Source organism: Mesorhizobium sp. WSM4845 (assembly GCF_055811455.1).
Genome location: NZ_JBVVQA010000007.1, coordinates 112597 through 167871 on the forward strand (window position 1 = coordinate 112597; position 55275 = coordinate 167871).

Consider the following 55275-nt stretch of genomic DNA (forward strand, 5'->3'; position numbering starts at 1 on the left):
CCGCGCGGCCTTGCCGATGGCGGCGCCGATCGACGCCAGCCGCGCCTCGACGGTCTCATCGAAAAGCGCATCCAGGATCTGCGGGCGGCGGCGCACCGTGTCGCGCAGGAACGGCGACAGGTCGAAGACTGCCGCGAGGAACTCCTGGACGGCGCCCTCGCCGGCCAGGAATTTCGCCAGCACGGCAAGCCCCTCTTCCTGCGCTGCGGAAGCGATCTCCGACAATTCCCGCCGGGCTCGGTTCTGATCCAGAGGCACGAGCCTTGCCGCCGGCTTCAGAAGCCAGTTGGTGTGTTCCGCAGCCGCCTTCACCGCCATCAGCGATCCTCCCGTTCGGGAAAACTCATGACGACGGATAATCCAGGATTGGCGGGCAGGAGATCAAGCCGCCCTTTGTGGAATGTCATGATCGCCTTGGCGAGGCTGAGGCCGAGACCGGAACCCGGCTGCGAGCGGCTCTTCTCCAGCCGCACGAAACGCTCGGTCGCCCTGGCGCGATCGGCATCGTCGGGAATGCCCTGGCCGTTGTCGGTGACGGAAAGCCTGATTTCGCTGCCGACGCGATCGAGCGCCACGCGAACGGTCGGCTTGGCTGTCGAGTCGGTCGAATATTTGATCGCGTTGTCGACGATGTTCGATAGCGCCTGGCCGATCAGCTCGCGATTGCCTTCAACGGCGAAGCCATCCTGCACCGAGGTCTCGAGTGTCACTCCCGCCTCCTCCGCCACCGGCTCGTGGAGCTCGACGACATCGCGGACGGAAGCAGCCAGATCAACCCGGCTGGTGATTTCTGAGGAATAGCCCGCCTCCAGCCTTGAGATCATCAGGATGGCGTTGAACGTCTTTATCAGATGGTCGGACTCGGCGATGGTCGCTTCCAGCGCCTGCCGGTAGTCGGCGGAGTTGTGCTTGCCGGAGAGCGTCGCCTCGGCGCGGTTGCGCAGCCTGGTCAGCGGTGTCTTCAGATCGTGGGCGATGTTGTCGGAGACCTGCTTCAGCCCTTCATTCAGCGTCGCGATCCTGGCCAGCATGGAATTGAGATTTTCGGAGAGCCGATCGAACTCGTCGCCGGCCCCGGTGACCGGCAGCCGGCCGGAAAGGTCGCCGCCCAAGATGCGGCGACTGGCCTGCGACACCGAGTCGATGCGCTTAAGCGCCGCGCGGCCGACGAAGAACCAGATCAAAATTCCGCCAAGCGCCATCATGCCGAGCGCCAACGTCAAGGCGCGGCGGATGACGGCGCGGAACCGCTCAGGCTCGCCGAGATCGCGGCCGACCAGCATGATCATCTGGTTCGGCAGGCGCAGCACCAAGGCAATGGCGTTGTGGCCCTTCTCGCCTTCGACCTGGACTTCGCTCTGGCTGGGTTCGTTCGGGTCGGCGATCGGGTTGCGTTGCCGCTCGAGCTCGCCCTCGCCAAAGCGCCGGTAGGAAAACGGCTCCGTCGTCCAGCCCTCGGCCTCGAGAACGCCGGGTTCCAGGCTCTGCACGTTTCCGGTCAGGATCTGGCCGTTGGCATCGGCGATCAAATAGAGATTGGCGCCGGGCTGGCGTGAGCGCTGCTCGACCACGCGGACCAGCAGCGGCAAGCCGCCGCGCTGATAGACCCGGGCGAGGCCGAGCACCTCGTCGTTGATGGTCTCCTGCGTCTGGCCGGTCAGCATGCGCGCCGACAGCGAGGTCATGTAGAAGACGAGCAGCACCGCACAGATGGCGAACAGCAGGAGATAGAGCGCCGAAAGCCGCGCTGCCGTCGTCTTCATGATGGCCGGCATGGAAAGAGCCATGCTAGCCGCTCTTGAGCATATAGCCGGCGCCACGAACCGTGTGCAGGATGGGCTTGTCGAAGCCCTTCTCGATCTTGCCGCGCAGCCGCGAGACGTGAACGTCGATGACGTTGGTCTGCGGATCGAAATGATAATCCCAGACATTTTCCAGCAGCATGGTGCGCGTCACCACCTGGCCGGCATGGCGCATCAGATATTCCAGCAGGCGGAACTCGCGCGGCTGCAGCGTAATCTCGCGGGCCGCGCGCCGTACCGAATGCGACAGCCTGTCGAGTTCGAGATCGCCGACCCGGTAAACGGTTTCGGCCTCCCTGGCGCTGGCGCGGCGGTTCAGCACCTCGACCCGGGCCAGCAGCTCGGAAAAGGCATAGGGCTTGGTCAGATAGTCGTCGCTGCCGGCGCGCAAGCCGGTGACCCGGTCGTCGACTTCGCCGAGCGCCGACAGGATCAGCACCGGCGTAGTCTTGCCTCGGGATCTAAGACCGGCGATGACCGACAGGCCGTCGCGGCGCGGCAGCATGCGGTCGACCACCATCACGTCATAGTCGCCGGAGTCAGCGAGCGCGAAGCCGGTTTCGCCGTCGCCGGCGACATGGGCGGTATGTCCGGCCTCGGTAAAGGCTTTCTGGAGGTAATCGGCCGCTTCGCGATCGTCTTCTATGACGAGAATCTTCATGGGACCGTTATACGCGATTTCGCTGGAAGAATGAGTGGCCGGCATAGACATCTTGGCCTCGAGGTGCATCGCGAACAAAGTGATTCAAGAGCGAGCAGTAAGCCTCTGTTTTATAATGTTATCGGCGTCGAGCCGCCGCATCCTCGGATTTGGGCGAGATGCTCTGTTGTTTGAGCATGTCGTCATCCCAAAACCGCTTCACACTTTTGGGCGACATGCTTTTTTGTTGCGTGAGCATATCGTCATGCTTCTGTTCGAGCGGCAGCGGGCGATGGGAGCCCGCTGCCGCTGGGCCGGAACACGATGACTGACTAACGTATTCAAGCCCCGTGCTTCCCATGCTACGGCTCGGGTGTTTGAAACCGCCGCATCGGAAGAGTCTGGAACGTCAGCCCTTGGCGACAGGCAGCGCGACGAAGCGGTTGCTGTCGTCGCGGGTGATCTGCATCAACACCGCCTTGCGGCCCGACTTCACCGCGTCGGCCATGGCCTTGGCGACGTCCTCGGTGCCATTGACCTCCGTCGAATTGACCGAGGTGATGACATCGCCGGGCTGGATCCCGCGATCGGCGGCATCGCTGTCGGGATCGACATCGGTCACCACAAGCCCTTTGCCATCGTCGGACCTGGTGACGGTGAGACCGAGGTCGGCCAGCGTATCGGCCTTTGGCGGAGCCGAAGGCTGCTGGTCGGCCGAAGCCTGCTTGTCACTCGAAGGCAGCGTGCCGAGGTCGACCTTGACCGTTTCACTCTTGCCGTCACGCCACAGCGTGACGTCGACCGGCTTGCCGGGCGGGTAGGCGCCGATCAGGCGGGCGAGTTCCTTCGGCGAAGCGACGTCCTTGCCGTCCACCTGAGTGATAACGTCACCAGCCGATATGCCGGCCTCCTTGCCGGGACCATCGTCCTGGACGCTGGAAACGAGAGCGCCCTTATCGGACTTCAGCCCGAGCGATTCGGCGATTTCGGAGGTGACCGGCTGGATCTCGACGCCAAGCCAGCCGCGCTGGACGGTGCCGTCCTTCATCAGATCCTGAACGACCTGTTTGGCGGTCGAGGCGGGAATGTCGAAGGCAATGCCGACACTGCCGCCGGACGGCGAGAAGATCGCGGTGTTGATGCCGACGACCTGGCCGTTGAGGTTGAAGGTCGGGCCACCCGAATTGCCGCGGTTCACCGAGGCATCGATCTGGATGAAATCATCATAAGGACCGGCGCCGATGTCGCGACCACGGGCCGAGACGATGCCGGCAGTGACTGTGCCGCCGAGGCCGAACGGATTGCCGACGGCCACCACCCAGTCGCCGACGCGAACCTTTGAATCGTCGGCGAAGTCGACATAGGTGAACTTGCCGTCGCCTTCGACCTTGAGCACTGCGAGATCGGTGCGCGGATCTGTGCCGACCAACTTGGCGTCGAGTTCCTTGCCGTCATGCATCACCACCGTGAAGGACGAGCCCTCTCCGACGACATGGTTGTTGGTGACGAGGTAGCCATCCTCGGAGATGAAGAAGCCGGACCCTTGAGCGACCGGCCGTGGCTGGCGGTCACCGCGTCCGAAACGTCGCATTCCATCCCGGCCATCCTGATCGCCAAAGCCACGGAACTCCCTGAAGAAGCGGCGCAATTGCGGATCGTCGGGGAGATTGCCGAAGGCGTCGGGAAGATCGGAGCCATCGTCGGCGGTCGATTCTATCTTGGCTTTGACGCGGACACTGACGACCGCCGGCGAAACGCGCTCGACCACGTCGGCGAAGCTCGGTACTTGAGGCGCCTCGACACGCACGGCCTCGGCCAGGACGGGGGCTGTCCCGGTGGCAACCGCGCCGAAGCCGATCGCGCCGGCAATGGCCACTGATGCGGCGGCAGCCATCAGGCGTTTGCGGGTGCGGGAATGTGAATTGGGGGCAATATTCATGGGTCTCGTATCCTCTTTCAAGGGATGCGCTTCGGTCGGCATCCTCGGCCAAGAGAAATAGAGGCGCGCACATTACGGCGCCATTTCCAGTGCATGAAACTTTGGTAATGTTTGCGGGCACAAACGCCTTGGTTGTGCCCGCCCGTTGCCCTATGTTGTACACAGTTGAGCACAAGGCTTTCACCATGACCGCAAGCGCCACCATGACGATTCGGGTTTCGTCCGAAACCAAGCTGAAGCTGGAGCGGATCGCCGCCGACACGCGGCGCAGCAAATCCTTCCTCGCGGCCGAGGCGATATTGGCCTATGTCGATCGCGAGCTTGAGATCATCGAAGGCATCAAACGCGGCATGGCCGACGCGGCAGCCGGCCGTGTCGTGCCGCACGACGAAGCCATGACGGAAATCGACGCCATCGAAGCATCGGAAGCCAGGCGCGCGGACAAGGCGTGAAGCGGTTCGTCACCTGGTCGCGAGAAGCGCTGGACGACATCAAACAGCAAATCGGCTTCATCGCGCGGGACAATTCAGCCGCCGCCAGACGCCTTGCGGTTCGCATTCGTGATGCGGGCCGCGGTCTTGGCGACATGGCGACGGGCCGGCCTGGCCGAGTAACAGGTACCTATGAGAAGCCGATCAGCCGCCTGCCCTATGTCATTGCCTATGAGCTGCGGCCGATCGCCGGGCGTGAGAGCGTCGTTATCTTGCACGTCATTTACACGTCCCGGGACTGGCCGCCGGAGGAATGGCGAATTAGTTATTCAGCACCTTGTCCAACGCTGCCTTCTCCTCGGCGGTGAGCATGGCCGCAGGCGCCGATCGGCGCGACCGGGCGGTCAGCACGATGAAAATCCCGCCGGCAAGCAGCAGAAGGACCGGCGTGCCCCACAACAGCGCATTGCGCAGGCTGAAGCGCGGCTTCAACAGCACGAACTCGCCGTAGCGGGAAACGATGTAGTCGATTACCTGCCGGTCGGTATCGCCGGCGACCAGGCGCTGGCGCACCAGCACGCGCAGGTCGCGGGCAAGGTCGGCATCGGATTCGTCGATCGACTGGTTCTGGCAAACCATGCAGCGCAGCTCTTCCGAAAGCGTCCGCGCCCGCGCCTCGAGCGCCGGGTCGGCCAGAACCTCGTCCGGCTTCACCGCAAGTGCGGCGCCGGCAAACAACAGCGTCAGCAGCAGGATCAGGGAGGCCAGTGAAGTTTTTCTTGCGGTCATGGCAGGCTCGCCGAAGGCATGGCGCCCGCCGACTTGCGGCGGCGGGACGGTGCGCCGACGCGCAGCCGCCGGTCCATCAGCGACATCGCAGCGCCTGCCATCATGACAAGGGCGCCGCCCCAGATCAGCGTCACCAGCGGCTTCCACCACAGCCGCACCACGACGGAGCCGTCGGTCGCCTCATCGCCAAGCGAGAGGTAGAGCTGGCTGAAACCGATCGTCTTGATACCGGACTCGGTCGTCGTCATCTGCCGGACCGGATAGGAGCGCTTGGACGAGGTGATCACGGCGGTGGTGCTTCCATCACCGCCGAGCAGGGCGAAGCGGCCGCGATCCTCGCTGTAGTTAGGCCCCTGGGCCGGATAGAGCCCTTCGAAGCGCAGTGTCTGGCCGGACAGTTGCACGGTCTCGCCGGCACGCATCGACAGGATCTTCTCGGTGCCGAAGCAAAGCGTGCCGACAATGCCCAGCGTCGTCAGCCCAAGACCGAGATGGGCGAGCGCGGTGCCGAAGACCGAACGCGGCAGGCCGGCGAAGCGCCTGAACATGATGCCGGGCGCGACACTGCCAAAGCCGGACTTGACGGCAATATCGGTGAGCGCGCCGCAGATCAGCCAGAAGGCCAGGCCGACGCCAAGTGCAGCGAACACCGACGAGCCGTCGATGAACAAGGCCGTCACCAGCACGGCCAGAAGCCCGGCGGCGAAGGCCGCCATCAGCCGCTGGGCGACGGCGAAAATGTCGCCGCGCTTCCAGGCCAGCAGCGGCCCGAACGGAACCGCGACCAGGAGCGGCACCATCAGCGGGCCGAACGTCAGGTTGAAGAACGGCGCGCCGACCGAAATCTTGTCGGCCGAAACGGCCTCGACGACCAGCGGATAGAGCGTGCCGATCAGCACGGTGGCGGTGGCCGTGGTCAGGAACAGATTGTTGAGGACCAGCGCCCCTTCGCGCGAGATCGGATGAAACAGGCCGCCGGCCGTCAACCTCGAGGCGCGAAAGGCGAACAACGCCAGTGATCCGCCGATGAACAGTGTCAGGATGCAGAGAATGAACACGCCGCGCGTTGGATCGGTGGCGAAGGCGTGGACGGAGGTGAGCACGCCGGAGCGCACCAGGAAGGTGCCGAGCAGCGACAGCGAGAAGGTCAGGATCGCCAGCAACAGCGTCCAGATCTTCAGGGCCGAGCGCTTTTCCATGACGATCGCCGAATGGAGCAGCGCGGTGCCGGCCAGCCAAGGCATGAACGAGGCGTTCTCGACCGGATCCCAGAACCAGAAACCGCCCCAGCCAAGTTCGTAATAGGCCCAGTAGGAACCCATGGCGATGCCGCCGGTCAGGAACATCCAGGCGACCAGCGTCCATGGCCGCACCCAGCGCGCCCAGGACGCGTCGATGCGGCCTTCGATGAGGGCGGCGACCGAGAAGGAAAAGCAGATCGAGAAGCCGACATAGCCGAGATAGAGCAGCGGCGGATGGATGGCGAGGCCGAGATCCTGCAGGATCGGGTTGAGATCGCGGCCCTCGATCGGCGCCGGATTGAGCCTGGCGAACGGGTTGGACGTCGCCAGGATGAACAGCAAGAAGGTGGCGCCGACCGCGCCCTGCACGGCCAGCACGTTGGCTCGAAGGGTCGCTGGAAGATTGCTGCCGAAAGCAGCGACGAGCGCCCCGAAGAAGCTCAGGATCAGCACCCAGAGCAGCATCGAGCCCTCGTGATTGCCCCAGGTGCCGGTGATCTTGTAGATCAGCGGCTGCAGCGAATGCGAGTTGTCCCAGACGTTGGCCACCGAAAAGTCGGACGTCGCATAGGCCGTCGCCAGCGCCGCGAAGGACAGAGCGGTCAAGGCGAAGCCGGTCACCGCGACCGGACCGCCGACGGCCATCATCTTCTGGCTGTTGATACGCGCGCCGAACAGCGGCACCAGCGCCTGCACCAAAGACAGCGCGAACGCCAGGACCAGCGCGAAATGTCCGGTTTCAACCATTGTGGCCAAGCCCGCCAGGTTTTTGTCTTGCCGCAGGGTCTTGCCGCAAAATCGTGGGAACCCTCGGGTCAAGCCCGAGGGCAGGCTTTTGCGGAACCTGCTTAGTCACTTTTTGCTCTCCTGCCACACGCCCCTGGACTTGAGGCCGTCAGCCACCTCCTTGGGCATGTAGTTCTCGTCGTGCTTGGCCAGGACGCTGTCGGCGACGAAGACGCCGTCCGGGCGAAAAATGCCTTCAGTGATGACGCCCTGCTCCTCGCGGAAAAGGTCGGGAAGAATCCCGGTGTAGGTGACCTTGACCTGCTTCTGGTTGTCGGTCACCGAAAAAGCGACGGTGGTCCCCTGACCGCGCTCGATCGTGCCTTTTTCGACGAGGCCGCCGAGCCTGATACGCTGCCCGGGCTGCAGGCTGGCGGTGGTCAGATCGGCGGGCATGTAGAAGTAGGAGGCCTTCTGGCCGAGCGCATAGAAGGTCAGGCCGGTGGCGGCACCGAGGAAGGCCAACCCTCCGGCGATCACCGACAGTCTTTTCTGCTTGCGCGTCATTTCTTACTCCGTCGCCGTCAGGCCAAGCGAGGCGGCAAAGGCGGTGAATTTCTTCGCTTCGTCACTATCGGAGCCAAAAACGGCGATACCGCGATTGAGCGCGTCGCGCGCCTGATCGGCCTTGCCCAGCACGACATAGGAACGAATAAGCTGCATCCATCCTTCCACATCGCGCGGGTTTTGCCGCAGTTTTTCGTCAAGCCCCGCAACCATGGTGTTGATCATCGCTTCCCTATCCTGCGGCGACATCGACGAGGCGGCGTCGACATCCCCGGCGTTCGGGCCTTTTGCAGGCACTCCCGAAGCGACGCTGCGCCTGGCGGTTTCGGCCAGTGCCTGCGCGACGGCGCCGCGCCAGGGCGAGTCCTGCGGCAAGGCCGCGAGCATTTTCTGCCAGCCGGCCGTCGCCTCCTCGATGCGGCCTTCCTGCGCCATGCCCATCGCCAGATAAAAGCTGGCCTTCGGAGTCGCCGGATCGAGCTTCAGCGCCGCCTCGAAGGCTGCCTGGGCATCGGCCGAGACAATGCCGCCCGCTTCGCTGGCGATCGCCTCGCCGAGGCCGGCCTGGCGGGCTGCGCTGTCGCCGTCGAGGCGAATGGCGTTGCGGTACGCCGTCACTGCGTCGGAGAACCGCTGCATGCGCAGATAGATTGGCGCCAGGACGTCCCAACCCCTGCCATCGGACGGGTTGGCGGCAAGGTGGGCCTCGGCGCGTGCCACCAGTTCGTCGACCGAACTGTCGGCGGGATTCTTGGCCAGTCGCTCGCTGAGCGGCTGCGACGGCAGATCGGGCGAGCCGAGTTGGCTGTACAAGCCCCAGCTGACCAGCGGAACCGCCAGGACCGCAGCCGTCGCGACCAGCCTGGTCGCCATCGACGGCTGCCGCGCCGCTGCCTTGTCGGCGGCATTGTCGAGGCGAAGGATGCGGCGGGCGATCTCCGCACGCGCCTCTTCGGCCTCGGCCGGCTGGATCAGGCCACGCGCCACGTCGCGGTCAAGCTCGGACAGCTGGTCGCGATAGACTTCAAGGTCATGATCGCTGCTCGCCGAACCACCCTTCGGGCCGCCGGCCAGCGGCAGCAGAACCGCCAGGCTTGCACCCAGCGTGAGAATGGCGGCTATGACCCAGAACAGCATGCTTCTTCCAATAACGGCAGAGCCCTGCCCTGCCAACACAGGCGTCCTGCGACGCTTTGACGGCAGATGCGTCGCATGTCCTTGATTGATGTCAACCGGGCCTTAAGCGCGTCGCGATCGACCGACGTAATGCGACGCGCCTTAGGTAGTTGTTTTCATGCATGTCGTCATCGCAAAACCGCCCATCCCGGGGCAGGTCGCGAGGGCACGCTTTTGCGCGAATTCTTGTTTTTATGCATGTCGTTATCGCAAAACCGCTGCACACTTTTGCGCGACATGCATTATCCGGCCGGTCGTTACGTCAGCGGCGTCCAGCTGCCATCGGCGTTGCGGCAAGCGGTTCCGCGCGCGGTGGCGCCGGCGGCGCCGGTGAACACCGTATGGGTGTATTGTCGGCAGTCCTGCGAGCCGACGCGATAGGGCTGGGCGGGCACGACTTCACCGTAATGCGCCGACCGATCGCTCTTCCACGTCACCTTCTGGCTGCTCGCCGTGTACTCGAGCGCCCTGTATTCCGCCTCCAGCGCCTTTCGCTTTTCGGGGCCGCTCAAGCCGGTACCGATCGATCCGCTGACGAGGCCGCCGCCCATGGCGGAAATGACCGTCGTCGCGATCTTGCCGTCACTTGGCGGCGTTGCGGCCGGCTGCGGCGCCACCGTGGGGCCAGGGCTGCTGCCCAGCGTCGTGCAGCCGGAAACGGCCAGCAGTACGGAAACGAGCGCGACGCGAATCTTCATGCCAACAACCGGTCTCTTGAGTTAAAGCTGGGGGCCGCGCCATCGGGGAAGTCGGCGTGGCCATAGTGTCGATGTTTGTCGGAAATTTGGCCGCGGCCGACGGCTCCGGGACCAGTCGACATGCCGCCATATCACGCACCGTCGATCAATGTCGACTGGCCCAGCAAAAAGCATAGGCCTAGTGAAGGCTCCGCAATCGAACCACCGCCTTCAACCCGCCCATGCTGGACCGTTCCAGAGCCAGAACGCCTCCGTATTCGTTGACGAGGTCGGCGACAATGGCAAGTCCAAGCCCGGTGCCCGGCCTTGTCTCGTCGAGACGCCGTCCGCGCTTCAGCGCCTCGCGTGCCTTGTCTTCTGGAATGCCCGGGCCGTCATCCTCGATGCTGATCTCGAACAGGATGACAGCACCCTCCTTGCCGGAGCCAGTCTTCTTGCCGGGAATTGGCGCCACCGATACCGCGACCGCGCTCTTTGCCCATTTCATGGCGTTGTCGAGCAAATTGCCAAGCAATTCTTCCAGATCCTCGCGTTCGCCGGCAAAGACGATATCGACTGCCGGCAGCGACAGTGAGAGGTCGGTCTGCGGATTGAGTTTTTGCAGCACGCGCACCATGCGCTGGACCAGCGGCGCCACCGGCGTGCGGTAGACGACGCTGTCGCGTTGCGCCGCAACCCGGGCGCGCTGCAGATAATGGTCGATCTGCTTCTGCATCGAGGCGGCCTGTTCGGCTATGAGCTGGCCCTTGGCGCCGCCGAGCGCCCGTCCCTCGTTGATCAGCACTGCCAGCGGCGTCTTCAGCGAATGGGCGAGGTTGCCGACCTGCGTCCGCGAGCGCTCGACGATACGCTTGTTGTTTTCGATCAACGCGTTGGTCTCGTTGGCGAGCGGCTCGATCTCGGCGGGGAAGCGACCGTCGAGCTTTTGTGCGGTTCCTTCGCGCACCATGGCGAGAGCGTCCCTGACCCGGCGCAATGGCTGCAGGCCCAGCAGGATGGCGATGGCGTTGATGGCGATCATGCCGACGCCGAACAGCGAAAGATAGGTCAGCAGGCGACGCTGAAAGGCGCTTATCTCCTGCTCGAGCTCGGTCCGGTTGCCCATGACGCGGAAGCGCGCTGCGCGATTTTTCGCGTCGAGAACGAACTCGCTCTCGAACACTTCCAGTTCCTCGCCATCGATGCCTTCTGTCGTATAGCTGCGCTGGAAGCTGGCATTGAAAGGAACCTCGGCGACGCTTGGCGACAGGATCGCCTTGGTCATCGAGGAGGAGTGCAACTCACCACTCACGCCTTCCGACGCAGGCTCCACCGACCAGTACCAGCCGGAATTCGGCTCCGAGAACCGAAGGTCGCCCAGGTCGGGAGCGCCGGTCAGCGAACCGCCTTCGGACACGCCGACCGAGCCGATCAGATTGAACAGATGCGCCGACAGCAGGCTGTCGAAACCGCGCTCGCTCGCCTGGCGATAAAGGGTTGTGATCAGCGTGAAGATGACAATCAGAGTGAGTATCGCCCAGACCGTGGAAAAGGCGATCACCCGGAACGCCAGCGACCGCGGCCCGAACCGCAGTGAAAGCGGCGTCCTTGCAGTCTGTTTGAGCGGTTCCGCCTTACGCCTCCGGCTCACGCATTCGATAGCCCATGCCGCGAACGGTTTCTATCATGTCGATGCCCATCTTCTTGCGAAGCCGCCCGACAAAGACCTCGATTGTGTTGGAATCGCGGTCGAAATCCTGATCGTAAAGGTGCTCGACCAACTCGGTTCGGGACACGACCTCGCCCATATGGTGCATCAGATAGGCAAGCAGGCGAAATTCGTGCGACGTCAGCTTCAACGGCACGCCGTCGACATCGGCCTTGGAGGCTTTGGTGTCGAGCCGCAGCGGCCCGCAGGTCAGCTCGGACGACGCATGGCCGGCCGCGCGCCGGATGAGCGCTCGGACCCTGGCCAGCACCTCTTCGATGTGGAACGGCTTGGTGACATAATCGTCGGCGCCGGCGTCGATGCCGGATACCTTGTCGCTCCAGCGATCGCGCGCCGTCAAAATCAGGACCGGCATCTTGCGGCCGCCGCGCCGCCAGCGTTCGACCACGCTGATGCCGTCCATCTGCGGCAAGCCGATGTCGAGCACCACGGCGTCATAGGGCTCGGTGTCGCCGAGGAAATGCCCTTCCTCACCGTCGAAAGCCCGGTCGACAACATAGCCGGCATCGACCAGCGCGTCTGATATCTGCCGGTTCAGATCCTTGTCATCTTCGACGACGAGTACGCGCATGCGGGAATCATACCCAGTTGAAGAATCGGCCTGTTGAAAAATCGGCCTGTTGAGGAGCTGGACGTCAGATATAGGCCGATTCCAGCGCCTGGGATACGGCAGGCATCAGTTCAGCGGAACGACGATCTCCGTGCGGCGCGGACGCTGCCCATCCTTGCCCGGAACCAGCACGACGATGACGCAGACCGGCTGGCCACCGCGCGTCGACTGCGACGCCTTGGCCAGCGTGCCGCCATTCTGCTCGGCGACCTGCTGACCGATCGCGTAGCAGTCGGAGGCGGCCAGGACGATCGGCCGGTTCTGCTCGGGCACGACGACCGGCAGCGCCGTCGCCTGCGAAGCAAACAGACCGGCGGCGCAGAGAGCAAGTGTCGCGGTTGGGAAGTGGGAGCGAAGCGTTTTCATGATCAGCGTCCTAACGCATCGGTGCTGAACGTGATATGAACATTGCCTGCAACACATGCCTGTCTCACCCCCTGAAATGCGACACAACCAACCCCGGTGATTTGGCCGCCCCAACCCGGCAAATCCAGGCGCCAGTCTAGACTGTGTTGCAGCCTTATTGAAAGCGCGTCAGGCGTTTTCTTCCGTCACGGCAAGAAAGCGCAGCAGCCCGTGACAGGCTGAAAGATCCTGGTCGTAACGGACCTCGGTGAATTCGAGCCTGAGTTTGACGCGGTGATGCTCGTCGAGCGCGAGCGCCGCATCCTGGAGGCGGGCGCTGACCATGTCCATCACGTCGAGCATTTCTTTCCTGGCCTCGGATTTCGACCAGAAATGCAGAGTGAAAAGCTGCTCGGCGTCTTTCTCCCTGCCTGTTACCCAATCATAGACGCTGGTCCGGCCGAACGTCACATAGGGAAACGGGATGTTTTCCGGGACATGGTCGAATAGTTTTGCGCCGCCCAGCGCCGCTGACAGGGAACCGTCAGCGTCCAGCGCCTGGAACAAGGCCTTCTGCAACGCGGCAGCCGGCGCGGTCATTGTTTTCTCCCTCGCCCGTCGCGGCTGAACAGGCCTTTGTGCCGTCAACGATTCGTGCTTGCAGCGTAGCCGCGTTGAGGTTGCTGCGCCAGATCAGGGGGATCTCAGGTGGCTACCCACACCTTTCATTTGACATGCAAGGCGTTTGAAAAACGGTGCTATTGAGTGTTTGTTTCTCCAGACCTTCGAGGTGTTTTCGTGCGCGAGCCATCGCTGCTGCCTGTTTTCGGAAAGCTTGGGATCAAGACGCCAGTCGTCGTTGCGGCGGCGCCGACCATGTCGAAAAGCATTAAGAACATTGTGCCCCGCATGCGGGAGGTTCTGTCTTCATACGGAGGCCTAGCCTTGAAGCTGTTCGTCGTCGTTTGGACGGTCCTGTCCTGGCGGCAGTGCTCTACATCACGCAGGCCTGACCAATCGCATTCATCGATCGGGGGCGGAAACGAAACGGATGCCGGAATGGCAAACCGCTACGCTCTGCGCATGGAGCATCCGCACAGCTGGACCGTCTTCGATGGCTTCACCGGCCAGCCCGTCGAGCTTAAGCACCAGGTCTTGGTTGGCATGAACACGCGCGATGCAGACGCGATGGTCGGATCGGCTGAACAGCCGAGACGTCAAGCGACGGGCAAAGGCGGAGAGCAAGCCCTGATCCTGCCGCTAGGTTCACTCGGCACATTCGTGCGCCTGGATCGGATCTGGCGCGTTGGCCCTGAACGCGATGACGTTCGGGATTTAACGAAAATCGGCCGCCGTCAGCACATATATGCTCTTGCGGGTCCGGTCATAGGCATTCCTGGCGGCGTCGTGGATGGAGCTGGAAGCCGTATCGAAGGCGGCGAGATAGGTGGCTTCTGCAGTTGGTGTCCCTGACTCTGCCTTCGAGATGGCATCCGTGGCGACGGAGAAGGAAATCTGGAACATGCCGTCATGGCCGACGAAGCGGATGCGTTTGCCCGCCTCGTCGTAGCTGCGGCTTCGATTGGGAAATGTCAGGCTCATGACTTGACCTCCGTTGATGCAACGTCTGCTTTCTTGATCGCCCGCGACGCCCGCTTTTTCTTGGGGGCGACGGGATTGAGGGCCTCCGCGGCGCGGTCGGCCTCTTCCTTGGCCAGCCGCAACGCCCGCAATCTTGCCGTCTTAATGGTCCTGGCCTTGGCCTCTGAAACATATTCGGCCGTTGCCTGATTGCGTTCCGCGGTTTTCTTCTGCTTCTCCATGAAGCGCGCTTCGGCTTTTTCCATGATGTTCTGGCTAACTTCCGCCATCGATTAAAACCTCCTTTTGGCTGCAATGATGAAAATGATTTTCTCGCTTAAAATGGTCACTCGATGTGGAAAAATCAAATTCTGACCTATTTTTGATCGAGCAAATTTCTGAAGCGAAAAGGCAAAATAATACTATTCAATGTTTTACGGCGGCCAACGAATATTTTTTGGCACTCCTATCTATCGAGTGCCAACGCGCCTATAGAAGGGAGCGGCCGCCTAAGCCGGCCCCAGAAAGAAGTTTCCATGAAATTCCGGCCACTCCACGATCGCGTCGTCATTCGGCGCGCCGAAAGCGACACCACATCCAAGGGCGGCATCATCATCCCCGACAATGCCAAGGAAAAGCCGCAGGAAGGCGAAGTGACCGCCGTCGGGCCGGGCGCGCGTGACGAAAGCGGCGCGCTGATCGCGCTCGATGTCAAGGCCGGCGACCTCATCCTGTTCGGCAAATGGTCCGGCACCGAGGTCAAGATTGACGGAGAGGACCTTCTGATCATGAAGGAGGCCGACATCATGGGCATCATCGACAAGAGCGAGATGGGCATCATCGAGAAGACCGGGGCTGCCAAGAAGGCCGCCTGATTGGAGCGCCGCGCGTCTTGGACGCGCAAAGGACGCTCCAAATTTTTGATTCAGGCGGTGCTGACAGCGCCCTGCCGCAACCAACCGAACTGGAAAAATCATGTCTGCCAAGGAAATCAAATTCTCCACCGATGCGCGTGACCGCATGCTGCGTGGTGTCGAAATCCTCAACAACGCCGTCAAGGTGACGCTCGGCCCCAAGGGCCGCAACGTCGTCATTGACAAGGCCTATGGCGCACCGCGCATCACCAAGGACGGGGTGGCGGTAGCCAAGGAAATCGAGCTTTCCGACAAGTTCGAGAACATGGGCGCGCAGATGGTGCGCGAAGTGGCGTCGAAGACCAACGATCTTGCCGGCGACGGCACCACCACCGCCACGGTGCTTGCCGCTTCCATCTTGCGCGAGGGCGCCAAATTCGTTGCCGCCGGCATGAACCCGATGGACCTCAAGCGCGGCATCGACCTTGCCGTTACCGCTGTCGTCAAGGAAATCCAGGCACGCGCCAAGAAGGTCAAATCTTCCGGTGAAATTGCGCAGGTCGGCACCATTGCAGCCAATGGCGACACCACCGTCGGCGCCATGATCGCCAAGGCGATGGACAAGGTCGGCAATGACGGCGTCATCACCGTCGAGGAAGCCAAGACCGCCGACACCGAACTCGACGTCGTCGAGGGCATGCAGTTCGACCGCGGCTATCTCTCGCCCTATTTCGTCACCAATGCCGAGAAGATGCGCGCCGAGCTGGAGGACCCTTACGTCCTCATCCATGAAAAGAAGCTCGGCAATCTGCAGGCGATGCTGCCGATCCTCGAAGCCGTGGTGCAAAGCGGCAAGCCGCTGCTGATCATCTCCGAGGACGTCGAAGGCGAAGCGCTGGCGACGCTGGTCGTCAACAAATTGCGCGGCGGACTCAAGGTTGCGGCCGTCAAGGCGCCGGGCTTCGGTGACCGCCGCAAGTCGATGCTGGAAGACATCGCGGTGCTCACCGCCGGCCAGGTGATTTCGGAGGACCTCGGCATCAAGCTCGAAAACATCACCATCGACATGCTAGGCCGCGCCAAGCGCGTGCTGATCGAAAAGGACACGACGACGATCATCGACGGCGCCGGCGAGAAGGCCACGATCCAGGCGCGTGTCCAGCAGATCAAGGGGCAGATCGAGGAAACCACTTCCGACTACGACAAGGAGAAGCTGCAGGAGCGGCTGGCCAAGCTCGCCGGCGGCGTCGCGGTCATTCGCGTCGGCGGCGCGACCGAGTCCGAGGTCAAGGAAAAGAAGGACCGCATCGACGATGCGCTGAACGCCACGCGCGCGGCAGTGGAAGAAGGCATCGTTCCCGGCGGCGGTGTCGCGCTGCTGCGCGCCAAGGCCGTGCTGAACGGGCTGACCGGAGCCAATGCCGATGTGACGGCGGGCATTTCGATCGTGTCGAGAGCGCTCGAAGCGCCAATCCGCCAGATCGCTGAGAACTCCGGCGTCGAAGGTTCGATCGTTGTCGGCAGGCTCACGGACAGCAAGGATCACAATCAGGGCTTCGACGCCCAGAACGAGACCTATGTCGACATGATCAAGGCCGGCATCGTCGATCCCGCAAAGGTGGTGCGGACCGCGTTGCAGGATGCCGGGTCGATCGCGGCGCTGCTGATCACCGCGGAAGCCATGATCACCGACATTCCGGCAAAAGACACTGCGCCTTCGGCCGGCATGGGCGGCTACTGACCACCCCTCCCGTAAATAGGCCTGCAAGGCCTGGCCCCAGCAAGGCCGGGCGACCGATCCCAACATCAACCAGGAAGGAACTGTCCGTGGCCACACAAAGCAGCAAGCCATCTCTCGCGCGTCGATGGGAAGATTACCAGCCGGCCAAATCCACGCTTTTGTGGGCATGCGCTGCAACCTTCGTCGCCACGCTGATCATCGGTTTCAACTGGGGCGGCTGGGTGACCGGCGGCACCTCGCGCGCGCTGGCGGCCACCGCCGGCGATACGGCGCGCGGCGAACTGGCCTCGGCGGTCTGCGTCGATCGCTTCAATACGGCGCCCGACGCGGCCGCCAAACTTGTCGAGTTCAAGGCCATAACTGACAGCTACAAGAAGCGGCAGTTCATCGAGACGGGCGGCTGGGCGACCATGCCCGGAAAAACCTCGCCCGACAGGCTGGGTGCGCAAAGCTGCGCGGTCGCTCTCGCCACCTAACATCTTCGACCGCTCGGAGAGAACGTGCTCTTGACGAGAGCCCGAAAGACAGCCGCCGGGGCATCCTCCGGCGCGCAGCCGTCGGCAAGGAGATCGATCCATGATTGCATTCGTCCCGAAGCCAAATGCTGTAGTAAAGACCAAAGTGGCCGAGGAAAGCCGCTTCGATCGCATTCGCAGACTCGCCGCCGACAAGCACAGGAAAGCCGATGCCGGCACGATCCGCCGCGACCCGCAGAAGGCAGGCGACAAGCGCCCCATGTAACGCGCGCTTGCTGAACTACATCACGAGACCGGTGCTGCGCCACCCTCTTCCGTGCGCCGCGCAATGAATTCGTCGAGAACACCTGATGTGGCAGCGGCGCAAGCCGGCGGCCGAAAATCGGCCAGCAGCCGTTTCCAGATGCCGGTGGCGCGCTCCGTGGCGGTTCTTGACCCGGCCTCAGTCCAGTTGCCGAAATTCGACCAGTCGGCGACCAGCGGTTCGTAGAAAGCGGTGCGGTAGCGCGCCATTGTGTGCCCGGCCGAGAAGAAATGCCCGCCCGGCTGCACTTCAGCGATGGCCTCGAAGCCGATCGCGGCCTCGTCGCCGGGCGTCGCCGCGCAGAGTTCCGCGATGGTCTGCAGCGCCTCGATGTCGGTGATCAGCTTCTCGAACGAGACGCTCAACCCGCCTTCGAGCCAGCCGGCAGCATGGATGCAGACCGTCGCGCCGGCGAGCACCGAACCCCACAGCGCGAACTGCGTTTCGTGGGCTGCCTGCGCGTCCGAAATGTTGGCGGCACTGCCGCCGCCGGACCGCCAGGGAAGGCCGGTGAAGCGTGCAAGCTGACCGGCGCCGAGCGTCGCCTTGACGTGCTCCGGCGTGCCGAAGGCCGGCGCCCCGGACTTCATGTCGACATTGGAGGAGAAGGAGCCATAGACGACCGGCGCGCCCGGCCGCACGATCTGGGCCAGCGTCAGCCCGGCCAGCGCTTCGGCGTGCTGCAGCGTCAGCGCGCCGGCCACGGTGATCGGCGCCATGGCGCCGGCCAGGCAGAAGGGCGTGATGATCAGCACCTGCCCCGCCTTGGCAAAGTCGATGATGCCTTGCGCCATCGGAATGTCGAGTTGACGCGGCGAGTTGGTGTTGATGACGGTGTAGCAATGAGCGCCCGAACGGAATTCGTCCTCGGACAAGCCGCGCGCCAGCCGCAGCATCTCGAAGCCGTCCTCGACCTGCGACGTGCCGCGCGCGAAGACGAACGGCAGTTTGTCGGAGAGCGTCAACTGCGCGCGGTTGACGGCATAATGGCGGAAGCGGTTGTCGATGTCCTGCGGCTCGATGCAAGGTCCCAGCATGTGCAGCACGTCGAAATGCTGCACCAGGCGGATGAGATCCTCGAAAGCGGCAAGCGTTCCCGGCCGCCGGCCGTGCTCCAGATCGGTGACGTTCGGCGCCCCGGATCCTGCCAGGAACGTCATTGAGCCGAGTTCGAGCGTCAGGTCGCGGGCACGGACACCGGCATGGACGCGGATCGATTTCGGCGCCGAGCCCAGCGCCGCCGCGACGATGTCGCGGCCGATGCGCACCATCTGGCTGTCCTCGTCGACCAGCGCGCCGGCACGAGCAAGAATGGCGCGCGCCTCCGGCAGCAGCACCTTGGCGCCGAGTTGCTCGAGCACGCGCAGCGCCGTGTCGTGGATCGCGGCGACCTGGTCGGCCGAAAAGATCGGCTGCGGCAGGAACGGGTTCTTCAGCGAACGATAGTCCGGCCGGCGGCTGGTCTCGCTGCCGGCCTCGCCGGTTCGTCCGCGCCTGCGTTCGCGCCTGAGGTTGCGTGCTGCGTCATCGACCATGGCGGATGCTCCTCGTTGCCGTATTGCCCTGTCTTGCGGATCGTAGGGAGGAGCCGCGATGACGCGCGTCGGCCGCTCGGCCCAGTTCGTTGAGGCAGGCAGGATACTTGCGCTGTACATATGTGTCTAGTACGGTTGTATGCAGTTCGCCCTCACGCCTATTGTGCGGCCATGACCATGATTTCTCCGCAGCACGAGCCGGCGCCCGGCAACATCAAGGTGACGCGCCGGGACTGGATCAATCTTGCACTCCAGACACTGATTTCAGACGGCATCGAAAGCGTGCGCGTGCTGCCGCTCGGCCAGAAGCTCGGCGTATCGCGCTCAAGCTTCTACTGGTATTTCGAGAGCCGTCAGGACCTGCTCGACCAGTTGCTTGCCCATTGGCGGGACACCAACACCAAGTCGATCGTCGAACGCGCGCAGCGGCCGGCCGAAAGCATCATCATGGGGGTCATGAACGTGTTCGAATGCTGGGCCGACGAGCGCCTGTTCGATCCCAGGCTCGACTTCGCCATCCGGGAATGGGCGCGTCGCTCCGACGACGTGCGCCGGGCCATCGACCAGGCCGACAATGACCGACTGGGCGCGATCCGCGACATGTATCGCCGGCATGGCTACGGCGAAGAGGATGCCTTCATCCGCGCCCGTGTGCTCTACTACATGCAGATCGGCTATTATGTGCTCGACCTCAAGGAACCGGTCGAGGCGAGAGTCAGTCATCTCGCCGCCTATCTGCGCAGTTTCACCGGCCAGGAGCCAAGCGATGCCGACGTGGCGCATTTCATGCGCTTTATCGCGGCGCGTTAAGTGAGTGCGAGGTGGCAGAGGTGGCAGGCCCGACCCTGGTATCAACAAACTGTACCGCGAAAGCCCCCCTCACCCTTGTGAGCGAGGCCAAAATGGACAAATAGTCTGGTATGAGTGCCGCTTCTCGGTGGGAGGCGTCGCCGCAGCCGGATCTTGGAATGGCCAGTCCTTTGAAAACACGCAGGAGAAGGGGTCCGATTGCCGCAAGACTGCTGGCGGCGGATGCGTGGTTCGATTCCTCGCTCTACGAGACCGGCTTCAAGGCGCGCCGGTTCTGGGAAGCGGCCACCATTTTTTTCCGGCGCTTCCGCGTCTCCGGCTGGCGCCGCGGCATCATCGAACTGTTGAGTGAGGGCTTCACGCTCGGCGCCGGCGGCATCGTCGTCATGCTGGCGCTCGCCTTGCCGGCCTTCCAGGAAACCGCCGGCGACTGGCGTGCCCAGGGCGATTTCGCCATCACCTTCCTCGACCGCTACGGCAATGAGATCGGCCAGCGCGGCATCATCCAGCGCGATTCGGTGCCGGTCGACGAGATGCCCGACCAGGTCATCAAGGCGGTGCTGGCCACCGAGGATCGGCGTTTCTTCGATCACTACGGCATCGACGCGCTCGGCCTTTCGCGCGCGATCTTCGCGAATGTGCGGGCGAATTCCGTGGTGCAGGGCGGCTCGAGCATCACCCAGCAGTTGGCCAAGAACCTGTTCCTGACCAATGAACGGACGTTGGAGCGCAAGGTCAAGGAAGCCTTCCTGGCGCTGTGGCTCGAGGCCAATCTGTCGAAGAAGGAGATCCTGCAGCTCTATCTCGACCGCGTCTATATGGGCGGCGGCACGTTCGGCATCGAAGCGGCCGCCGATTTCTATTTCGGCAAAAGCGTCAAGGATGTGAACCTCGCCGAAGCGGCGATGCTGGCCGGCCTGTTCAAGGCACCGACCAAATACGCGCCGCACATCAACCTGCCTGCTGCCAGGGCGCGGGCCAATGTGGTGCTGTCGAATCTCGTCGAAGGCGGCTTCATGAGCGAGGGTCAGGTGCTGCAGGCGCGGCTGCATCCGGCTGAAATCGTCGACCGCGGCGAGCAGAAGAGCCCGGATTACTACCTCGACTGGGCATTCGAAGAGGTCAAGAAGATCGCCGCGAAGTCCGGCCAGCATTCGCTGGTCGCCCACACCACTTTCGACGCCAACATCCAGAAGGCGGCGGAAGAATCGATGGAGTTCCATCTCCGCCAGTTCGGCAAGGAATACAACGTCACCGAAGGCGCCATGGTCGTCATCGAAACCAATGGCGGAGTCAGGGCGATCGTCGGCGGCCGCGACTACGGTGCCAGCCAGTTCAACCGCGCCACCAAGGCGCTGCGCCAGAGCGGCTCATCGTTTAAACCCTACGTATACGCAACGGCGATGGAGCACGGCTTCACGCCGGACTCCGTCGTTTCCGGCGCGCCGATCTCCTGGGGTGCCTGGTCGCCGCACAATTACAATGACGGACGGGCCGGCAAGGTCACGCTGATCACGGCGATGGCCAAATCGGTCAACACCGTGCCGGTGCGGCTGGCCAAGAATCATCTCGGCATCAAGCCGATCAAGGCGATGGCGGAAGCCATGGGCGTCGAATCGCCGCTCGAATCGCACAAGACGATGGTGCTCGGCACATCGGGCATGACCGTGATGGACCAGGCGACAGGCTTTAGCGTGTTCGCCCAGAACGGCTTTGTCGGCTCCCGGCATGGCGTCACCCAGCTCGTCACCCGTACCGGCGAGGTGGTTTACGATTTCGCCAAGGATGCGCCGCCGCCCCGCCGTGTGCTCTCGGAGCAGGGGCTGAAATCCATGAACACCATGCTGGCGGCGGTGCCGGTGATGGGCACGGCGCGGCGCGCTGCGCTTCCCAATATCGTTTCGGCCGGCAAGACCGGCACAACGCAGTCTTACCGCGACGCCTGGTATGTCGGATTCACCGGCAACTACACGGCTGCCGTGTGGCTCGGCAATGACGACTTCACCCCGACCAACAACATGACCGGCGGCTCGCTGCCGGCGATGGTTTGGCAGCGGCTGATGGTCTATGCGCACCAGAATATCGACCTCAAGCCAATCCCCGGCCTCGATCATCCCTTCGTCGACGAAGAGATCGCCGCCAAGGCCGAGGAAGCGGAAAAGAAGAATGCCGAGCAGGCAGCGGCCGATACCGCCGCCGAGCGGCCGCCGGTGCTGTCCAGCCAGACGACGCGGGCGCTCAGGGACATCACCAGGCTGTTCCAGTCGGCACCCGTCCTCCAGGCGCCTGCGACACCGGAGACCCTGTCGGCGCTTTGATGCCGGCACGACGGGCCAGGCCATCCCTCGCGCCGCAATTCCACACAGGTCCGCTTGCCATGGCCCCCTGCCCCGCGATATCCCCGAGCGGCACTCCTCTTGCCCGCGGCTCTTCATGCTCAAGAACGCATTTCTGACGCTCCTCGCGCTTGCCATAGCCATCGGCGGCGGCGGCGGCAGCGTCTGGTACGCTCTCAAGACGCAGGATGGCATTGGCGCGATCAGGATCGGCCAATGGACGGCGTTTCCCGATATCGGCACGCAGACGGCGGATCCTTATTCGAAAGCCCGCGTGGCGCGCGAGGGTGTCCTTGCACTCGGGCAGGCAGAAGGCCTGTCGTTTATCGCCGAACGCGATTCCGATGGCGAACTATTGAAACGCCAATGCGCCTATGAAATCGAAGGCGGATTTCCCACAGCCCGGTTCTGGACCCTCTATGCCGCCGATCGGTCGCTCGGCGTGGTCGAGACCGGCAAGTCAAGGCTTGCGGCACTTCAGTCCTACCAGGTGCTGCGCCAGCCCGACAATTCCGTGCTTATTTCCGTCAACAACCGCCCCGCGCCCGGCAACTGGCTGCTTTCCGACGGCTTCGGCCGGATGTATCTCGTGCTGACATTCTACGACACGCCGATCGCCAGCAGCACGGGCCTTTCGGATGTCACGCTGCCGCAGATCGTGAAGGTCGGCTGCAATGCGTAGGCTGCTGCACGCGATCCTGCTCGGCCTGCTTGGCGCCGGCATCGTACACATCATCGTGCTGCTGCTCGCCCCGGAATTTTCCGAACGCAATGCCTGGTCGCGGCTGGCCATGGCCTCCAACCTTTATCGGATGACCAGGCTGGACGCTGAGGCCGGCGGTACGCCTGTGGTGAAATCGGTCGATCCGCTGTTTTATGCTGCGGCTTGCCGCTTCGATTTGTCCGATGGAATGGTTCGGGTGAAGGCACCGGGAAACGTCCCGTTCTGGTCCGTATCGGTCTATGACCGCAGCGGCCATAACATCTACTCCTTCAACGACCACAGTGCGACCGGAAGGGTTCTGGACAGTATCGTACTGACGCCGGCGCAGATGATCGAGATCCGCAAGGATCTCCCGGAGGAATTGCAAGGGGCAATCTTCGTCGAAGCGCCGATCGACGAAGGCATGTTCGTCATCCGCTCCTTCGTGCCCGACGACAGCTGGAAGCCGACCGTGTCGCGGTTTCTCGAGCAGAGTTCCTGCGAACTGCAGGACTACTGACGTCAACCGAAACATGCCGCCCGTTGCGGCCCATGCCTTGCGAGCCGCCGCGGCGCTCATTCAAGGAGATAGAGCGTCCTTTGCGCGCCCAACCGGGCGCGGCGAATCCATTCAGCCGCGACGCGCTTCAATGATGCGGAACAGGCAACGTCCCCGACGTCCCCGGCATCGTCCTTGACGAACCCGGCTTGTCCGGACCGGCGCCTGGCCGCGTCTCGCCCGTCAGTGGCGGTTGCTCGTAGCGGACGCCGGGGAAAATGATCACCGCCGCCGGCGTTCCGGTGTTTCGGTCTGCTCGATTGGTTGCCGCCGTTCGCGGCACGAAAGACAGTACCATGCCCATGGTTCATGCATTCCTCTCGGTTGCCCCGGAGCACAACGCAACGCCTCCAATCTGATTAAGGAGCCAGTAGGTTAACGGAACGCTAACGGATCGCCGCTAATTTGATCTTTGTTCTGAGGTCAGGAAGTCCTGACCCGTGGCAAATGCGAAACCGACACAGTCCCGGTCGAGCATGGTCAAGATTGTGTCGAGTGTCAGGCGTATCCTTCGTGTCATCTGCGGATTTCAGGCAAATCGCTATACGGGCTGAATCGGGAAAGGCCGAAAGGCTGTTCCGCGCCACGGTGTCGGCGTTCTGTTCGCTCACCCGCCCTTCGCGTCGGGAGATCGCGCAACTTGAGGGTCTGACGCTGCCGCTTTTCGCCGATGTGTCGGTCGAATCGCGCCGCTACGTCGCCGCCGCCCTTTCCGAATGCGAATATGCGCCCGCTGCGCTGGTCCGGCGGCTTTGCGAGGAGCCGGTCGGCGTTGCCGCGCCGCTGCTCATCCGCTCGCGCGCGCTCAGCGATATCGACCTCATCGCGCTGATCGGCCGCCATGGCCTGCCGCATGCGCGCGCCATTGCGCGCCGCAAGGATCTGAACCCGACCATCGCCCACCTGATCAGGGCGCTTGAAAAGCCGACGCTGGTGAGCGTGCGGCAGCCTGAGGCGAACGCCAAGACGGTGCCCGAAAGCGCCGAAGTCGTCGCCGATAGCAGCCAGCAGGTGTCCGGCGCCGCCGCCGAGACTGCACGGCGCCGGCTGCGGTCGATGATGCGTGATGCCGAAAGCGGCGGCGCGACGATCAATCCGTTCGCCGGCGCTAACACCTATGTCAAACTGCGCGAGACGGCGCTGACCGGCAATGCCGCATTCTTCCAGACAGCACTGGCCGACGCGCTCGGGATCGATTTTTCAACGGCGCGGTCGCTCACCGCGAACCAGAACTACACGTCGCTGCTGGCCGCCCTGCGCGCGCTCGATCTCGGCGAAGAGAGGGCGTTCCTGATCACCGCCGCCGTCTATCCCACAGAGTTCTCGCATCCGCAGGCCATCCGCATCTTCCTCGACCGCTATCGGCTGCTGCATCGCGACGCAGCACTGGACAGGCTACGCGGCTGGAAAGCCGAGACACTGTCGAAGGCCATTCGCAATGCCGGACCGATCGCGGCAAACGCCGACGTCCGCAAAGCGGACAGCGACAATGCTGCCACCGGCCCTAAAGCGCGTCGCGTTTGACCCGCCTCATGCGACGCTTTAGGCTGTTGTTTTTAAGCATGTCGTTATCGCAAAACCGCTGCAGCCCCTCGGGTCAGCCCGAGGGCATGCTTTTGCGCGACACGCTTTAGGCGCGTCGCGACTGAAAAAGAGATTCAAGCGAACGCTCTAAGCCTTTGTCTGCATATCGCTATTGCGACTTGACGGAAAGAAGCTCCTCGACGGGAACAGAGCCGGCCTCGATCTCGACCACCCAGATGTCGGGATCGAATTTCTTCTCCCTTTCCAGTCGCCCGTCAAAGACGGCGGCATCGTCGCCGGCGCCGAGCAAACTGAAGTAACGGTCGTCGGGTTTGGCTGAATCGTAGCTCGTCTGCGGCGCCGGGCCAAACAAGGCAATCTCGCCCATGCGGCCTCGCGCCAGCACGAAGACGGAACCGGCCTCGGTTGCGCCGCGCTTGACCACGGCGGCAAAGCCGCCGGCGCCAAAAACCCGGCGCAACAAGGCCGACACCCACAGATCGGTGGTTACGCGCATGGCAGCATTCTGGACAACATCGGACGGTACTTAGAGCGCTTTGCGTTTGGGTGAAACCAAAAACCGCCCGCCTCCGCTCATCAATTGGTCAGGCCGATCTCGCGCATCTTGACGTAGACGACCTCGTCGGGCTCGCCGGTCTCGGGCAGCCCGAACAGCGACTGAAACTCCTTGATCGCTGCCTTGGTGCGGGCCCCGACCACGCCATCGAGTTGCATGTCGTCATTGCCGAATGCCTTCAACCCGGCCTGGATCTTGATGATGCGGGCGTCGGGTGCCTGCGCCGACGCATCTGCCGGCGAAGCCGAGACGGGAATCGCGGCCATGTCGTCCGGACGGGGTGCCGGATGTGGCACGACCGTCGAGGCGGTTGGCATGGCGCCCAGTTGATCGAGCAGAATGCTGTCGATCTCGCCGGAAGCGTTGAGCCCGACCTTCTGCTGATAGGCTTGGATGGCCTTGCGCGTGTTGGGGCCGGAAATACCGTCGACGGTGCCGGAATAGAAATCGAGATCCTTCAATATGCCCTGGACCTGCTCGACGATCGGATCGCTCTTGATCGGGGCCGGTTCCGGCCGCACGATGTTGATGGTGGTTTCAGGCTCGTCGGCGCCGGCTCGAGGAAAGCCCTCCATGCTCCTGGTCGCAAAAAACGCGCCGGCATGAGGAAAAGGCTGATACCACAAAGCGTTCGCCGAGACGTAGAACAGCGTCACCAGGAAGGCGGTCGAACCGCCAACCAGAACCGGATTGCGTGAAATCTGGCTGCCGAGGGCGACCGCGCTGCGTTGGAAGGCATTGCCGCGGCGCTTGACCGCCTTAGGCTGTTTTGCGGAGCGAGCCATGCCTGTCCCCTTTCGTCTCCGCCTTGGCTGCAGGCATCGGCAGTACGCCGGGCTTGTCGTTCGAACGTCCTTTCGGTCCGTTCACCGGCAAGCTGATCGTGACCGTGGTGCCCTCCCCCGGCATGCTTTCGATCGACATCGTGCCCTCGTGAAGCGCCACCAGACCCTTCACCAGCGACAGGCCGAGCCCGGTCCCCTCGAAGCGGCGCGTATAGTCGTTCTGGATCTGCATGAACGGCTTGCCGAGATTGGCAAAGTCTTCCTCGGCGATGCCGATGCCGGTGTCCCTGACCCAGAAATGCAGTCGCGAGCCGATCCGCTTGGCGCCGACGACGACATCGCCGCCATCGGGCGTGAACTTGATAGCGTTGGAGACGAGGTTGATGAGTATCTGCTGCACGGCACGACGGTCGGCGTTAATCTCGCCTGCATCCGGCGCGATCTGGGCCTGTAGATCGATGCTCTTTGCGTCGGCCTGCAAGCGCATCATCGACTGGCACATTTCGACCGCTTCGACGAAACGGAATGGTTCCGGCTCGGTTGCGTAGGCGCCGGCCTCGATCCTCGATACGTCGAGTATCGAGGTGACGACGGCAAGCAGATGCTGGCCGGACTCCTTGACCAGGCCGACATATTCCTTCTGGCGCGGATCCTTGAAGGTGCCAAACATCTCATGCAGCAGCATGTCGGAAAAACCGATGATGGCGTTCAACGGCGTGCGCAGCTCGTGGCTGACGACCGCCAGAAACCGTCCCTTTGCCACTTCGGCAGACGCGGCCGCCTCTTTCGCAGCGGCAAGCTCTTCGCGCAAGCCGGCGAGTTCGTCGTTTTCGCGCAGGACGAACGTGAGGACGTCCTGCTGCTCTTCCCCGCGCGCCAATTCAAGCGAAAACGGCCGGTAATTGTCCGCCGTCGGGCCATTGCCGTTTTGCGGCAGCCGGACGCGAAGATCCAGCCGGCGCGCCGGCGCGCCATCGCGCATGTCGGCCAGCGCGCTGAGGTATGCGACGCGATCGGAAAGATGGATGCGGTCGAACAGGCCGGTGCCGAACAGCAGTTCCGGCTGCAGCTTCAGGATCGTGCGCGCCTTTGCCGACGCATCCAGAACCTCGCCATGCCGGCCGGCCCGCAGGACAACGGCGTCGATGATGTTCTCGAGCCGATCGTCGGTCGCCGGATCAAGCTGCGCGCCGGCCGCGCTGCCAAGCGCTGCGACGCGGGGAACGAGGGTGAGCGCCCAGGCCAGCGGCAGCAGCCAATGCCAGGCGGCGATTTCGGCCGGACCGAACGGGAAGACAGAACCGGCAAAAGCCTGCAGCAGGATAGCGACACATGCGGATAGGGCACCCCAGAGTGCAGCGCGACGAGACGCGCCGATCCACCAGGCTTCGAACGGCAGCGCCACGACAAGCATGGCGACCGGCGAGGCCATCCCGCCCGCCGCGGCAATGATACCGGCAAGAGCAAGACTGCCCATCACCAGGGCGACCTGGCCGGCGAACGCCATCTTGCCCGATGCCGCCACCAGCAAGGCAGCAAACCAGCAGAGGCCGAACGTCGCAAAGATCGCAGCCATGGTCACGGCCACGCCAATGCCCGAGGTGACCAGCGTGACTGCTGCGCCTGCGGCGAAGAACGGAGCGGCCAGCATGACACCGATAAACCGCCTCTGGCACCGGCGGTCGTTCTGTCCGAGGATCGACGGATGAACCATACGTTCGCAACCGGCTGCCATCGCGCCGGGCAACTCAACGTATCTGGCCCTTATCGAACTCAACTCAACGCACTCGCACCTGGTCGTGAACAGCCCTGCTTCGCAGTTGCTTTTGTCGATCTGAAACTCGCATCCAGCGTTTAAGGAATGGATAAGGCAGGACCGATCAATGCCCGGCCTGAGGCAGATATTGGGAGGCCGGCACGGGGCAAACCTTGGCAATTGCGGCCATAGTAAATGGAGCGTTATCCGGGCGAACCGCCCTCCCGCCTTTGACAGTCGCCCCCGGTAAGCCGTGCTTCTGGGAAATACATAAGGAAAACAGCTGGATAGATGGTTAAGCTTAAGTGAAGAAAATCGGCTGGATTTGAGACAAATCCATTGCAAAATGCTTCGTTTCGAATTTGCCTAAAATTTGAGGAAAATTTTCGCTGACCGGGCAAGCCGTCCTTTGCGCGTCCATGCCACTATCGTATCCATAAAGAGGTCATGTCGCATGAACGCATGATCCGGTCACGAATGAGGGCATACAGATGGGCTTTCTGATCAGAATGGCTTTCTGGTTTTCGCTGGTGCTTCTGGCGCTGCCGCTGAATGTCGGCTCCGACGAGACCGGCCACCAAAGCGTCGGGCCGATCCAGGCGTTGTTTGCGGCACGCGAAGCCGTCGGCGACATTGCCGGCATATGCGATCGCAAGCCCGACGTCTGCGAGACCGGCAAGTCCGCAATGCACACGATCACCGCCCGGGCCAAGGAGACAGCCAAGATCGCGGCCGCCATGTTGGACGACAAGACCGCCGAACCCGACACGGCGACAACGACCGGCAGCGTGCCCGAAGACATCGTGTTGCCGGCGAAAGTCGATTTGCCGGCGAAAAACTGAGATATTTTTCAGCGCATCTGTCACCGTCCGCAGGCCGTCCGCGCTAAAGCGCGTCGCATTTGACCGGCCTCACGCGACGCGCTTTTCCTCTTTTTCCGTGACGCGGCGCCGCCGGATGATTATATCCGGGCTATGACCACGACGATCCAAACGATCCGCGACGACTTCTCCCTGCTTGACGAGTGGGAAGACCGCTATCGCTATGTGATCGAACTGGGCGAGGCCCTACCGCCATTTCCCGACGAGGAACGCAAACCTGCCAACAAGGTGCCCGGCTGCGTCAGCCAGGTCTGGCTGACGACCCAATATGGTCCGGGGCCCGACCCAGTCGTCACCTTCGCCGGCGATTCGGACGCCCATATCGTGCGCGGTCTCGTCGCTATCATGCTGGCGCTGTTTTCCAGACGACCCGCCAGCGAGATCCAGAAAACCGATGCGGAAGCCACGCTGAAGGCACTTGGCCTCGACGAGCACCTGTCGCCGCAACGTGCCAATGGTCTTCGTTCCATGGTCAAGCGCATCAAGCGCGACGCAGAGGCGGCCTTGAAGCAGACCGCCTGATCAGACGAACAGCGCGCGATGGCCCGACATGATCGGAGCCGCACATGTTGCGACGCATATCGATTGCTCCAGCATCGCCCCAAGATCAAAACGGCGCCCGGAGGCGCCGTTGATCATCTAACCCAGGTTGGGAAGGGAGCCGGTATCAGCGCCCCTTGCGCTTGCGGCCGAGACCCATCTTCTTGGCGAGCTGTGAGCGGGCGGCAGCATAGTTGGGAGCAACCATCGGGTAGCTGGCGTCCAGGCCCCATTTTTCACGATACTCGTCGGGCGTCAGACCGTAGTGGGTCATCAAGTGACGCTTCAGCGACTTGAACTTCTTGCCGTCTTCAAGACAGACGATGTAGTCGTCATGGACGGAGCGTTTCGGGTTTACTGCCGGCTTCTGCTTGTCGGCAGGAGGCTGTTCACTGGCCCCGCCCACGCGCCCGAGGGCGGCATGGACATCGGCGATGAGGCTAGGCAGCTCGCCGACCGGCACCGGATTGTTGCTGACATAGGCGGCCACGACATCGGCCGTCAATTCGATCAGCGCATCACTATTTCTAGAAGGTGTTTCGATAATATCCATGGCTTCCTGGCCCCAACGTGAGTTGTTTCTACCTGCGCCCTATTTTTGATAGGTCGGGCATCGCGCGAAATTTTTGCAGGAAAGAGCCTCTGCGATTCGCGTCGCAGCATCCTAATGAGCCACTAAACCAAGTAAGTCAATTCGCTTCTTGCGCTGTATTCATCGATGGCAATAAAATATTCGACGATCAGCTTCAACCTTTCGTGCACTCTGTGACTTTGCGATATTTTCTGGGCAGACCAGCAGCGGCGGACGCCCAGTCAAGCTGCCGTTACATCCCATGAGAGCAGTAAAAAAATCTCAATGCTTGGCTATGCTTGGTTGTGGCGTAGGCTATCTGGTTGTTTTTAGAATCTACAAAACCATAGGTTGCGATTTGCTGTTGCAAGCAAGCCGGAAATCAGCACCGCGGACCGGCACCGATCCATCAATGTGGGGTGATGTATTTTCCGTAGACCCAGCCGGTGACGAAATTGCCGTTCTGGGCCGGATCGTGCCAGACTTCGCACCAGCGATAGCGGATCTTCTGTTCCTGCTTCCAAACCGGCTGTTTGCCGATGTCGAGCAGGTTTATGCCGCCGGTGCATCTCCCGGTCATCTGCAAAACAGCACCGTTGGGATAGGCGGCCTGCCTCTGGGACGATCCCGCCGGATACTTGCGCACGTTGAGCGTGTCGCCAAACGGAAGGTTGGTCACTTGCCAAGCTGCGAACACGGTTGCATGAGATTGGCCGATAAAGGCCAAGACTGTCGAAGCGACGGCGAAAGCCGCAGCAGCGTGAAAACGGAACTTCATTTTTCCCTCTCCTCCGGCTCATCTTTTGGAGCCCGACGCAAGCATATACTCCGGCTCTTGAACCTGCGCTGATCGGCGTGTTCATTCTTCATTCAAATAACTTCCACAGCGAGACGCAATGACCCGAACCCCAGCATTTCCGACTGCCAGCCCGCCGCAACCAGAGAAGCGACCGGTCTTCGATGTGCATCATGGAGTGACCCGGACGGACGACTATGCCTGGCTGAGAGCCGGCAATTGGCAAGAGATGTTCAGGGATCCGTCGCTGCTCGACGCCCAGATCCGCGCCCATCTCGAAGCCGAGAACGCCTATCAGGCAGCGCTCATGGCCGACACCGCCCAGGTGCGGAAGCAGCTCTTCAAGGAGATGAGGGGCCGCATCAAGGAAGACGATTCGTCCGTGCCGATGAAGGATGGACCGTACGCTTATGGGTCATCTTTCAAGCTTGGCGGCGAGCAGCCGCGTTATTTCCGCACGCCGCGCGACGGCGGCGACCAAGAGATCCTGCTCGACGGCGATCTCGAGGCCGAAGGCAAGGCCTATTTCCGCCTCGGCGGTGTCGACCATTCGACCGACCACCGCAAGCTTCTGTGGGCCTTCGATGATAAGGGTTCCGAATTCTACACGCTTCGCGTCCGCGATCTCGCCGACGGCAACGATCTGGCCGACAGGATTCCGGATACCGGTGGCGGCGGCGTGTGGGATGCCGGAAATGACGGATTTTTCTACACCCGCCTCGATCCCAACCACCGTCCTTCCAAGGTGCTGTTCCATGCCCTTGGCGACAGTCCTGAGAACGACCGGCTGATCTACGAAGAAACCGATCCAGGCTTCTTCATGAATGTCGGCGGCACACGCTCCAACGAGTGGATCATGCTTGGCATCAACGACCACGAGACCTCGGAATATCGCATCATGAGCGCCAGCGAGCCGTTCGCCGAACCGAAGCTGGTTGCCCCGCGCGAGACCGGCCTGCAATACGACCTCGAAGAAGGCGGCGATATCTTCTTCATTCTCACCAACGCCGACGGCGCCAAGGATTTCAAGATCATGACTGCGCCGGCGAGCGACCCGGTGCGCGCCAACTGGCAGGCGTTGGTGCCGCACGAAGCGGGCCGGCTGATCCTTTCGGTAATCGGTTTCAAGGACCACATGGTCAGGCTTGAACGCAAGGAAGGCCTGCCGCGCATCGTCGTGCATGACCGCAACAGCGGCGAGGAACATCTCATCTCCTTCGACGAGGAAGCCTTCTCGCTCGGCCTGTCGGGATCCTATGAATACGATACCGAGATCATGCGCTTTTCCTACTCATCCATGACAACGCCGGCGCAGGTCTTCGACTACAACATGCGGACCCGCGAGCGCGTGCTGCTGAAGACCCAGGAAGTTCCGTCCGGTCACGACCCGGACCACTACGTGACGCGGCGGCTGATGGCGCCCGCAGCCGACGGCGAACTGGTGCCGGTCTCGCTCATTCACCATCGCGACACGCCGCTCGACGGATCAGCGCCTTGCCTGCTTTACGGCTACGGCTCCTACGGCATCACGGTCCCGGCCGCCTTTAACACCAATTTGTTATCGCTGGTCGATCGCGGCTTCGTCTACGCGATTGCCCATGTCCGCGGCGGCAAGGAGAAGGGCTATGGCTGGTACGACGACGGCAAGCGGGCGCACAAAATGAACACGTTCACCGATTTCATCGCAGCCGCCCACCATCTCGTCGCCGAACGCTATACGCAACATGACCGCATCGTCGGTCAGGGCGGCTCGGCCGGCGGCCTGCTGATGGGCGCCGTCGCGAATATGGCGCCGGAATGCTTCGGCGGTATTGTCGCCGAGGTTCCGTTCGTCGACGTGCTCACCACCATGCTCGACGCGACCCTGCCGCTGACGCCACCGGAATGGCCCGAATGGGGCAATCCGATCGCCTCGGAGGAGGACTACCGAACGATCGCCGCCTACTCGCCCTATGACAATGTCGCCGCGCTCGACTATCCGCCGATCCTGGCGCTTGCCGGCCTCACCGACCCGCGTGTCACCTATTGGGAGCCGGCCAAGTGGGTGGCGCGGCTGCGCGACCGCAAGATCGGCGACAATCCGGTGCTGTTCAAGATCAACATGGACTCCGGTCATGCCGGTGCATCCGGCCGGTTTTCCCGGCTCGAGGAAATCGCCTTCACCTATGCGTTTGCGCTGAAGGTGGCGGGCAAGGCCGACCTTGCCACCACAGCGCCGCCGACCCTGTTGGACGCACAGACGGCGCTGTAGGAGCTTGATCTTGCGCACCATCCCCACCAGCGGAAAATCGATTCCGGGTCAGGTCAGGTCGATTTTCCGCTCGCGATTGCCATAGCTGCGCGCTACCCAACGCGCGGCTTTTCGCAGCCGCGCCACCCAAAAATCATCCAGTCACGCCAAGGGTCCGCCATGTTGCTCGTCGACGTCTATCTCGACAAATCGCCCATCCAGGGCATCGGTGTCTTTGCCAAGAACCACATTCCCCGCGGCACACTGGTCTGGAAGCTCCATCCCAATTACGACCGGCGCATCCCAGTCGAGGTCTATGAACGCGAAACCGGGCCGGTCAGAGCCTATCTCGATCGCTATTCCTATCCCGACCGGCGCGATCCAAACTTTGTCGTCTTCGAAGCCGACGACGCCCGCTACATGAATCATGCCGACGACCCGAATTGCGACGTCGCCTCGCCCGAGGAGACTTATGCACTGCGCGACATCGCGCCCGGCGAGGAAATGACCTGCAACTACAATCATTTCTTCGAGACCGGCTTCGATTTCCTCGGCGATCGTCACCCGTAAATCGGGAACGTGGAATGCATCGCGGGCAGGATTGACAACACCGGACCTTCAGCGCACCTTCCAAACAGGTGGATACAACCTGCTGCTTGCGCCCTCCGGGGTAAGGTGAATGTATCGAGCCACTTCAGGCTCCCTTTGCCCGAACGAACGGGTCAGTAACGCAAGCTCTGACGTCTTCCGTTCTTCGAAGCAAAGGATGATTCCATGCGCGATTTCCGCGATGCAAAAGCCATGGCGCAAACGCTGTCCGAAGCGCTGAGCGCCAAATCCGTTTCCCTGTCCCACAGCGAAAGCCTCGAGCTCATTGCTAGGGTCCTCGGCTTGCGCGACTGGAACGTATTGGCTGCAAGGATTCAGGCGAGCCAACCAGTCGGTGCTGGGCCCAGAAACCCGGCGCCCGAGGCCAGCCCGCCCCCGTCCTCCGGCGCGGATCTGCCGATTTTTCCAATGCGGGATTTCGTGCTCTTTCCGCAAATGACTGTTCCGGTCTTCGTGAGCCGCGACAAAACGCGGCGCGCAGTGAAGCACGCGATGGCAGGCGACCGCCGCGTTCTTGTGGTCGCACAGAGGCAGGCGACCGACGACGATCCCGGCAACCTCGATTCTCTCTATCCGGTGGGTGTCACGGCTAGCGTGATAAACTGCCAGACGCAGGTGGATGGGGTACTCAAGGTCTCGGTCTCCGGCCTCCAGCGAGCCGCGATCCTTCACCTGGTCAACGCCGACTTTCTGGCGGCGGAGGTCGCGCCAGTCGAAGAGCAGCGTCGCCAATCGGCGGAGGCGGTAGCACGTTCGAGCGCGGTTCTCGATACATATCAGAGCTATGCCAACATCGATTTTTCCTCGCTTCCACGAAGGGCCAAGGCGCGACTCGGCCTGCCCTCAATCGGCGATCCCGGTGTCCTAGCCGATACGCTCGCGCCGCTGCTGTCGATCAGTATCGAACAGAAGCAGCAGCTTCTGGAAACCAGCGATGTCGTCGCCCGGCTTGAAAAGATCCTCGACCTGATGAAGGCTAGCCGGCCTGAGAATGGGCCAGAGCCAGCCGGCTGACGGGTGCTAATTCGCCGGCTTGCGTGGGGGATAGCCGTTGGGGTGCGGCGGGATGGCCTTCAGATAGGCCGCGATCGCCGCACGGTCGTTCGGTGCCAACTCGGCCATGTTTCTCTGCACGTCGACCATGGCGCCACTGACGGAATCGAAATCCGGGGTGAAGCCGGTCTCCAGAAAGTAGGCTATGTCGGCCTCCGACCAGTCACCGAGCCCGCCTTCGCCCGAAGTGATGTTCGGCACGATGCCGCTGCCTTCGGCAGCGGTGGCTCCGGCCAGCCACTCGCTCTTCCTGGTGCCGCCAGCAAAATCGCGCGGCGTGTGGCATTCACCGCAATGGCCGGGCCCTTCGACCAGATAACGGCCGGCCATCACCGGATCCGGCGTGCCATCGGGGAAGGAAACCACCGGCTGGTCACTCAAATAGAGACGTTTCCACAGCCCGATGCCGCGACGGATGTTGAATGGGAACCCCAGCGAATTGGGCGGCGCCTTGCCCGCCACCGCCGGAAGCGTTTTCAGGAAGGCATGGAGATCGGCAATGTCGGCCGGCTTCATGCGTGCGTAGGACGCATAGGGAAACGCCGGATAGAAGTGCTCGCCGCTCGGCGACACGCCCTTCAGCATGGCGTTGGCGAGGTTTTCGACCGACCAGCCGCCGATACCGTCCGTGGCATCCTGCGAGATGTTCGGTGGCACGAAGATGCCGAACGGCGTCTTGAGTTCGAGACCGCCGGCCAGTTGAAGGCGGGCGTCGCCTTGCGAGCCTGGCTTCGCATGACAGGACGTGCAGCCGCCGGCATAAAAAATGCGCTTGCCCCTGGCGGCATCGCCGGGGCCGAGCTGCGCCAGAGCCTCGCTGTCGAGCCTGACCGGCGCCGACAGGAACCAGCCGGCAACCGCGCCGGCGACGCCCAGAACGAGGGCGGCGCCGACGAGTTTTTTCAGCAGGCGCATCGCCCGCTATCAGCCCTTCTTAATCCTGTATGTCTTGTGGCAGGTGCCGCAATCGCCGCCTATGGTGTTGAACCCCGCCTTGAAGGCATCGACGTCGGCAGGAGCGGCGGCCGCCGCAGCCTTGACGTCGGCGAGATATTTTTCTTCCACCGCCTTGAAGCCGGCCATATCGTCCCAGATTTTTGGGGCAGCTGTGGTGTCGCCGGTGTCGCTGCCAGCCGGGAAAAGAGTGTCGACGTTTGCATGGAACTTCTCGGCGTTTGCCTCCAGCGCCTTCAACGCCGCCAGCACGGCCGCTGCGTCGTAAGGGGTCTCGCCCTTGACGACTTTCGACAATTGGCCGGCGATCTTTCCACGTTCCTTCATAATGGCCTGCCGCTCCTGGATCGGATCGGCAAACGCCGCCGAACCGGCGAAGGCGAGCATCGAGATGGCGAGGATAAGCTTTCTCATTCAACTGGCTCCATGGTGAAGATGTTTCGGGTGAAGGTCCGACTGATCCATAACGGCAAAACTGGCTTGAAAATTCCGGAAATTCGCCTCACGCTTGTGTGAATTTTTCGCGACGGTCGTTGGAAAAGGGCGGCCGATCATTTGGCACATAGAGAAAAGCCCCGGTTTTGCCGGGGCTCTTCTGCAACTCAGTCAGGCCTACGCCTTTTCGTAGAGCTCGAGGACATGGTCCCAGTTGATGAGATTGTCGACGAAGGCTTCGAGATATTTCGGCCGGGCGTTGCGATAGTCGATGTAATAGGAGTGCTCCCAGACATCGACGCCCAGGATTGGGGTCGCGCCATGGACCAGCGGGTTCTCGCCGTTCGGGCTCTTCGAGATCGCCAGCTTGCCGTCCTTGACCGAAACCCAGGCCCAGCCCGAACCGAACTGGGTGGTGCCGGCGGCGATGAAATCGGCCTTGAACTTGTCGTAACCGCCAAGATCGCTGTCAAACGCCTTTTGCAGCGCGCCGGGCAATTTGTTGCCGCCGCCGGCCTTCTTCATCCACTGCCAGAAGTGGATGTGATTGTAGTGCTGGCCGGCATTGTTGAAGAGCCCGGGGTTCTTGCCGAAGGATTGTTTCACAATCTCTTCGACCGACAAATCGCCGAGCCCGGCTTCGGCAGCCAGCTTGTTGCCGTTGTCGACATAGGCCTTGTGGTGCTTGTCGTGGTGATACTCCAGCGTCTCCTTCGACATGTAAGGCTGCAATGCCTCGTAGTCATAGGGCAAGGCGGGCAATTCAAAAGCCATCGGTCGTACTCCTCGTGGAAAAAATCCGGTGTCGATACCGGACTAACATAGGTCTGGATTGGTGTGGAGCAACTCCGGAACGAAGCGCCGGTTCGCTTTTTAGCCAGTCAGCCGGCCGAAGTCGAATGCGCCCACTCCCAATAGAGTTCGCGCGCCTTTTTCGCTACAGGCCCGGGCTGGAGATTGCGATCCTCGATGCGGGTGACCGGCACGACTTTCGAGTGGTTTCCGGTCGAGAATATCTCGTCGGCTTCGAGGAATTCGCGCACCGACAGCGCCTTTTCGATGGTCTTGAAGCCATATTCGTCAAGCAGCGTCATCGTCCGCGAACGGGTGATGCCGGACAGGAACGTGCCGTTCGGCGCCGGCGTCAGGACATGGCCATCCTTGACCAGGAAAATGTTCGAGGTTCCGGTCTCGGCGACATTGCCCAGCATGTCGAGCACCAGCGCGTTGTCGAAGCCGCGCATCTTGGCTTCGAGGATGGCACGACCATTGTTCGGATAAAGGCAGCCGGCCTTGGCGTTGGTCGGCATGGTCTCGATGGTCGGGCGCCGGAACGGCGAGACGGTGACAGAAAAGCCTGCCGGCGAGATCATCGGCGATTCATAGAGGCAAAGGCAGAACCGGGTCGAGGCCGGATCTGCCGGCACGCCCATATAGCCACCATGTTCGGCCCAGTACATCGGCCTTATGTAGACCGCCGTCTTGCCGTCGAACTTCTTCAGCCCGTCCCAGGTCAGCCCGACGATCTTTTCGGCGCTCATGGATGGTTTGAGAGCAAGCGCGATCGCCGAGGCGTTCACCCTGGCGGCGTGGCGGTCGAGGTCGGGGGCGACGCCCTCGAACCAGCGGGCGCCGTCGAACACGCTGGTGCCGAGCCACATGGCATGGCTGCGCGGCCCCAGAATGGCGACGTTGCCGTCATACCAGTCGCCATCCACGAAGGTCCATGTCGCGGATTGCGCCGCAGCCGCCAGTGTCATCGCTTGATTCCGCGTTTCAGAGCTGTCTTGTCTCGCCATTGGAAGATGCTTTGGCGTCTGCCGTCAACTGATATGGCTGAGATTTGTTAAGGCCAGCGGCATGCGAAATTGCAATCCGTGCTTGCGCCTGGCCTTGCCTCGCCGCAAAACTGTCACCATGCAACATGCGGCTTACGTTTTCGACGCTTACGGAACGCTGTTCGACGTGCACGCAGCCGTCCGCCGTCATGCCGACCAGATCGGACCGGACGGCCAGCTCCTGTCGGAGATCTGGCGCGCCAAACAATTGGAATATTCCTGGGTGAGGACGCTGATGGGCGCCTACGCCGATTTCTGGCAACTCACCGAACAGGCGCTGGATTTCGCCTTGCGCAAGGTTCCCTCCGCGGACAAGGGACTGAGGGCCAAGCTGCTCGACGCCTATTGGCGGCTGGACTGCTATCCGGAGGTGCCGGCCGTGCTCAAGGCGCTCAAAGCATCTGGCGCCAAGCTGGCGATCCTATCCAACGGCTCGCCTGAAATGCTGGAAGCGGCGGTCAAATCGGCCGCGCTCGACCAGGTTCTGGACGACATCTATTCCGTCGAGGCCGTCAAGCGCTTCAAGGCCGATCCGTCGGTCTACGATATGGTCACGACAGGCTGGCGTCTCTATCCGGGTGCGGTGTCGTTTCAGTCATCCAACCGCTGGGACGTCGCCGGCGCCACCAAATTCGGGTTCCGGACAGTCTGGATCAACCGCTCCGACCAGCCCGAGGAATACCGGGACTTTCCGCCGGCCCTGATCCTGCCCTCGCTCGAAGGCCTGCTCGCCGCAGGCTGACACATGAGCCCAAATCGGAATCGATCTTTGGAAAGGATCATTACGCGCGGCGCTGCGGGCCTGTTGCCTCGGCGCAACAGGGGCTGAACCGTCACAGCTTTGCCTTTGTTTGTTCACCCTCAGGCCAGAATCGGAACCGCCTATCGCGCCAGGCATTGGTAGGGCTGGCGCGCCGTACTGATTGGCGTATTCATGTTCTGTTTCGATATGAGACTTAAAAAAGGCAACGATGTTCACAACCGAAATCGCCTCCTATCGCCTAAGCCGTCGTGGCTTTCTCAACGCCGCTGCGCTCGGCGCCGCCTCGATTGCGGTTTCCGCCTGCACCACGACGGCAGGCCGGCCTGTCGAGCCGCCGCCGCCTGCCAACGTCGAGCCGCCGCTCATGGACTATGCAACAATGTACGGTCCGGTCAGCGACAATGGGTTCGAGCTGCCGGGCATACCCTACGAGAAAATCGACGAGCAATTTCTGCGTCAGATCGTTCCCGATCCGACCGGCCAAGCGCCCGGCACCATCGTCGTCGATACGGCCGGCCACCACCTCTATTTCGTGCGTCCGGGCGGACAAGCCATTCGTTATGGGGTCGGGCTGGGTCGCGCCGGTTTCGAATGGTCTGGCGATGCCGTCGTCCAGTGGAAGCAGAAGTGGCCGAAATGGACGCCGCCGGCCGAAATGATCGCCCGCCAGCCCGAGTACGCAAAATACAGCGCCGAGAATGGCGGCATGCCCGGCGGGCTCACCAATCCGCTCGGAGCGCGGGCGCTGTATCTCTTCGAGGGCAACGAGGACACGCTTTACCGCCTGCACGGCTCGCCGGAGTGGTTCTCCATAGGCAAATCAGTGTCATCTGGCTGCGTTCGCTTGATAAATCAGGACATTATCGACCTTTATGACCGTGTGCCCAACAAGACGCCGGTGATCGTTACCTCCGGTGTCGGTCAGGAACTGGTTGCCACGGCAGACCGCAAAGCCATTCCAATCGATGCGGGCGTCCCGGAAGGATCCATCCTGCTCGGCCCGGCAAGGGCGATCTCGGACCCGATCTTCTGAGCTGGTCGAAGGCGCTGGAGCGGCGGACTTTCGGCGCCGCGAATTTCCGGTCCGATGCTTTTCCCCGAGCATCGGATTCTCGCAAAACCGGTGCCCGGTTTTGGGTCCGATGCGGTGCTTTCAGCGCCGCCCCCTGGCCAGGCTGCCGAGGATGCCGCGCACGATCGCCCGTCCAACCGACGTGCCGACCGAGCGAACCACCGATTTGATCGCCGCCTCCGCCACCGTTTGGCGATTGGACGCTCGTGGCGCCGGTGCTCGCCTGCCGCCGGTGGGCTGGGGGGCGGGATCGTCATTGCCGAAGCCTGGAATGGTCCAGCGCGAGCCGCCGCTCTCCTGCTGCTGTGCCTCCGCGTCCAACGCATCCTTGGCTTTTTTCTGCAGCATCTCGAAAGCCGATTCGCGATCGACGGTCTGATCGTACTGCCCCACAACCGGGCTCTCGGTGATCAGCGTGCGGCGCTCGTCAGGCGTGATCGGGCCAAGTCGCGACGACGGCGGGCGAACCAGCGTCCGCTGGACCATGGACGGAACACCTTTGGCTTCCAGCGTCGAGACCAGCGCCTCGCCGGTGCCGAGCTGCGTGATCACGGTAGCACAGTCGAAGTCGGGATTGGGCCTGAACGTCTCGGCGGCGGTCCTCACGGCCTTCTGCTCCCGTGGCGTGTAGGCGCGCAGGGCGTGCTGCACCCGGTTGCCGAGCTGGGCCAGAACGGTTTCGGGGATATCCAGCGGATTCTGGGTGACGAAGTAGACGCCGACGCCCTTCGAACGGATCAGGCGGACCACCTGTTCGACGCGGTCGATCAGCACCTTCGGCGCGTCATCGAACAGAAGGTGCGCCTCGTCGAAGAAAAAGACCAGCTTTGGCTTGTCGGGATCGCCGACTTCGGGCAGCTCCTCGAATAGTTCCGACATCAGCCACAACAGGAATGTCGCATAGAGCCGGGGATTCATCATCAGCTTGTCGGCGGCCAGCACGCTGATCGCGCCGCGCCCGTCGCGGGTGGTGCGCATGATGTCGGCGATCCGCAATGCCGGCTCGCCGAAGAAATTCGTCGCGCCCTGCTGCTCCAAAACCAGCAGCGTGCGCTGGATTGCGCCAACCGAAGGTTTCGTCACATTGCCGTAGCGAGCGCCGATTTCTTCGGCGCGTTCGGCGATGTTGGCAAGAAGCGCTTGCAGGTCCTTCAGGTCCAGCAGCAACAAGCCCTCTTCGTCGGCGATGCGGAAGGCGATGTTCATGATGCCTTCCTGCGCCTCGGACAGGTTCATAAGCCGCGACAGCAGCAGCGGCCCCATTTCCGAGACGGTGGCGCGGATCGGATGGCCCTGCTCGCCGAAAAGATCCCAGAATATGACCGGAAATTCCTGGAAATCATAGGGATCGAGCTTGACCTGCTCGGCGCGCTTGACCAGAAAATCCTGTGCCGCGCCCATCATGGCGATACCGGACAGGTCGCCCTTGATGTCGGCGCAGAAGACCGGCACGCCGGCATTGGAGAAACCTTCCGCCAAAATCTGCAAGCTCACGGTCTTGCCGGTGCCGGTCGCGCCGGTGACCAGGCCATGACGATTGCCATACTGAAGCAGCAGGTTTTCGGCGCGCTGGTAGCTGTCATCAGGCTTTCGGCTGGCTCCGATGAAAATACTGGTGTCGTCAGCCATGTGTCGGGTCTCCGCAACCTGAAGTGTTGAATGCCCTGATCTATTGAAAGTAGCGGGGCTCGCCGCAGGTATAATGACGCCATTGCGCAGCGACAATGGCCATGGTCGAAATTGGGTTTTGGAGCTTGCGGATTTTGCGCATGTTTGGCAATCGGTTGACGGTTCACCGTCGCAGGGCGCGTGTTGCATTGTGATATTCGACGGGGAACCGTAGACTGACGTTCCAGGCCTATCGGCCGAGAAGACGAGGAGAGCGGATGGCCGGTGCCTTGAACCACGATGCCGAACTTCCGAACCCTGACCGGCAGCGGTGGCTGGCCCTTGCGGAAAAAGCCCTGGCCGGCGGATCCTTCGAGGAAAAACTCGTATCCCATACGGACGATGGCATCCGCATCGAACCGCTTTATGATCGTTCGGTCACCGCAGAGCCTCTTCCACGGGCAAACCCCGGATCGCCGTGGATCGTCAGCCAGCGTATCGACGATCCGGATGTCGGCCGCGGCAAAGCCCAGGCCCTGGAGGACGTCGCACAGGGCGCCACCGGATTGTCGCTTGTCTTCGAAGGCGCGCCGAATGCGTTCGGCTACGGCCTGCCGAGGACTGCCGAGGCGCTGGAGACCGTGCTGGACGGCGTGCCGCTCAACCGCATCCAGGTCCGCATCGACGCGCATCCCTGGAGCCGCGCCGTGGCCGACTGGCTGGTTGCGTTCTTGAGCAAGCGCCGGTCAGACCCGGCAAAGCTCAACCTGTCCTTCGGCATCGACCCGGCGGCGATCTTTGCCGGAACCGGCCGGTTGCGGATGTCGATCGAGGCCTTGCAGGCGTCAATGCCGCAGTCCCTGGCGCACTTTTTCTCGATGGGCGTGCCCGGGGTCCTGCTGGAGGCAGACGGACGCGTCTTTCACAATGCCGGTGCCACCGAAGCGCAGGAGCTGGGCACCATGATGGCTTCGGCGGTCTCCTATCTCCGGATGTTTGAGGAGGCGCGCCAGCCGCTTGTCTATGCGGCGCCCCATATTGGCTTTGCGCTGAGCGTCGACCAGGACCAGTTCGTATCGATGGCCAAGGTCAGGGCCCTGCGCAGGCTGTGGGCGCGGGTCCAGGAGGCATGCTCGATCTCCGCCGCCACCGCCAACATCCATGCCGAGACATCGTTCCGCATGATGACCTCGGCGGATCCGGAGACGAACATCCTGCGCACCACGATCGCCGCTTTTGCCGCGGCAGCCGGCGGGGCGGACTCGGTCTCCATCCTGCCTCATACGATCGCGCATGGCCTGCCGGCGGGCTTTGCCCGCCGTGTTGCCCGCAATACGCAACTGATCATGGCCAACGAAAGCCATATCGATCATGTCGCCGACCCTGCTTGCGGTTCGGGCGCCGTTGAAGCGCTGACTGGCGAACTCGGTGAAGCTGCGTGGGAAGAATTCCAGCGGATCGAGGCGGAAGGCGGCGTGCTGTCCAGCCTGCAGCAAGGACACATCCAGAAACGGGTTCAGGCGGCCTCCGCCCGCCGCAATGCTGCCTATCAGGCGGGCGAGCGGGCCATCATCGGCACGACGCTTCACCCGTCGAAGATCGAACGTCCGGTCGAAACCTTGGCGGCGGAGCGGCGGCCCTCGGTCACCGAGGGCGTCGCGGTGTGCGAGCCGCTGTTTCCGATCCGTATCGATCAATCGATCGGAGCAGCATCATGATTCCGGATTTCAGCCAGATCGGCTGGTCGGCGCCGCGCCGGACGCCGATTGAGGTCAAGGGCCAGCGGATGACCCCGGAAGGACTGGCCATCAAGCATCTGTACAACCAGGGCGACCTCAAGGGATTGCCGCATCTCGACACTTATCCGGGCCTGCCGCCATTCGTGCGCGGCCCCTACCCGACCATGTATGTCCAGCAGCCGTGGACGATCAGGCAATATGCCGGCTTCTCGACGGCGGAAGAGTCGAACGCCTTTTACCGGCGCAACCTCGCGGCCGGCCAGAAGGGACTGTCGGTCGCTTTCGACCTTGCCACGCATCGCGGCTACGACAGCGATCATCCGCGCGTTGCCGGTGATGTCGGCATGGCAGGCGTCGCCATCGATTCCATCCTCGACATGCGCCAGCTCTTCGACGGCATCCCGCTTGACGAGATGACGGTGTCGATGACCATGAACGGCGCGGTGCTGCCGATCATGGCGCTCTACATCGTCGCCGCGGAAGAACAGGGCGTTGCGCAAAAGAACCTCGCCGGGACCATTCAGAACGACATTCTGAAAGAGTTCATGGTGCGCAACACCTACATCTATCCGCCAAAACCTTCGATGCGGATCGTGTCGGACATCTTCTCCTATACGTCGCAGCACATGCCGAAGTTCAATTCGATTTCGATCTCCGGCTATCACATGCAGGAGGCAGGGGCGACCGCCGACCTCGAGCTCGCCTACACGATCGCCGATGGAATCGAATATGCCCGCGCCGGTGTCGCGGCGGGTCTCGATATCGACCGTTTTGCGCCGCGCCTGTCCTTCTTCTGGGCGATCGGCATGAACTTCTTCATGGAGGTCGCCAAGCTGAGGGCAGCCCGCCTTTTGTGGTCGACCCTGATGCTGAAGAACTTCTCGCCGAAGGACGAGCGCTCGCTGTCGCTGCGCACCCATTGCCAGACTTCGGGCTGGTCGCTAACGGCGCAGGACCCTTACAACAACATCATTCGCACCATGATCGAGGCGATGGCGGCGACGCAGGGTCATACGCAATCGCTGCACACCAACGCCTTCGACGAGGCGATGGCGCTGCCGACCGACCATTCGGCCCGCATCGCCCGCAACACGCAGCTCATCCTGCAAAAGGAATCCGGCACCACTCGTATCATCGACGCGTGGGGCGGCTCTGCCTATCTCGAACGGCTGACGCATGATCTGGCGGCGCGCGCGCTTGCCCATATCGAAGAGGTCGAGAGCCTGGGCGGCATGGCCGCCGCAACCGAAAAAAACATACCGAAGCTGCGCATCGAGGAGGCCGCCGCGCGCACGCAGGCGCGGATCGATTCCGGCGAGCAGATCCTGGTCGGCGTCAACGCCCATCGTCCCGAGACGGATATCAAAGTCGACGTGCTGAAGATCGACAACGCCGAAGTCAGGGCCCGGCAATTGTCGAAACTGCAGCGGCTGAAAGGCACGCGCGACGTCGGCGCCGTCGAGAGCGCACTGAGTGCGCTGAGCCGGGCTGCGGAGAGCGGCGAAAATCTGCTGGATTTCGCCATTCGCGCCGCACGCGCCAACGCCACGGTCGGCGAGATTTCACTGGCGCTGGAAAAGGTTTTTGGCCGCCATGTCGCCTCCGTCCAGACGATCTCCGGCGTCTATCGCAAGGCGCTCGGCGACAATCCGGCGGTCGATCGGCTGCAGGACAAGATCGTCGCGTTCGAGGAGAAGTCCGGCGGCAAGCCACGCATTCTCGTCGCCAAGATGGGACAGGATGGCCACGATCGCGGCCAGAAAGTGATCGCCACCGCCTTTGCCGATCTAGGCTTCGACGTCACCGTCGGGCCGATGTTCCAGACGCCGGACGAGATCGCGAGGCTTGGCGTCGAGCACGACGTGCATATCATTGGCGCCTCGTCGCTGGCGGCGGGCCATTTGACGCTCATTCCCGAACTCAGGGACGCGCTGAAGAAGCTTGGCCGCGACGATATGCTGATCGTTGCCGGCGGCGTCATCCCGCCGCAGGATTATGAGGCGGTACGGCAGGCAGGGGCGGCGGAGATCTTCCCGCCAGGCACGGTTATTCCCGAGGCCGCCGACCGGCTGATGGACCGGCTGCTGCAGGCTGGCTGAATTGTTATAATCCATGTTGCAACGACCGACAGTTGAGTTATAATTGGCGTTGCAACAGAGGCTGAATCCATGAACACGACCATTCGCAAAATCGGCAATTCCGAAGGCGTGATCCTGCCCAAGGAAATTCTCGATCACCTGAATCTGAAGGCCGGCGATCAGCTTGAGATCGTCGAAACGAGCAAGGGCATCACCCTTCGGCCAGTGGACGACAGCTTCGAGCGGCAGATGGAAGCTGCTCGCCAAGTCATGGACAAATACAAAGTCGCGCTTCAGAAGCTCGCCGAATGAGCTGGGAGTTCCTGAGCCGGCGTGCGGTCGAAGCGATGCACGCCGAGCAGTTGCGTTGGCACGGCGGCGCGCACGGTTTGAGGGATGAGAATGCCCTCGAATCGGCGCTCGCCCGAGCCGAGAACAAGGCGAACTATGGTGATCCATCGATCGAGGATCTGGCGGCGGCCTATATCTTCGGCATCGCCAGAAATCACGCCTTTGTCGACGGCAACAAGCGCGCGGCCATCGTCGCCGCCGGCGCGTTCCTGATTGTCAACGGCTATGTGCTGACGGCCGACAACGGCGCGATCTATGAGTTCGTCATGGGCGTCGCCGCCGGCGAAATCGACGAGGCGGGTGCTGCGGCGTTCTTCCGCGACCATGTCGTCAAGGTCGAGGGCTAATGTGCGTCGCGTTCGGGATGGATTCCCGCGACGCGCTTTAAGTTCTCGTTTTTATGCAGTCGCTATCGCAAAACCGCTGCGCACCCTCGGGTCAGGCCCGCATGCTTTTGGGGCGACATGCATTAGCTGTCGGAGAGCTTCACAATCTCCCACTCCCTGCCGTTCACCACGGCAATTTCGCCGACCTTCTTGCCGAACAAGGCCAAGGCCATCGGTGAAACATGGGAAATCGTCCCCTTGGCCGGATCGGCCTCATCCTCGCCGACAATCCTCCAGTGCACCTTCCTGCCGTCCTCGCCTTCCAGCGTGACGCCCATGCCGAAGCGAACCAGGTCGCTGCCCGGTTCCGGCACGGAAAGCTCGGCGCTTTCACGCCGCGCGGTCCAGTAGCGCAGGTCGCGCGAGATGAGCGCGATGCGCTCGCGGTCGGCCCTCTTTTCCGCTCTGCCCAGATCGTCGCGCAGGGCAGCCAGTTCGGCGTCGATCAGCGCCAGGCCGCGTTGCGTCACCAGATTGCGATGGTGGCTGATCGGCCGCTCGCCGATGCCGGCGATGGCGTTTTCGCTATCCTCTTCGCGCGTGAAGGCTCTGCTCATCAGTCGAGCTTATGCCTCGCGTGGCGACTCCACAAGCTATTGCCGGATCTGCCGATCCGGCGTGACACGATTCCTGCGGCGCGACGGGAGGACGCTGGGATTTGTGTGGCTTTGCGCAACTGACCGTCGGACGCAATCATGCGAGCTGAATGCCCGTTCTCAGTCCAGCGCAGCAGTAGGGCGGAGTGAGCCGACCTTGGCGCCGATCCGGCTTTCTATGGGCGGATGTGCCTCTTCGGTCAGTATCGCCGCCAGCGCCTTGTCGGCGTGCAAAAACCTGGCCAGCACGGCCGCGACCGTGACTTCAGCGGCGCGGCCGGCGCCATCATCGCATTTCAGCGCAATGCCTAGGCCAAGCTCGGGAAGTGCCGCGCAATAGACGCCTTCGGCCCCTCCCTTCACAAAAATCCGGCCTGACGCGGCCTGCATCAGCGCAACATCAGCCCTGCCCGTGCCGGCGACCAGAAATGGCTCGGCCATGCAGGCGGAAAGCAGTCGCTTTGCAGCCTTGGCGCGCACGGGTTCAAAGCCGGCACCGGTCGCCATGCGGGCAAAGCCGAGGGCGAAGCTGCGCAGCGGCACGGCATAGGTCGGGATCGAGCAGCCGTCGGTGCCGCAATGATCGACATCATGGGCGGCACCGGTCACCGCTTGCATCGCATCGCGCACCATCTCCTGCGAGGCATGGCCGGATTTGACGTAGCCGCGATGGGCGACCCCGGCATGGACGCAGGTGCAGAGGAAGCCCGCATGCTTGCCGGAACAATTGTTGTGCAGCGCGTTTGGCAAATTGCCGTTGCTGGCCAGCGCAACGGTCGCGTCATGGCTGGACGGCCAATGCGCGCCGCATTCCAGTGCCGCCACGTCCAGCCCGGCCTTGGCCAGCATCGCCCGCACCAGTTCGACATGCGCCGGCTCGCCGGAATGCGAAGCGCAGGCCAGCGCCAGTTCGCGGTCGCCGAAACCGTACGCATCGGCGGCGCCGCTTTCGACCAGCGGCAGCGCCTGGATCGCCTTGACCGCCGAGCGCGGGAACACCGGGCGAGCCGTATCGCCGATTTCCCAGACCGGCTTGCCATCGGCATCGAAGACCGCAATGGCGCCACGATGCGCGCTCTCGACCACGGCGCCTCGCAAAACTTCGACCAGAACCGGATTTGTCATGAATTCCCCGCTAACGCACGACCTCGAAAATCGGATTCGATTTTCGAAAAGGATCATGCGTAAAATCAAAGTGTTACAGCGTCCTTTGCGCGCCCGGAAGGGCGCGCGGCGCTGTAATGCGGGCGGGTTTTATCTGATCCGATCGAGAATGGAAACATAGCTGGCGACCGCGGCACCGCCCATGTTGAAGATGCCGCCGAGCTTTGCTCCGGGCACCTGGATGCCGCCGGCCTCGCCGACGAGCTGCATGGCGCTCAGCACATGCATCGACACGCCGGTGGCGCCGATCGGATGGCCCTTGGCCTTCAGCCCGCCTGACGGATTGACCGGCAGCCGGCCGTCCTTCGCCGTCTCGCCGTCCAGCGCCAGTTTTGCGCCCTCGCCCGGTTTGGCCAGGCCCATCGCCTCATATTCGATCAGCTCGGCGATGGTGAAGCAGTCATGCGTCTCGACGAAGGAAAGATCGTCGAGCGTCACACCGGCCTTGTTCAGCGCCTGATTCCACGCCTGCTCGCAACCCTCGAATGCCAGGATGTCACGCTTCGACATCGGCAGGAAATCCTGCACATGCTCGTTGGCGCGGAAAGCGACGGCGCGGCGCATCTTCAATGCCGTCGCCGTGTCGGCAAGCACCAGGGCAGCGGCGCCGTCCGAGACCAGCGAGCAGTCGGTACGCTTCAGGGGACCGGCGACGAAGGGGTTCTTCTCACTCTCGTGCCGGCAGAACTCATAGCCGAAATCCTTGCGCATCTGCGCGTAGGGATTGTCGACGCCGTTCCTGTGGTTCTTGGCGGCGATCATCGCCAGCGCGTCCGACTGGTCGCCATAGCGTTGGAAATAGGCTTGGGCGATCTGGCCGAAAACGCCGGCGAAGCCTGCCGGCGTGTCGCCCTCCTCAGGCAGATACGAGGCCTTGAGAAGATTCTTGCCGATTTCCGGACCTGATGTCGTCGTCATCTGCTCGGCGCCGACCACCAGCACGATACGCGCCGCATTGGCGTCGATGGCGCGGATGCCTTGCCTGACCGCCGCCGAGCCGGTGGCGCAGGCGTTCTCGACCCGCGTCGCCGGCTTGAAGCGAAGCCGGTCGTCGGCCTGCAGGACCAGGCTTGCGGTGAAATCCTGTGCGGAAAAGCCAGCATTGAAGTGGCCGAGCACGATCTCGTCGACCTCGTCCGGACCGATGCCGGCATGATCGAGCGCCTCGCTAGCCACCTTGGTGATCAGGCCCTCCAGCGTCTCGCCTTCGAGCTTGCCGAAGCGCGAATGCGCCCAGCCGACGATGCATGCTGTCATGATTATCTCCATCCCTGCGGGCCGGGCTACGCGATGTCGCGGCGCGCTATCAACATTGTTCAAGAATGAACCGTCCCAGCGACTTCGTAAAGGGGCCAGAACCACACAACGACTTGATCATGATATCTGGTCACGGCAGCTGACATTTGCCACACAATCGCGTCGGATTTTTGTTGATTGATCCGTCAATAAAAAATAATCTTGCCCCAACGGACCGGAGCAAAGATGCCGAAAATCGGAATGGAGCCGCTGCGCCGCAGGGCGCTGATCGACGCGACGATCTCGGCGATCGGCGAGCGCGGTTCGCTTGATGTGACGATGTCGGAAATCGCTGGGCGCGCCGGGGTGTCCTCGGCGCTCGCCCATCACTATTTCGGCGCCAAGGACGAACTTTTGCTGGCGACGATGCGGCACATCCTGGCCGAGTTGACCGCCGACATGCGGCGCGCGCTTCGATCGGCCAGCACGCCACGCCAGCGCGTTTCGGCGGTGGTCGCGGTCAATTTCTCCGACGCTCAGTTCCAGCCGGAAACGATAGCCGCCTGGCTCGCCTTCTATGTCGAGGCGCAAAAATCGCCAGCGCTGCGCCGGCTGCTCAAGGTCTATGCGCGACGCCTGCATTCCAATTTGTTGAGCGGGCTGACCGGCATCCTGCCGAGAAGCGAAGCCGACCGTGTCGCTGAGGCGACAGCGGCGCTGATCGACGGGCTCTACATCAGGCGCGCGCTGAAGGACGGCGTGCCCAATGCCGCGACCGCGATCGCGCTGATCGAGGACTATCTCGAAACGAAACTCGGCCAGCGGAGCGCGCAGTGACGTCGAAGCGACCCAATTTTCTGATCGTCATGGTCGATCAACTCAACGGCACATTGTTCCCGGATGGGCCGGCGGACTTCCTGCATGCGCCGCATCTGAAGGCGTTGGCGGCTCGTTCGGCGCGCTTCAAGAACAATTACACCGCCTCGCCGCTCTGCGCGCCGGGCCGTGCGGCGTTCATGAGCGGCCAGTTGCCGTCGCGCACCGAGGTCTATGACAATGCCGCCGAATTCGCCTCGTCGATCCCGACCTATGCGCATCATCTGCGTACCGCCGGCTACCACACCTGCCTGTCCGGGAAGATGCATTTCGTCGGGCCGGATCAGTTGCATGGCTTCGAGGAGCGGCTGACCACTGACATTTATCCGGCCGATTTCGGTTGGACGCCGGATTATCGCAAGCCCGGCGAGCGGATCGACTGGTGGTATCACAATCTCGGTTCGGTGGCCGGCGCCGGTGTCGCCGAGATCACCAACCAGATGGAATATGACGACGAAGTCGCTTTTCACGCGGTGCAGAAGCTTTATGATTTCGCCCGCGTCTCGGACGATGCCGCGCACCGGCCGTGGTGCCTGACCGTCTCCTTCACCCATCCGCACGACCCCTATGTCGCGCGCCGGCGCTACTGGGATCTCTACGAGGATTGCCCGGCGCTCGAGCCGGAAGTCGGCTTCATCCCCTATGACGAACAGGATCTGCATTCGCGGCGGCTTTACCGCGCCAGCGACTATGACAGTTTCGACATCACCGGCGAGCAGATCCGCCGCGCGCGGCGCGGCTATTTCGCCAGCATCTCTTATCTCGACGACAAGGTCGGCGAACTGCTGTCGGTGCTCGAGCGCACGCGGATGCTCGACGACACGATCATCCTGTTCTGCTCCGATCACGGCGACATGCTCGGCGAGCGCGGCCTGTGGTTCAAGATGTGCTTTTTCGAGGGCTCGGCGCGGGTGCCGCTGATGATCGCCGGAAAAGACACTTCGGCCATCCTGATCGACGCACCGGTCTCCAATCTCGACGTCGTGCCGACGCTTTGCGACCTCGCCGGCATCGACATGAGCGCGATTGCTCCATGGACCGACGGCCAGTCGCTGCTGCCGCTGCTCGACGGCAAGACGCGCACTGAACCTGTGCTGATGGAATATGCGGCCGAAGGCTCCAACGCGCCGATGGTGGCGATCCGCGAGGGCCGTTACAAATTCATCCATTGCGAGATCGATCCGCCGCAACTGTTTGATCTTGAATCGGATCCGCGGGAATTGACCAACCTCGCCGCCGACCCGGCGCACGCGGCTTTGGTGGCTTCTTTCACCGATAAGGTCCGGGCGCGCTGGGACATGGCTGCCTTCGATGCCGCCGTACGCGCCAGCCAGGCGCGCCGCTGGGTGGTCTATCCGGCGCTGCGCAACGGCACGCATTACCCCTGGGAATTCCAGCCGCTGCAGAAGGCCTCGGAACGTTACATGCGCAACCACATGAACCTCGACCTGCTCGAAGAGCAGAAGCGCTTTCCGCGAGGCGAATGATGACAACCCTCGTCCCCTCCCTCGATCACCTCAAACAGGCGTATGCCGTCACCGCCAAGGCGACGCAGATCACGCCGCTGCTGGAGTCGGCGGCCTTGGCCAGGGAGACCGGCGCCTTGCGCGTCTTCGTCAAGCCGGAGTCGCTGCAATGGGCCGGTTCCTTCAAGGTGCGCGGCGCCTATTGGCGGCTGAAGCGGCTTTCGCCCGATGAAGCCAGGAAGGGCGTCGTCGCCTATTCCTCCGGCAATTTTGGGCAAGGGCTGGCCGCCACCGGCCAGGCGCTGGGCATTCCAGTGACCATCGTCATGCCGATCGACGCGCCGGCCGCCAAGCGCGACGCAACGACCGGCTATGGCGCGCGCGTGGTGCTGACCGACCATGGCGAGCGCGCGCGTGAGGAGGTTGCCGCCGCCACGGCGCGAGAGATCGCCGAGACCGAGGGGCTGGCGCTGCTGCATCCGTTCGATGACCCCGAGATCGTCGCCGGCCAGGCTGGTGCCGGGCTGGAGGCACTCGAGCAACTCGATGCCAGGAATGCCAGCGCCGATCTGCTGTTCTGCGCGGTCGGCGGCGGCGGGCTGATCGGCGGCGTTTCGCTGGCTTTCCACTATCTGTCGCCGGCGACCGAGATCATTGGCGTCGAGCCGGAAGGTTTCGACGGCATGGGCGCGTCGCTGGCGCATGGCGTCATCGAAACCATGCCGATCGGGCCGAAATCGATATGCGACGGGCTGATGGCGCGCAGGCCCGGCGACGCGCCGTTCGCGGCGGTCAGGACCGCGGGCGTTCGCGGCATCACCGTCGACGATCAATCGGTGCGCGGCGCGATGCGCGTCGCCTTCGAACGGTTGAAGCTGGTGCTGGAACCTTCGGGCGCTGCATCGCTCGCGGCGCTGCTCGGCGGCAAGGTGGATGTGAGCGGCAAGACCGTGCTCGTGGTGGCAACCGGCGGCAATGTCTCGCTCACCGATTTCATGACGCATATGAACGATGGGCGCATATGAACCATGCTTGAGGCGGATTTCGTCATCATCGGCGCCGGCTCGGCCGGCTCGGCCATGGCCTACCGGCTGTCGGAGGATGGCAAATATTCGGTGATCGTCATCGAATTTGGCGGCAGCGACATCGGGCCGCTGATCCAGATGCCGTCGGCGCTGTCGATCCCGCTCAATATGAGCCTCTACGACTGGGGTTTTGCCAGCGAGCCGGAGCCGCATCTCGGCGGCCGTGTGCTGGCGACGCCGCGCGGCAAGGTCATCGGCGGCTCGTCCTCGATCAACGGCATGGTCTATGTACGCGGTCACGCCCGCGATTTCGACCATTGGGCCGAACAGGGCGCGGCTGGCTGGGGGTTTGCCGACGTGCTCCCCTACTTCAAGCGCATGGAGGACGCCAACGGCGGCGAGAATGGCTGGCGCGGCCACGGCGGCCCGCTGACCGTGCAGCGCGGCTCAAGGACGAATCCACTCTACGGCGCCTTCGTCGAGGCAGGCCGTCAGGCCGGCTTCGTGCTGACCGACGACTACAACGGCGCGAAGCAGGAAGGCTTTGGTCCGATGGAGCAGACCATTCGCGGCGGCCGCCGCTGGTCGGCGGCGAGTGCCTATCTCAGGCCGGCGCTGAGGCGGAAAAATGTAAGCCTGGTCAAGGGCTTCGCCCGACGGGTGATCATCGAGAATCAACGCGCCACCGGTGTCGAGATCGAAGTGCGCAGACGGATTCAGGTGATCAAGGCGCGACGTGAAGTGATCGTTGCCGCCTCCTCGATCAATTCGCCCAAGATCCTGATGCTGTCCGGCATCGGCCCGGCCCAACATCTGAGGGAATACGGCATTCCGGTGGTCGCCGACCGGCCCGGCGTCGGCCGCAACCTGCAGGACCATATGGAGCTCTACATCCAGCAGGAATCGACGCAGCCGATCACGCTGAATTCGGTGCTGAACCCGTTCTCCAAGGCGCTGATCGGCGCGCAATGGCTGTTCTTCAAGTCGGGCCTTGGTGCAACCAACCATTTCGAGGCGGCCGCCTTCGTGCGCTCGCGCGCCGGCGTCGACTATCCCGACATCCAGTATCACTTCATCCCGGCGGCGGTCCGCTATGACGGCAAGGCGGCGGCGAAAGCGCATGGTTTCCAGGCGCATGTCGGGCCGATGCGATCGAAGTCGCGCGGTTCCGTCACGCTGCGCTCGCCCGATCCCGGCTCGAAGCCGGTGATCCGTTTCAACTACATGTCGCATCCGGACGACTGGATCGAGTTCCGCCACTGCATCCGGCTGACGCGCGAGATCTTCGGCCAGTCGGCCTTCGATGCCTATCGCGGCAAGGAGATCTCGCCGGGCTCGCACGTGCAGTCGGACGACGATCTCGATGCCTTCATCCGCGATCACGCCGAAAGCGCCTACCACCCTTGCGGCACTTGCAAGATGGGCCGCAAGGATGATCCGATGAGCGTCGTCGATCCGCAATGCCGTGTCATCGGCGTCGACGGGCTGCGGATCGCCGATTCTTCGATCTTCCCGCGCGTCACCAACGGCAATCTCAACGCGCCCTCAATCATGACCGGCGAAAAGGCCGCCGACCACATTCTCGGCCGCACGCCGCTGGCGCCGTCCAACCAGGAACCATGGATCAATCCGCGCTGGCAGGTGTCGGATCGATAGAACGACGTTCGTCCATTCGGACGCACAAGCGCTCTATCGCTTTTTTAGTCCTCGCATCGTGCTTTCCGAAAATCGATTCCGATTTTCGGGCCGATGCGATAAGCGATGATCCGGCGGTGTCTGCCCGCCGGTCGCATCGAAAGACAATTTGGAGAAGGTCCCATGCGCGCCCAGCCAAAGGCATCGCACTATGTCAACGGACGCTACATCGACGATGAGCAAGGTGCGCCGCTGCCGGTCATCTATCCGGCAACCGGCGAGACCATCGCGATGCTGCGTTCGGCGACGCCGAACGTGCTGGAACTGGCGATCGAAGCAGCGCGTGCAGCACAACCGGCCTGGGCGCGGCTGAAGCCGGTCGAGCGCGGGCGCATCCTGCGCCGCGCCGCCGACATATTGCGCGTGCGCAACGCCGACCTGGCGCGCATCGAGACGCTGGATACCGGCAAGGCGATCCAGGAGACGCTGGTGGCGGACGCGCCATCGGCAGCCGACTGCCTCGAATATTTCGGCGGCGCGGTCGCTGCCTATAATGGCGAGTCCGTCGATCTCGGCGGCGCCTTTGCCTATACAAGGCGCGAGGCGCTGGGCGTCTGCGTCGGCATCGGCGCCTGGAACTACCCGATCCAGATCGCCGGCTGGAAATCGGCGCCGGCACTCGCCATGGGCAACGCCATGGTGTTCAAGCCGTCGGAGAACACGCCGCTGTCGGCGCTGGCGCTCGCCGAAATCTACACCGAGGCCGGCCTGCCCGATGGGCTGTTCAACGTCGTGCAGGGCTATGGCGATGTCGGCGCCGGCCTCGTCGGCCACGATGTCGTCGCCAAGGTTTCGGTGACCGGCTCGGTGCCGACCGGCCGCAAGGTGCTGTCGCTCGCCGGCTCGAAGATGAAGCATGCCACCATGGAGCTTGGCGGCAAGTCGCCGCTGATCATCTTCGACGATGCCGATCTCGAAAATGCCATCGGCGGCGCCATGCTCGGCAATTTCTATTCGACCGGCCAGATCTGCTCCAACGGCACGCGGGTCTTCGTGCAGAAGGGCATCCACGACCGTTTCGTCGAACGACTCGTCGAGCGGACCAAGAAAATCCGTATCGGCGATCCGCTCGACCAGGAAACGCAGATGGGACCGCTGGT

The 55275-nt window shown here is 62.8% G+C and carries 58 protein-coding genes (2 of these 58 cut by a window edge); 27 read left to right on the plus strand and 31 right to left on the minus strand.

The window, feature by feature from the left end:
- The 4 genes from AC0L2C_RS10780 to AC0L2C_RS10795 form a co-directional block, all read right to left on the minus strand.
- Positions 1 to 318 carry the start of a bifunctional [glutamine synthetase] adenylyltransferase/[glutamine synthetase]-adenylyl-L-tyrosine phosphorylase gene (locus tag AC0L2C_RS10780; RefSeq protein ID WP_287258526.1) on the minus strand. Its footprint begins 2640 nt before the window's first position, so the window shows 318 of its 2958 coding nt (coding positions 1–318); its start codon is at positions 316 to 318; the stop codon falls past the left edge of the window.
- Entirely contained in the window at positions 318 to 1787 is a 1470-nt protein-coding gene (locus tag AC0L2C_RS10785) for a sensor histidine kinase (protein ID WP_473523337.1), read from the minus strand. The genes AC0L2C_RS10780 and AC0L2C_RS10785 overlap by 1 nt, the downstream gene beginning before the upstream one ends.
- Before the next feature lies 1 nt (position 1788).
- Entirely contained in the window at positions 1789 to 2463 is a 675-nt protein-coding gene (locus AC0L2C_RS10790; RefSeq protein WP_288142156.1) for a response regulator transcription factor, read from the minus strand.
- 388 nt (positions 2464 to 2851) lie between these two features.
- Positions 2852 to 4381 carry a DegQ family serine endoprotease gene (locus AC0L2C_RS10795; protein WP_128247451.1) on the minus strand — a complete coding sequence of 510 codons (1530 nt, stop codon included), beginning with the start codon at positions 4379 to 4381 and terminating at the stop codon, positions 2852 to 2854.
- Between the two features lie 185 nt (positions 4382 to 4566).
- Here AC0L2C_RS10795 and AC0L2C_RS10800 point away from each other — a divergent pair, with 185 nt between their 5' ends.
- Both AC0L2C_RS10800 and AC0L2C_RS10805 read left to right on the plus strand, forming a co-directional pair.
- Positions 4567 to 4833, plus strand: a complete 267-nt coding sequence (locus AC0L2C_RS10800) for a CopG family ribbon-helix-helix protein (protein WP_473523338.1) — start codon at positions 4567 to 4569, stop codon at positions 4831 to 4833.
- A complete protein-coding gene (locus AC0L2C_RS10805; protein ID WP_128247452.1) occupies positions 4830 to 5180 on the plus strand; it encodes a type II toxin-antitoxin system RelE/ParE family toxin in 351 nt (116 codons plus the stop codon). The genes AC0L2C_RS10800 and AC0L2C_RS10805 overlap by 4 nt, the downstream gene beginning before the upstream one ends.
- On the opposite strand, the gene AC0L2C_RS10810 is transcribed toward AC0L2C_RS10805, so the two are convergent.
- The 12 genes from AC0L2C_RS10810 to AC0L2C_RS10865 form a co-directional block, all read right to left on the minus strand.
- Positions 5134 to 5601 (minus strand): cytochrome c-type biogenesis protein, encoded by a 468-nt coding sequence (locus AC0L2C_RS10810; protein WP_128247453.1) that lies wholly within the window; start codon positions 5599 to 5601, stop codon positions 5134 to 5136. The genes AC0L2C_RS10805 and AC0L2C_RS10810 overlap by 47 nt on opposite strands.
- Positions 5598 to 7589 (minus strand): heme lyase CcmF/NrfE family subunit, encoded by a 1992-nt coding sequence (locus AC0L2C_RS10815; protein ID WP_473523339.1) that lies wholly within the window; start codon positions 7587 to 7589, stop codon positions 5598 to 5600. Before AC0L2C_RS10815 ends, AC0L2C_RS10810 begins: the two co-directional genes overlap by 4 nt.
- Before the next feature lie 105 nt (positions 7590 to 7694).
- Positions 7695 to 8135, minus strand: a complete 441-nt coding sequence (gene ccmE / locus AC0L2C_RS10820; RefSeq protein WP_023800816.1) for a cytochrome c maturation protein CcmE — start codon at positions 8133 to 8135, stop codon at positions 7695 to 7697.
- A 3-nt stretch (positions 8136 to 8138) separates the two neighbouring features.
- On the minus strand, positions 8139 to 9272 hold the full coding sequence (gene ccmI, locus AC0L2C_RS10825; protein WP_128247456.1) for a c-type cytochrome biogenesis protein CcmI: 1134 nt from the start codon (positions 9270 to 9272) through the stop codon (positions 8139 to 8141).
- Between the two features lie 296 nt (positions 9273 to 9568).
- Positions 9569 to 10009, minus strand: a complete 441-nt coding sequence (locus AC0L2C_RS10830; protein ID WP_128247457.1) for a hypothetical protein — start codon at positions 10007 to 10009, stop codon at positions 9569 to 9571.
- A gap of 178 nt (positions 10010 to 10187) precedes the next feature.
- A complete protein-coding gene (locus AC0L2C_RS10835; RefSeq protein WP_473516804.1) occupies positions 10188 to 11639 on the minus strand; it encodes an ATP-binding protein in 1452 nt (483 codons plus the stop codon).
- Positions 11623 to 12288: a response regulator transcription factor gene (locus AC0L2C_RS10840; RefSeq protein WP_023800820.1), complete on the minus strand. Its 666-nt coding sequence runs from the start codon at positions 12286 to 12288 to the stop codon at positions 11623 to 11625. Before AC0L2C_RS10840 ends, AC0L2C_RS10835 begins: the two co-directional genes overlap by 17 nt.
- A 105-nt stretch (positions 12289 to 12393) precedes the next feature.
- Positions 12394 to 12693: a hypothetical protein gene (locus AC0L2C_RS10845; RefSeq protein WP_023800821.1), complete on the minus strand. Its 300-nt coding sequence runs from the start codon at positions 12691 to 12693 to the stop codon at positions 12394 to 12396.
- Between the two features lie 168 nt (positions 12694 to 12861).
- A complete protein-coding gene (locus AC0L2C_RS10850) occupies positions 12862 to 13272 on the minus strand; it encodes a DUF3168 domain-containing protein (protein WP_473523340.1) in 411 nt (136 codons plus the stop codon).
- A 423-nt stretch (positions 13273 to 13695) separates the two neighbouring features.
- On the minus strand, positions 13696 to 13917 hold the full coding sequence (locus AC0L2C_RS10855) for a hypothetical protein (protein ID WP_473523341.1): 222 nt from the start codon (positions 13915 to 13917) through the stop codon (positions 13696 to 13698).
- A 90-nt stretch (positions 13918 to 14007) separates the two neighbouring features.
- Positions 14008 to 14274 (minus strand): DUF1488 family protein, encoded by a 267-nt coding sequence (locus AC0L2C_RS10860; protein WP_473523342.1) that lies wholly within the window; start codon positions 14272 to 14274, stop codon positions 14008 to 14010.
- On the minus strand, positions 14271 to 14543 hold the full coding sequence (locus AC0L2C_RS10865) for a hypothetical protein (RefSeq protein ID WP_027152776.1): 273 nt from the start codon (positions 14541 to 14543) through the stop codon (positions 14271 to 14273). The genes AC0L2C_RS10860 and AC0L2C_RS10865 overlap by 4 nt, the downstream gene beginning before the upstream one ends.
- A gap of 246 nt (positions 14544 to 14789) precedes the next feature.
- On the opposite strand from AC0L2C_RS10865, the gene AC0L2C_RS10870 reads away from it, so the two are divergent.
- From AC0L2C_RS10870 to AC0L2C_RS10885, 4 genes are all read left to right on the plus strand, one after another.
- Complete coding sequence (locus AC0L2C_RS10870) at positions 14790 to 15128, plus strand: co-chaperone GroES (protein WP_473523343.1); 339 nt, start codon at positions 14790 to 14792, stop codon at positions 15126 to 15128.
- 100 nt (positions 15129 to 15228) lie between these two features.
- Entirely contained in the window at positions 15229 to 16848 is a 1620-nt protein-coding gene (gene groL, locus AC0L2C_RS10875) for a chaperonin GroEL (protein ID WP_236371803.1), read from the plus strand.
- A gap of 86 nt (positions 16849 to 16934) precedes the next feature.
- Positions 16935 to 17324 (plus strand): hypothetical protein, encoded by a 390-nt coding sequence (locus AC0L2C_RS10880; protein WP_128184590.1) that lies wholly within the window; start codon positions 16935 to 16937, stop codon positions 17322 to 17324.
- A gap of 100 nt (positions 17325 to 17424) precedes the next feature.
- Positions 17425 to 17589: a hypothetical protein gene (locus AC0L2C_RS10885; RefSeq protein ID WP_167366301.1), complete on the plus strand. Its 165-nt coding sequence runs from the start codon at positions 17425 to 17427 to the stop codon at positions 17587 to 17589.
- A gap of 20 nt (positions 17590 to 17609) precedes the next feature.
- Here AC0L2C_RS10885 and AC0L2C_RS10890 read toward each other — a convergent pair whose 3' ends face one another.
- Positions 17610 to 19163 (minus strand): trimethylamine methyltransferase family protein, encoded by a 1554-nt coding sequence (locus AC0L2C_RS10890; RefSeq protein WP_473523344.1) that lies wholly within the window; start codon positions 19161 to 19163, stop codon positions 17610 to 17612.
- A 171-nt stretch (positions 19164 to 19334) separates the two neighbouring features.
- On the opposite strand from AC0L2C_RS10890, the gene AC0L2C_RS10895 reads away from it, so the two are divergent.
- The 4 genes from AC0L2C_RS10895 to AC0L2C_RS10910 all read left to right on the plus strand — a co-directional run bounded on the left by AC0L2C_RS10895 (position 19335) and on the right by AC0L2C_RS10910 (position 23532).
- Positions 19335 to 19973 (plus strand): TetR/AcrR family transcriptional regulator, encoded by a 639-nt coding sequence (locus AC0L2C_RS10895; protein ID WP_473523345.1) that lies wholly within the window; start codon positions 19335 to 19337, stop codon positions 19971 to 19973.
- A 158-nt stretch (positions 19974 to 20131) separates the two neighbouring features.
- On the plus strand, positions 20132 to 22291 hold the full coding sequence (locus AC0L2C_RS10900) for a transglycosylase domain-containing protein (RefSeq protein WP_473523346.1): 2160 nt from the start codon (positions 20132 to 20134) through the stop codon (positions 22289 to 22291).
- Positions 22292 to 22406: 115 nt separating this feature from the next.
- On the plus strand, positions 22407 to 22991 hold the full coding sequence (locus AC0L2C_RS10905; protein ID WP_473523347.1) for a DUF1214 domain-containing protein: 585 nt from the start codon (positions 22407 to 22409) through the stop codon (positions 22989 to 22991).
- Positions 22984 to 23532: a DUF1254 domain-containing protein gene (locus AC0L2C_RS10910; RefSeq protein ID WP_027152781.1), complete on the plus strand. Its 549-nt coding sequence runs from the start codon at positions 22984 to 22986 to the stop codon at positions 23530 to 23532. The genes AC0L2C_RS10905 and AC0L2C_RS10910 overlap by 8 nt, the downstream gene beginning before the upstream one ends.
- Positions 23533 to 23659: 127 nt before the next feature.
- Here AC0L2C_RS10910 and AC0L2C_RS10915 read toward each other — a convergent pair whose 3' ends face one another.
- On the minus strand, positions 23660 to 23875 hold the full coding sequence (locus AC0L2C_RS10915; RefSeq protein ID WP_077381994.1) for a hypothetical protein: 216 nt from the start codon (positions 23873 to 23875) through the stop codon (positions 23660 to 23662).
- Positions 23876 to 24084: 209 nt separating this feature from the next.
- Here AC0L2C_RS10915 and AC0L2C_RS10920 point away from each other — a divergent pair, with 209 nt between their 5' ends.
- Complete coding sequence (locus tag AC0L2C_RS10920; protein WP_473523348.1) at positions 24085 to 25095, plus strand: hypothetical protein; 1011 nt, start codon at positions 24085 to 24087, stop codon at positions 25093 to 25095.
- 169 nt (positions 25096 to 25264) lie between these two features.
- Here the strand turns inward: AC0L2C_RS10920 and AC0L2C_RS10925 are convergent, their stop codons facing one another.
- The 3 genes from AC0L2C_RS10925 to AC0L2C_RS10935 form a co-directional block, all read right to left on the minus strand.
- The gene (locus AC0L2C_RS10925) at positions 25265 to 25612 is read right to left on the minus strand and encodes a DUF1491 family protein (RefSeq protein ID WP_473523349.1); all 348 of its coding nucleotides are present in this window, start codon (positions 25610 to 25612) and stop codon (positions 25265 to 25267) included.
- A gap of 80 nt (positions 25613 to 25692) precedes the next feature.
- On the minus strand, positions 25693 to 26457 hold the full coding sequence (locus tag AC0L2C_RS10930; RefSeq protein WP_128168043.1) for a peptidoglycan-binding domain-containing protein: 765 nt from the start codon (positions 26455 to 26457) through the stop codon (positions 25693 to 25695).
- The gene (locus AC0L2C_RS10935) at positions 26432 to 28171 is read right to left on the minus strand and encodes an ATP-binding protein (RefSeq protein ID WP_473523350.1); all 1740 of its coding nucleotides are present in this window, start codon (positions 28169 to 28171) and stop codon (positions 26432 to 26434) included. The genes AC0L2C_RS10930 and AC0L2C_RS10935 overlap by 26 nt, the downstream gene beginning before the upstream one ends.
- A 533-nt stretch (positions 28172 to 28704) precedes the next feature.
- Here AC0L2C_RS10935 and AC0L2C_RS10940 point away from each other — a divergent pair.
- Both AC0L2C_RS10940 and AC0L2C_RS10945 read left to right on the plus strand, forming a co-directional pair.
- On the plus strand, positions 28705 to 29055 hold the full coding sequence (locus tag AC0L2C_RS10940) for a DUF5330 domain-containing protein (protein WP_473523351.1): 351 nt from the start codon (positions 28705 to 28707) through the stop codon (positions 29053 to 29055).
- Positions 29056 to 29187: 132 nt separating this feature from the next.
- Entirely contained in the window at positions 29188 to 29616 is a 429-nt protein-coding gene (locus AC0L2C_RS10945; protein ID WP_473523352.1) for a SufE family protein, read from the plus strand.
- 145 nt (positions 29617 to 29761) lie between these two features.
- On the opposite strand, the gene AC0L2C_RS10950 is transcribed toward AC0L2C_RS10945, so the two are convergent.
- Both AC0L2C_RS10950 and AC0L2C_RS10955 read right to left on the minus strand, forming a co-directional pair.
- The gene (locus AC0L2C_RS10950; protein ID WP_023800837.1) at positions 29762 to 30187 is read right to left on the minus strand and encodes a Ros/MucR family transcriptional regulator; all 426 of its coding nucleotides are present in this window, start codon (positions 30185 to 30187) and stop codon (positions 29762 to 29764) included.
- A 427-nt stretch (positions 30188 to 30614) separates the two neighbouring features.
- The gene (locus AC0L2C_RS10955) at positions 30615 to 30983 is read right to left on the minus strand and encodes an SH3 domain-containing protein (protein ID WP_023800838.1); all 369 of its coding nucleotides are present in this window, start codon (positions 30981 to 30983) and stop codon (positions 30615 to 30617) included.
- Positions 30984 to 31101: 118 nt separating this feature from the next.
- Between AC0L2C_RS10955 and AC0L2C_RS10960 the strand changes: the two genes are divergently transcribed.
- The 3 genes from AC0L2C_RS10960 (at position 31102) to AC0L2C_RS10970 (ending at position 34854) form a co-directional block, all read left to right on the plus strand.
- Complete coding sequence (locus AC0L2C_RS10960) at positions 31102 to 33252, plus strand: S9 family peptidase (RefSeq protein WP_473523353.1); 2151 nt, start codon at positions 31102 to 31104, stop codon at positions 33250 to 33252.
- Positions 33253 to 33411: 159 nt separating this feature from the next.
- Positions 33412 to 33801 carry an SET domain-containing protein gene (locus AC0L2C_RS10965; protein ID WP_027152788.1) on the plus strand — a complete coding sequence of 130 codons (390 nt, stop codon included), beginning with the start codon at positions 33412 to 33414 and terminating at the stop codon, positions 33799 to 33801.
- A gap of 204 nt (positions 33802 to 34005) precedes the next feature.
- Positions 34006 to 34854 carry an LON peptidase substrate-binding domain-containing protein gene (locus tag AC0L2C_RS10970; protein WP_473523354.1) on the plus strand — a complete coding sequence of 283 codons (849 nt, stop codon included), beginning with the start codon at positions 34006 to 34008 and terminating at the stop codon, positions 34852 to 34854.
- 6 nt (positions 34855 to 34860) lie between these two features.
- Here the strand turns inward: AC0L2C_RS10970 and AC0L2C_RS10975 are convergent, their stop codons facing one another.
- From AC0L2C_RS10975 to AC0L2C_RS10990, 4 genes are all read right to left on the minus strand, one after another.
- Positions 34861 to 35808 (minus strand): cytochrome c, encoded by a 948-nt coding sequence (locus tag AC0L2C_RS10975; RefSeq protein ID WP_473523355.1) that lies wholly within the window; start codon positions 35806 to 35808, stop codon positions 34861 to 34863.
- Between the two features lie 9 nt (positions 35809 to 35817).
- Positions 35818 to 36261: a c-type cytochrome gene (locus AC0L2C_RS10980; RefSeq protein WP_091590353.1), complete on the minus strand. Its 444-nt coding sequence runs from the start codon at positions 36259 to 36261 to the stop codon at positions 35818 to 35820.
- Positions 36262 to 36459: 198 nt separating this feature from the next.
- Entirely contained in the window at positions 36460 to 37056 is a 597-nt protein-coding gene (locus AC0L2C_RS10985; RefSeq protein ID WP_473523356.1) for a superoxide dismutase, read from the minus strand.
- 107 nt (positions 37057 to 37163) lie between these two features.
- Positions 37164 to 38042 carry a branched-chain amino acid aminotransferase gene (locus tag AC0L2C_RS10990; RefSeq protein WP_473523357.1) on the minus strand — a complete coding sequence of 293 codons (879 nt, stop codon included), beginning with the start codon at positions 38040 to 38042 and terminating at the stop codon, positions 37164 to 37166.
- Positions 38043 to 38199: 157 nt separating this feature from the next.
- On the opposite strand from AC0L2C_RS10990, the gene AC0L2C_RS10995 reads away from it, so the two are divergent.
- Both AC0L2C_RS10995 and AC0L2C_RS11000 read left to right on the plus strand, forming a co-directional pair.
- Entirely contained in the window at positions 38200 to 38862 is a 663-nt protein-coding gene (locus AC0L2C_RS10995) for a haloacid dehalogenase type II (protein WP_023800845.1), read from the plus strand.
- Positions 38863 to 39091: 229 nt separating this feature from the next.
- Complete coding sequence (locus AC0L2C_RS11000; protein WP_473523358.1) at positions 39092 to 39916, plus strand: L,D-transpeptidase; 825 nt, start codon at positions 39092 to 39094, stop codon at positions 39914 to 39916.
- 120 nt (positions 39917 to 40036) lie between these two features.
- Here AC0L2C_RS11000 and AC0L2C_RS11005 read toward each other — a convergent pair whose 3' ends face one another.
- Entirely contained in the window at positions 40037 to 41584 is a 1548-nt protein-coding gene (locus AC0L2C_RS11005) for a helicase HerA-like C-terminal domain-containing protein (RefSeq protein ID WP_128172653.1), read from the minus strand.
- A 257-nt stretch (positions 41585 to 41841) separates the two neighbouring features.
- On the opposite strand from AC0L2C_RS11005, the gene AC0L2C_RS11010 reads away from it, so the two are divergent.
- The 4 genes from AC0L2C_RS11010 to AC0L2C_RS11025 all read left to right on the plus strand — a co-directional run bounded on the left by AC0L2C_RS11010 (position 41842) and on the right by AC0L2C_RS11025 (position 46078).
- A complete protein-coding gene (locus tag AC0L2C_RS11010) occupies positions 41842 to 43281 on the plus strand; it encodes a methylmalonyl-CoA mutase subunit beta (RefSeq protein ID WP_473523359.1) in 1440 nt (479 codons plus the stop codon).
- Positions 43278 to 45401 (plus strand): methylmalonyl-CoA mutase, encoded by a 2124-nt coding sequence (gene scpA / locus AC0L2C_RS11015; protein WP_473523360.1) that lies wholly within the window; start codon positions 43278 to 43280, stop codon positions 45399 to 45401. Before AC0L2C_RS11010 ends, scpA begins: the two co-directional genes overlap by 4 nt.
- 69 nt (positions 45402 to 45470) lie before the next feature.
- A complete protein-coding gene (locus tag AC0L2C_RS11020; RefSeq protein WP_473523361.1) occupies positions 45471 to 45692 on the plus strand; it encodes an AbrB/MazE/SpoVT family DNA-binding domain-containing protein in 222 nt (73 codons plus the stop codon).
- Positions 45689 to 46078 carry a type II toxin-antitoxin system death-on-curing family toxin gene (locus AC0L2C_RS11025; RefSeq protein WP_473523362.1) on the plus strand — a complete coding sequence of 130 codons (390 nt, stop codon included), beginning with the start codon at positions 45689 to 45691 and terminating at the stop codon, positions 46076 to 46078. The genes AC0L2C_RS11020 and AC0L2C_RS11025 overlap by 4 nt, the downstream gene beginning before the upstream one ends.
- 122 nt (positions 46079 to 46200) lie before the next feature.
- Here the strand turns inward: AC0L2C_RS11025 and greA are convergent, their stop codons facing one another.
- The 3 genes from greA to AC0L2C_RS11040 form a co-directional block, all read right to left on the minus strand.
- Positions 46201 to 46674 (minus strand): transcription elongation factor GreA, encoded by a 474-nt coding sequence (gene greA / locus AC0L2C_RS11030; RefSeq protein WP_023800852.1) that lies wholly within the window; start codon positions 46672 to 46674, stop codon positions 46201 to 46203.
- Positions 46675 to 46833: 159 nt separating this feature from the next.
- Positions 46834 to 47838 (minus strand): asparaginase, encoded by a 1005-nt coding sequence (locus AC0L2C_RS11035; protein ID WP_473523363.1) that lies wholly within the window; start codon positions 47836 to 47838, stop codon positions 46834 to 46836.
- Between the two features lie 129 nt (positions 47839 to 47967).
- On the minus strand, positions 47968 to 49134 hold the full coding sequence (locus AC0L2C_RS11040; protein ID WP_473523364.1) for an acetyl-CoA acetyltransferase: 1167 nt from the start codon (positions 49132 to 49134) through the stop codon (positions 47968 to 47970).
- 225 nt (positions 49135 to 49359) lie between these two features.
- Here AC0L2C_RS11040 and betI point away from each other — a divergent pair, with 225 nt between their 5' ends.
- From betI to betB, 5 genes are all read left to right on the plus strand, one after another.
- A complete protein-coding gene (gene betI / locus AC0L2C_RS11045; RefSeq protein ID WP_091590338.1) occupies positions 49360 to 49950 on the plus strand; it encodes a choline-binding transcriptional repressor BetI in 591 nt (196 codons plus the stop codon).
- Entirely contained in the window at positions 49947 to 51476 is a 1530-nt protein-coding gene (gene betC / locus AC0L2C_RS11050) for a choline-sulfatase (RefSeq protein WP_473523365.1), read from the plus strand. The genes betI and betC overlap by 4 nt, the downstream gene beginning before the upstream one ends.
- Complete coding sequence (locus tag AC0L2C_RS11055) at positions 51473 to 52480, plus strand: threonine/serine dehydratase (protein ID WP_128168024.1); 1008 nt, start codon at positions 51473 to 51475, stop codon at positions 52478 to 52480. Before betC ends, AC0L2C_RS11055 begins: the two co-directional genes overlap by 4 nt.
- Positions 52481 to 52483: 3 nt before the next feature.
- On the plus strand, positions 52484 to 54136 hold the full coding sequence (gene betA, locus AC0L2C_RS11060) for a choline dehydrogenase (protein WP_023800858.1): 1653 nt from the start codon (positions 52484 to 52486) through the stop codon (positions 54134 to 54136).
- Between the two features lie 162 nt (positions 54137 to 54298).
- Positions 54299 to 55275: the 5' portion of a betaine-aldehyde dehydrogenase gene (gene betB / locus AC0L2C_RS11065; RefSeq protein WP_287235164.1), read on the plus strand. It continues 487 nt past the right edge of the window; only the first 977 of its 1464 coding nucleotides appear in the window; it begins with the start codon at positions 54299 to 54301; the stop codon falls past the right edge of the window.

Bases quoted from the DNA above. Each gene is read 5' to 3' on its own strand.
- AC0L2C_RS10785 (WP_473523337.1), bottom strand. From the start codon at position 1,787: ATGGCTCTTTCCATGCCGGCCATCATGAAGACGACGGCAGCGCGGCTT.
- AC0L2C_RS10790 (WP_288142156.1), bottom strand. From the start codon at position 2,463: ATGAAGATTCTCGTCATAGAAGACGATCGCGAAGCGGCCGATTACCTC.
- AC0L2C_RS10795 (WP_128247451.1), bottom strand. From the start codon at position 4,381: ATGAATATTGCCCCCAATTCACATTCCCGCACCCGCAAACGCCTGATG.
- AC0L2C_RS10800 (WP_473523338.1), top strand. From the start codon at position 4,567: ATGACCGCAAGCGCCACCATGACGATTCGGGTTTCGTCCGAAACCAAG.
- AC0L2C_RS10810 (WP_128247453.1), bottom strand. From the start codon at position 5,601: ATGACCGCAAGAAAAACTTCACTGGCCTCCCTGATCCTGCTGCTGACG.
- AC0L2C_RS10815 (WP_473523339.1), bottom strand. From the start codon at position 7,589: ATGGTTGAAACCGGACATTTCGCGCTGGTCCTGGCGTTCGCGCTGTCT.
- ccmE (WP_023800816.1), bottom strand. From the start codon at position 8,135: ATGACGCGCAAGCAGAAAAGACTGTCGGTGATCGCCGGAGGGTTGGCC.
- ccmI (WP_128247456.1), bottom strand. From the start codon at position 9,272: ATGCTGTTCTGGGTCATAGCCGCCATTCTCACGCTGGGTGCAAGCCTG.
- AC0L2C_RS10830 (WP_128247457.1), bottom strand. From the start codon at position 10,009: ATGAAGATTCGCGTCGCGCTCGTTTCCGTACTGCTGGCCGTTTCCGGC.
- AC0L2C_RS10840 (WP_023800820.1), bottom strand. From the start codon at position 12,288: ATGCGCGTACTCGTCGTCGAAGATGACAAGGATCTGAACCGGCAGATA.
- AC0L2C_RS10845 (WP_023800821.1), bottom strand. From the start codon at position 12,693: ATGAAAACGCTTCGCTCCCACTTCCCAACCGCGACACTTGCTCTCTGC.
- AC0L2C_RS10850 (WP_473523340.1), bottom strand. From the start codon at position 13,272: ATGACCGCGCCGGCTGCCGCGTTGCAGAAGGCCTTGTTCCAGGCGCTG.
- AC0L2C_RS10860 (WP_473523342.1), bottom strand. From the start codon at position 14,274: ATGAGCCTGACATTTCCCAATCGAAGCCGCAGCTACGACGAGGCGGGC.
- AC0L2C_RS10865 (WP_027152776.1), bottom strand. From the start codon at position 14,543: ATGGCGGAAGTTAGCCAGAACATCATGGAAAAAGCCGAAGCGCGCTTC.
- AC0L2C_RS10870 (WP_473523343.1), top strand. From the start codon at position 14,790: ATGAAATTCCGGCCACTCCACGATCGCGTCGTCATTCGGCGCGCCGAA.
- groL (WP_236371803.1), top strand. From the start codon at position 15,229: ATGTCTGCCAAGGAAATCAAATTCTCCACCGATGCGCGTGACCGCATG.
- AC0L2C_RS10885 (WP_167366301.1), top strand. From the start codon at position 17,425: ATGATTGCATTCGTCCCGAAGCCAAATGCTGTAGTAAAGACCAAAGTG.
- AC0L2C_RS10890 (WP_473523344.1), bottom strand. From the start codon at position 19,163: ATGGTCGATGACGCAGCACGCAACCTCAGGCGCGAACGCAGGCGCGGA.
- AC0L2C_RS10895 (WP_473523345.1), top strand. From the start codon at position 19,335: ATGACCATGATTTCTCCGCAGCACGAGCCGGCGCCCGGCAACATCAAG.
- AC0L2C_RS10900 (WP_473523346.1), top strand. From the start codon at position 20,132: ATGGCCAGTCCTTTGAAAACACGCAGGAGAAGGGGTCCGATTGCCGCA.
- AC0L2C_RS10905 (WP_473523347.1), top strand. From the start codon at position 22,407: ATGCTCAAGAACGCATTTCTGACGCTCCTCGCGCTTGCCATAGCCATC.
- AC0L2C_RS10910 (WP_027152781.1), top strand. From the start codon at position 22,984: ATGCGTAGGCTGCTGCACGCGATCCTGCTCGGCCTGCTTGGCGCCGGC.
- AC0L2C_RS10915 (WP_077381994.1), bottom strand. From the start codon at position 23,875: ATGGGCATGGTACTGTCTTTCGTGCCGCGAACGGCGGCAACCAATCGA.
- AC0L2C_RS10925 (WP_473523349.1), bottom strand. From the start codon at position 25,612: ATGCGCGTAACCACCGATCTGTGGGTGTCGGCCTTGTTGCGCCGGGTT.
- AC0L2C_RS10930 (WP_128168043.1), bottom strand. From the start codon at position 26,457: ATGGCTCGCTCCGCAAAACAGCCTAAGGCGGTCAAGCGCCGCGGCAAT.
- AC0L2C_RS10935 (WP_473523350.1), bottom strand. From the start codon at position 28,171: ATGGTTCATCCGTCGATCCTCGGACAGAACGACCGCCGGTGCCAGAGG.
- AC0L2C_RS10940 (WP_473523351.1), top strand. From the start codon at position 28,705: ATGGGCTTTCTGATCAGAATGGCTTTCTGGTTTTCGCTGGTGCTTCTG.
- AC0L2C_RS10945 (WP_473523352.1), top strand. From the start codon at position 29,188: ATGACCACGACGATCCAAACGATCCGCGACGACTTCTCCCTGCTTGAC.
- AC0L2C_RS10950 (WP_023800837.1), bottom strand. From the start codon at position 30,187: ATGGATATTATCGAAACACCTTCTAGAAATAGTGATGCGCTGATCGAA.
- AC0L2C_RS10955 (WP_023800838.1), bottom strand. From the start codon at position 30,983: ATGAAGTTCCGTTTTCACGCTGCTGCGGCTTTCGCCGTCGCTTCGACA.
- AC0L2C_RS10960 (WP_473523353.1), top strand. From the start codon at position 31,102: ATGACCCGAACCCCAGCATTTCCGACTGCCAGCCCGCCGCAACCAGAG.
- AC0L2C_RS10965 (WP_027152788.1), top strand. From the start codon at position 33,412: ATGTTGCTCGTCGACGTCTATCTCGACAAATCGCCCATCCAGGGCATC.
- AC0L2C_RS10970 (WP_473523354.1), top strand. From the start codon at position 34,006: ATGCGCGATTTCCGCGATGCAAAAGCCATGGCGCAAACGCTGTCCGAA.
- AC0L2C_RS10975 (WP_473523355.1), bottom strand. From the start codon at position 35,808: ATGCGCCTGCTGAAAAAACTCGTCGGCGCCGCCCTCGTTCTGGGCGTC.
- AC0L2C_RS10980 (WP_091590353.1), bottom strand. From the start codon at position 36,261: ATGAGAAAGCTTATCCTCGCCATCTCGATGCTCGCCTTCGCCGGTTCG.
- AC0L2C_RS10985 (WP_473523356.1), bottom strand. From the start codon at position 37,056: ATGGCTTTTGAATTGCCCGCCTTGCCCTATGACTACGAGGCATTGCAG.
- AC0L2C_RS10990 (WP_473523357.1), bottom strand. From the start codon at position 38,042: ATGACACTGGCGGCTGCGGCGCAATCCGCGACATGGACCTTCGTGGAT.
- AC0L2C_RS10995 (WP_023800845.1), top strand. From the start codon at position 38,200: ATGCAACATGCGGCTTACGTTTTCGACGCTTACGGAACGCTGTTCGAC.
- AC0L2C_RS11000 (WP_473523358.1), top strand. From the start codon at position 39,092: ATGTTCACAACCGAAATCGCCTCCTATCGCCTAAGCCGTCGTGGCTTT.
- AC0L2C_RS11005 (WP_128172653.1), bottom strand. From the start codon at position 41,584: ATGGCTGACGACACCAGTATTTTCATCGGAGCCAGCCGAAAGCCTGAT.
- AC0L2C_RS11010 (WP_473523359.1), top strand. From the start codon at position 41,842: ATGGCCGGTGCCTTGAACCACGATGCCGAACTTCCGAACCCTGACCGG.
- scpA (WP_473523360.1), top strand. From the start codon at position 43,278: ATGATTCCGGATTTCAGCCAGATCGGCTGGTCGGCGCCGCGCCGGACG.
- AC0L2C_RS11020 (WP_473523361.1), top strand. From the start codon at position 45,471: ATGAACACGACCATTCGCAAAATCGGCAATTCCGAAGGCGTGATCCTG.
- AC0L2C_RS11025 (WP_473523362.1), top strand. From the start codon at position 45,689: ATGAGCTGGGAGTTCCTGAGCCGGCGTGCGGTCGAAGCGATGCACGCC.
- greA (WP_023800852.1), bottom strand. From the start codon at position 46,674: ATGAGCAGAGCCTTCACGCGCGAAGAGGATAGCGAAAACGCCATCGCC.
- AC0L2C_RS11035 (WP_473523363.1), bottom strand. From the start codon at position 47,838: ATGACAAATCCGGTTCTGGTCGAAGTTTTGCGAGGCGCCGTGGTCGAG.
- AC0L2C_RS11040 (WP_473523364.1), bottom strand. From the start codon at position 49,134: ATGACAGCATGCATCGTCGGCTGGGCGCATTCGCGCTTCGGCAAGCTC.
- betI (WP_091590338.1), top strand. From the start codon at position 49,360: ATGCCGAAAATCGGAATGGAGCCGCTGCGCCGCAGGGCGCTGATCGAC.
- AC0L2C_RS11055 (WP_128168024.1), top strand. From the start codon at position 51,473: ATGATGACAACCCTCGTCCCCTCCCTCGATCACCTCAAACAGGCGTAT.
- betA (WP_023800858.1), top strand. From the start codon at position 52,484: ATGCTTGAGGCGGATTTCGTCATCATCGGCGCCGGCTCGGCCGGCTCG.